General features: G+C 72.6%; 45 protein-coding genes and 1 riboswitch. Of the genes, 21 read left to right on the forward strand and 24 right to left on the reverse strand.

Translation table 11 applies throughout. From position 1 onward, the window contains the following. Positions 1-105 precede the first annotated feature (105 nt). The 9 genes from ABZ951_RS19885 to ABZ951_RS19925 all read right to left on the reverse strand — a co-directional run bounded on the left by ABZ951_RS19885 (position 106) and on the right by ABZ951_RS19925 (position 9,987). Complete coding sequence (locus ABZ951_RS19885; protein ID WP_344092398.1) at positions 106-954, reverse strand: thioesterase family protein; 849 nt, start codon at positions 952-954, stop codon at positions 106-108. A 56-nt stretch (positions 955-1,010) separates the two neighbouring features. Then, positions 1,011-1,670 (reverse strand): trimeric intracellular cation channel family protein, encoded by a 660-nt coding sequence (locus ABZ951_RS19890; protein ID WP_344092396.1) that lies wholly within the window; start codon positions 1,668-1,670, stop codon positions 1,011-1,013. 85 nt (positions 1,671-1,755) lie between these two features. Beyond that, on the reverse strand, positions 1,756-2,823 hold the full coding sequence (locus ABZ951_RS19895; RefSeq protein WP_344092394.1) for a dipeptide ABC transporter ATP-binding protein: 1,068 nt from the start codon (positions 2,821-2,823) through the stop codon (positions 1,756-1,758). Between the two features lie 11 nt (positions 2,824-2,834). Then, positions 2,835-3,953 (reverse strand): ABC transporter ATP-binding protein, encoded by a 1,119-nt coding sequence (locus tag ABZ951_RS19900; protein WP_344092392.1) that lies wholly within the window; start codon positions 3,951-3,953, stop codon positions 2,835-2,837. After that, positions 3,950-4,948 carry an ABC transporter permease gene (locus ABZ951_RS19905; protein ID WP_344092390.1) on the reverse strand — a complete coding sequence of 333 codons (999 nt, stop codon included), beginning with the start codon at positions 4,946-4,948 and terminating at the stop codon, positions 3,950-3,952. The genes ABZ951_RS19900 and ABZ951_RS19905 overlap by 4 nt, the downstream gene beginning before the upstream one ends. 119 nt (positions 4,949-5,067) lie before the next feature. Further along, the gene (locus tag ABZ951_RS19910) at positions 5,068-6,837 is read right to left on the reverse strand and encodes an ABC transporter substrate-binding protein (RefSeq protein WP_344092388.1); all 1,770 of its coding nucleotides are present in this window, start codon (positions 6,835-6,837) and stop codon (positions 5,068-5,070) included. 119 nt (positions 6,838-6,956) lie between these two features. After that, a complete protein-coding gene (locus ABZ951_RS19915) occupies positions 6,957-7,955 on the reverse strand; it encodes an ABC transporter permease (protein WP_344092386.1) in 999 nt (332 codons plus the stop codon). Between the two features lie 358 nt (positions 7,956-8,313). Continuing rightward, the gene (locus ABZ951_RS19920) at positions 8,314-9,072 is read right to left on the reverse strand and encodes an enhanced serine sensitivity protein SseB C-terminal domain-containing protein (protein WP_344092486.1); all 759 of its coding nucleotides are present in this window, start codon (positions 9,070-9,072) and stop codon (positions 8,314-8,316) included. Positions 9,073-9,216: 144 nt separating this feature from the next. Beyond that, positions 9,217-9,987, reverse strand: a complete 771-nt coding sequence (locus ABZ951_RS19925) for an enhanced serine sensitivity protein SseB (RefSeq protein ID WP_344092484.1) — start codon at positions 9,985-9,987, stop codon at positions 9,217-9,219. A 241-nt stretch (positions 9,988-10,228) separates the two neighbouring features. Here ABZ951_RS19925 and ABZ951_RS19930 point away from each other — a divergent pair, with 241 nt between their 5' ends. Further along, complete coding sequence (locus tag ABZ951_RS19930; protein WP_344092384.1) at positions 10,229-10,783, forward strand: hypothetical protein; 555 nt, start codon at positions 10,229-10,231, stop codon at positions 10,781-10,783. 175 nt (positions 10,784-10,958) lie between these two features. On the opposite strand, the gene ABZ951_RS19935 is transcribed toward ABZ951_RS19930, so the two are convergent. Beyond that, on the reverse strand, positions 10,959-11,630 hold the full coding sequence (locus tag ABZ951_RS19935) for an AAA family ATPase (protein WP_361280362.1): 672 nt from the start codon (positions 11,628-11,630) through the stop codon (positions 10,959-10,961). A gap of 175 nt (positions 11,631-11,805) precedes the next feature. Continuing rightward, a riboswitch (glycine riboswitch) is annotated at positions 11,806-11,900 on the forward strand. Between the two features lie 168 nt (positions 11,901-12,068). On the opposite strand from ABZ951_RS19935, the gene gcvT reads away from it, so the two are divergent. The 3 genes from gcvT to glyA all read left to right on the forward strand — a co-directional run bounded on the left by gcvT (position 12,069) and on the right by glyA (position 14,940). After that, positions 12,069-13,196, forward strand: coding sequence for a glycine cleavage system aminomethyltransferase GcvT (gene gcvT, locus ABZ951_RS19940; protein ID WP_344093439.1), 1,128 nt, complete (start codon positions 12,069-12,071; stop codon positions 13,194-13,196). A 66-nt stretch (positions 13,197-13,262) separates the two neighbouring features. Next, positions 13,263-13,637 carry a glycine cleavage system protein GcvH gene (gene gcvH, locus ABZ951_RS19945; protein ID WP_344093441.1) on the forward strand — a complete coding sequence of 125 codons (375 nt, stop codon included), beginning with the start codon at positions 13,263-13,265 and terminating at the stop codon, positions 13,635-13,637. A gap of 43 nt (positions 13,638-13,680) precedes the next feature. Beyond that, positions 13,681-14,940, forward strand: coding sequence for a serine hydroxymethyltransferase (gene glyA / locus ABZ951_RS19950; RefSeq protein WP_344093443.1), 1,260 nt, complete (start codon positions 13,681-13,683; stop codon positions 14,938-14,940). 89 nt (positions 14,941-15,029) lie between these two features. On the opposite strand, the gene ABZ951_RS19955 is transcribed toward glyA, so the two are convergent. The 9 genes from ABZ951_RS19955 to ABZ951_RS19995 form a co-directional block, all read right to left on the reverse strand. Continuing rightward, positions 15,030-16,016 carry an aspartate kinase gene (locus ABZ951_RS19955; RefSeq protein WP_361280364.1) on the reverse strand — a complete coding sequence of 329 codons (987 nt, stop codon included), beginning with the start codon at positions 16,014-16,016 and terminating at the stop codon, positions 15,030-15,032. Further along, a complete protein-coding gene (locus ABZ951_RS19960) occupies positions 16,013-17,059 on the reverse strand; it encodes an aspartate-semialdehyde dehydrogenase (protein WP_344093449.1) in 1,047 nt (348 codons plus the stop codon). The genes ABZ951_RS19955 and ABZ951_RS19960 overlap by 4 nt, the downstream gene beginning before the upstream one ends. A 31-nt stretch (positions 17,060-17,090) precedes the next feature. Continuing rightward, positions 17,091-18,053 (reverse strand): helix-turn-helix domain-containing protein, encoded by a 963-nt coding sequence (locus tag ABZ951_RS19965; protein WP_344093451.1) that lies wholly within the window; start codon positions 18,051-18,053, stop codon positions 17,091-17,093. Between the two features lie 87 nt (positions 18,054-18,140). Next, positions 18,141-18,587 (reverse strand): response regulator transcription factor, encoded by a 447-nt coding sequence (locus tag ABZ951_RS19970; RefSeq protein WP_344093454.1) that lies wholly within the window; start codon positions 18,585-18,587, stop codon positions 18,141-18,143. Next, positions 18,584-20,074, reverse strand: coding sequence for an aldehyde dehydrogenase family protein (locus ABZ951_RS19975; RefSeq protein ID WP_344093457.1), 1,491 nt, complete (start codon positions 20,072-20,074; stop codon positions 18,584-18,586). The genes ABZ951_RS19970 and ABZ951_RS19975 overlap by 4 nt, the downstream gene beginning before the upstream one ends. Positions 20,075-20,115: 41 nt before the next feature. After that, the gene (locus ABZ951_RS19980) at positions 20,116-21,426 is read right to left on the reverse strand and encodes a hydroxyacid-oxoacid transhydrogenase (protein WP_344093459.1); all 1,311 of its coding nucleotides are present in this window, start codon (positions 21,424-21,426) and stop codon (positions 20,116-20,118) included. 555 nt (positions 21,427-21,981) lie between these two features. After that, complete coding sequence (locus tag ABZ951_RS19985) at positions 21,982-23,184, reverse strand: MFS transporter (RefSeq protein ID WP_344093461.1); 1,203 nt, start codon at positions 23,182-23,184, stop codon at positions 21,982-21,984. Then, entirely contained in the window at positions 23,181-24,425 is a 1,245-nt protein-coding gene (locus ABZ951_RS19990) for an ATP-grasp domain-containing protein (protein ID WP_344093464.1), read from the reverse strand. The genes ABZ951_RS19985 and ABZ951_RS19990 overlap by 4 nt, the downstream gene beginning before the upstream one ends. Position 24,426: 1 nt before the next feature. After that, entirely contained in the window at positions 24,427-25,713 is a 1,287-nt protein-coding gene (locus tag ABZ951_RS19995) for an ATP-grasp domain-containing protein (protein ID WP_344093466.1), read from the reverse strand. 176 nt (positions 25,714-25,889) lie between these two features. Between ABZ951_RS19995 and ABZ951_RS20000 the strand changes: the two genes are divergently transcribed. The 6 genes from ABZ951_RS20000 to ABZ951_RS20025 all read left to right on the forward strand — a co-directional run bounded on the left by ABZ951_RS20000 (position 25,890) and on the right by ABZ951_RS20025 (position 32,521). After that, complete coding sequence (locus ABZ951_RS20000; RefSeq protein ID WP_344093468.1) at positions 25,890-26,960, forward strand: hypothetical protein; 1,071 nt, start codon at positions 25,890-25,892, stop codon at positions 26,958-26,960. Between the two features lie 251 nt (positions 26,961-27,211). Next, complete coding sequence (locus tag ABZ951_RS20005) at positions 27,212-28,297, forward strand: hypothetical protein (RefSeq protein ID WP_344093470.1); 1,086 nt, start codon at positions 27,212-27,214, stop codon at positions 28,295-28,297. A 68-nt stretch (positions 28,298-28,365) separates the two neighbouring features. Beyond that, complete coding sequence (locus ABZ951_RS20010; protein ID WP_344093472.1) at positions 28,366-29,100, forward strand: hypothetical protein; 735 nt, start codon at positions 28,366-28,368, stop codon at positions 29,098-29,100. 9 nt (positions 29,101-29,109) lie between these two features. Then, positions 29,110-29,868 carry a hypothetical protein gene (locus ABZ951_RS20015; protein ID WP_344093474.1) on the forward strand — a complete coding sequence of 253 codons (759 nt, stop codon included), beginning with the start codon at positions 29,110-29,112 and terminating at the stop codon, positions 29,866-29,868. 10 nt (positions 29,869-29,878) lie between these two features. Next, positions 29,879-30,982: a M14 family metallopeptidase gene (locus tag ABZ951_RS20020; RefSeq protein ID WP_344093476.1), complete on the forward strand. Its 1,104-nt coding sequence runs from the start codon at positions 29,879-29,881 to the stop codon at positions 30,980-30,982. A 156-nt stretch (positions 30,983-31,138) separates the two neighbouring features. Further along, positions 31,139-32,521: an L-serine ammonia-lyase gene (locus tag ABZ951_RS20025; RefSeq protein ID WP_344093478.1), complete on the forward strand. Its 1,383-nt coding sequence runs from the start codon at positions 31,139-31,141 to the stop codon at positions 32,519-32,521. A 37-nt stretch (positions 32,522-32,558) separates the two neighbouring features. Here ABZ951_RS20025 and ABZ951_RS20030 read toward each other — a convergent pair whose 3' ends face one another. Then, positions 32,559-33,767: a hypothetical protein gene (locus tag ABZ951_RS20030; protein WP_344093480.1), complete on the reverse strand. Its 1,209-nt coding sequence runs from the start codon at positions 33,765-33,767 to the stop codon at positions 32,559-32,561. Between the two features lie 74 nt (positions 33,768-33,841). Further along, a complete protein-coding gene (glgX, locus tag ABZ951_RS20035; protein WP_344093508.1) occupies positions 33,842-36,130 on the reverse strand; it encodes a glycogen debranching protein GlgX in 2,289 nt (762 codons plus the stop codon). Positions 36,131-36,629: 499 nt separating this feature from the next. Here glgX and ABZ951_RS20040 point away from each other — a divergent pair, with 499 nt between their 5' ends. From ABZ951_RS20040 to ABZ951_RS20060, 5 genes are all read left to right on the forward strand, one after another. Continuing rightward, positions 36,630-37,868 (forward strand): Ig-like domain-containing protein, encoded by a 1,239-nt coding sequence (locus tag ABZ951_RS20040; RefSeq protein ID WP_344093482.1) that lies wholly within the window; start codon positions 36,630-36,632, stop codon positions 37,866-37,868. A 93-nt stretch (positions 37,869-37,961) separates the two neighbouring features. Beyond that, positions 37,962-38,744, forward strand: a complete 783-nt coding sequence (locus tag ABZ951_RS20045) for an enoyl-CoA hydratase-related protein (protein ID WP_344093484.1) — start codon at positions 37,962-37,964, stop codon at positions 38,742-38,744. A 282-nt stretch (positions 38,745-39,026) separates the two neighbouring features. Next, on the forward strand, positions 39,027-39,530 hold the full coding sequence (locus ABZ951_RS20050; protein ID WP_344093486.1) for an ATP-binding protein: 504 nt from the start codon (positions 39,027-39,029) through the stop codon (positions 39,528-39,530). Positions 39,531-40,000: 470 nt separating this feature from the next. Further along, entirely contained in the window at positions 40,001-40,513 is a 513-nt protein-coding gene (locus ABZ951_RS20055; protein WP_344093488.1) for a peptidoglycan recognition family protein, read from the forward strand. 46 nt (positions 40,514-40,559) lie between these two features. Continuing rightward, positions 40,560-40,781 carry an EF-hand domain-containing protein gene (locus tag ABZ951_RS20060; protein WP_344093490.1) on the forward strand — a complete coding sequence of 74 codons (222 nt, stop codon included), beginning with the start codon at positions 40,560-40,562 and terminating at the stop codon, positions 40,779-40,781. A gap of 26 nt (positions 40,782-40,807) precedes the next feature. On the opposite strand, the gene ABZ951_RS20065 is transcribed toward ABZ951_RS20060, so the two are convergent. Both ABZ951_RS20065 and ABZ951_RS20070 read right to left on the reverse strand, forming a co-directional pair. Further along, on the reverse strand, positions 40,808-41,116 hold the full coding sequence (locus ABZ951_RS20065) for a hypothetical protein (protein ID WP_344093492.1): 309 nt from the start codon (positions 41,114-41,116) through the stop codon (positions 40,808-40,810). Between the two features lie 74 nt (positions 41,117-41,190). Then, positions 41,191-41,730 (reverse strand): hypothetical protein, encoded by a 540-nt coding sequence (locus tag ABZ951_RS20070; protein ID WP_344093494.1) that lies wholly within the window; start codon positions 41,728-41,730, stop codon positions 41,191-41,193. An 806-nt stretch (positions 41,731-42,536) separates the two neighbouring features. Between ABZ951_RS20070 and ABZ951_RS20075 the strand changes: the two genes are divergently transcribed. After that, positions 42,537-44,813 carry a M4 family metallopeptidase gene (locus ABZ951_RS20075; protein WP_344093496.1) on the forward strand — a complete coding sequence of 759 codons (2,277 nt, stop codon included), beginning with the start codon at positions 42,537-42,539 and terminating at the stop codon, positions 44,811-44,813. An 83-nt stretch (positions 44,814-44,896) separates the two neighbouring features. On the opposite strand, the gene glgP is transcribed toward ABZ951_RS20075, so the two are convergent. After that, positions 44,897-47,524 (reverse strand): alpha-glucan family phosphorylase, encoded by a 2,628-nt coding sequence (glgP, locus tag ABZ951_RS20080; RefSeq protein ID WP_344093498.1) that lies wholly within the window; start codon positions 47,522-47,524, stop codon positions 44,897-44,899. 108 nt (positions 47,525-47,632) lie between these two features. On the opposite strand from glgP, the gene ABZ951_RS20085 reads away from it, so the two are divergent. From ABZ951_RS20085 to glgB, 5 genes are all read left to right on the forward strand, one after another. Further along, the gene (locus ABZ951_RS20085) at positions 47,633-48,541 is read left to right on the forward strand and encodes a helix-turn-helix transcriptional regulator (RefSeq protein ID WP_344093500.1); all 909 of its coding nucleotides are present in this window, start codon (positions 47,633-47,635) and stop codon (positions 48,539-48,541) included. A gap of 666 nt (positions 48,542-49,207) precedes the next feature. Further along, positions 49,208-51,211 carry an alpha-1,4-glucan--maltose-1-phosphate maltosyltransferase gene (locus ABZ951_RS20090; RefSeq protein WP_344093502.1) on the forward strand — a complete coding sequence of 668 codons (2,004 nt, stop codon included), beginning with the start codon at positions 49,208-49,210 and terminating at the stop codon, positions 51,209-51,211. After that, positions 51,208-52,941: a maltose alpha-D-glucosyltransferase gene (treS, locus tag ABZ951_RS20095; protein ID WP_344093504.1), complete on the forward strand. Its 1,734-nt coding sequence runs from the start codon at positions 51,208-51,210 to the stop codon at positions 52,939-52,941. Before ABZ951_RS20090 ends, treS begins: the two co-directional genes overlap by 4 nt. Before the next feature lie 295 nt (positions 52,942-53,236). Next, positions 53,237-54,829, forward strand: a complete 1,593-nt coding sequence (locus tag ABZ951_RS20100; protein ID WP_361280373.1) for a phosphotransferase — start codon at positions 53,237-53,239, stop codon at positions 54,827-54,829. Positions 54,830-55,187: 358 nt separating this feature from the next. Beyond that, positions 55,188-57,380 (forward strand): 1,4-alpha-glucan branching enzyme, encoded by a 2,193-nt coding sequence (glgB, locus tag ABZ951_RS20105; protein ID WP_344092800.1) that lies wholly within the window; start codon positions 55,188-55,190, stop codon positions 57,378-57,380. Positions 57,381-57,482 lie beyond the last annotated feature (102 nt).

A 57,482-nucleotide genomic window follows, 5' to 3' on the forward strand; every position in this document is an offset into this window, starting at 1 on the left:
GGGGGGGGGTTTCCGGCTCCCCCCCCCCAACCCCCCCCCGTCCGGCGTTTGAGGACACCGCCGCGCAGCGGTGGTGCACCCCCGAACGACCCGCAGGTCAGAGCGCTAACCCCCCAGCAAAGGCGCCACCGCCAACTGGCGGGACTGGGCCACGAGCCGGTCCTCGCTGTCCCAGACCTCCGCGTCCTCCTCCAGGAAGCCGCCCGCGAGGTTGCGCGTGGTCAGGGAGACGCGGAGCGGGCCGGGGGCGGGGCGGTGGCGGATGTGGGCCGTGAGCTCGACGGTCGGGACCCAGCCGGCGAGGCCCAGCTCGAAGGCGGTCGGCGGGAGCGCGTCGACGGCCAGGAGCAGCGAGAGCGGGTCGGCGGGGCGCCCGTCCGCGAGGCCGAACCAGGCGCGCATCTCGCCCCGTCCGCTGGGTGCGCCGACGGCCCAGCCGGCCGTGGCGGGGTCGAGGCGCAGGTCCAGGCGGGCGGCGATGGGCGGCACGGGGCCGGGGGCGTCCGCGCTGCCGGGGCAGCTCTCGTACGGCGGCAGGTGCGGCGGCTCGGCGGTGGTGCGGACGTCGTCGGTGAGCCGGTCCAGGTCGCCGTAGGTGGCGAGCACGCGGATGCGCTCGACCTCGGTGCCGTCGGCCCCCCGCTGGAGGAGGGTGGCCTGGCCGGTGGAGAGGCCGCGGCCGGCGCGGATCCGCTCGGTGCGCACGACGGCGGGCCCGGGCCGGCTGGCGGAGAGGTAGTGCGCGGTGATGGTGAAGGGGTCGGCGTGGGGGAGGTCGGCGCGGAGGGCGCGGCCCAGCACGGCGAGGAGGTAGCCGCCGTTGACGGCGCGGCCGATGACCCAGCCGGCGGAGAGGTGCACGTCGTGGACACCGTGCCGGTCCCCGTCGACCGCGCGTCGCGTAAGCGCGGTGTCACGGTCGAATTCGCTGTTACCGATGGTCGCCTGTGCCATGCGCAGCACGCTACACCGAAAATGTTACTGACCGGTAGGGAAAAGAGGGCGGGCCGTCACAGCTCTTCCGCCGCCGCGCTGCGCCGGTGCCAGGCGCGCGGCGCCCGCCAGTGGAAGCGCATCGCCATCAGCCGCAGCGCGAAGGCCGTGAGGACCGGCAGGACGCTGGTCGAGGCGTCGAGCGCGTCGAACCGGATCAGCAGCGCCGCCATCGTCGCGCCGACCATCGCGGGCACGGCGTACAGGTCACGGTCCCAGCGCAGCAGCGAGGGGACCTCGTGGGCGAGTATGTCGCGCAGCACTCCGCCGCCGACCGCCGTGGCCAGGCCGAGCGTCGCGGAGGAGGTGAGGCCGAGCCCGTGCGCGTGCGCCTTCATCGTGCCCGTCACACAGAAGAGCCCGAGCCCGGCCGCGTCGAACACGCCGACCGCCTTGGTGATCCGCTCGACCTCGGGGTGGAGGAAGAAGACGATCAGTGTGGCGAGGAGCGGGGTCAGGAAGTAGCCCAGGTCGGTGAAGGCCGCGGGCGGCACCGCCCCGATGACCAGGTCCCGGAACAGCCCGCCGCCCAGCGCCGTCACCTCGGCGAGCACCGCCATGCCGAAGACGTCGAAGTTCTTGCGTACGGCGAGCAGCGCACCCGAGATCGCGAAGACGAAGATCCCGGCGAGGTCCAGCGAGTGCTGGACGGAGGGGCTGAACAGGTCGGTGAGCACGCGACATTCTTACCCGTCCCGCACAGACATCCGGACGGGCCTGCTCCGCAAGGGCCCGCACCCCCGGGCCGGCGGGCGTCCCGTCTCACGCCGGGGCGCCCGCCGGGGTCACCTCCGGGGCGTTCTCCGGGTGGTGGCAGGCCACCTGGTGGCCCGGTTCGAGCGCCACCAGCGGCGGCTCCTGCTGCTTGCAGACCTCGGTCGCCTTCCAGCAGCGGGTGTGGAAGCGGCAGCCGGACGGCGGTGAGATCGGCGAGGGCACGTCGCCGGTGAGCAGGATCCTGCCCCCGCCACCGCCCGGGGTGGCCGTCGCCCGCTCCGTCCGCCGCCGGGGGTCCGGCACCGGCACGGCCGACAGCAGCGCCTTGGTGTAGGGGTGCATGGGCTTGTCGTAGAGGGACTTGCGGTCGGTGAGCTCCACGAGCTTGCCGAGGTACATCACCGCGATCCGGTCCGAGACGTGACGGATGACGGACAGGTCGTGCGCGATGATCATGTAGGTGAGGCCCAGCTCGCTCTGGAGGTCGTCGAGCAGGTTGACCACCTGGGCCTGGATCGACACGTCGAGGGCGGAGACCGGCTCGTCCGCGACCACCAGCTTCGGCTTGAGCGCGAGCGCCCGGGCGATGCCGATGCGCTGGCGCTGGCCGCCGGAGAATTCGTGCGGATAGCGGTTGTAGTGCTCCGGGCTCAGGCCCACCAGCGCCAGCAGCCGCTGGACCTCCTGCTTGATCCCGCCCTCGGGCGTGATGCGCTGGAGCTTGAAGGGCGCGCCGACGATCGTGCCGACGGTGTGCCGGGGGTTCAGCGACGAGTACGGGTCCTGGAAGATCATCTGGACGTCGCGGCGCATCGGGCGCATCGCCGCCACCCCGAGGTGGGTGATGTCCCGGCCCTCGAACTCGACGCGGCCGCCCGTGGGCTCCAGCAGCCGGGTGATCAGCCGGCCCATGGTCGACTTGCCGCAGCCGGACTCCCCCACCACGCCCAGGGTCTCCCCCTGCCGGACGTCGAAGGTGATGCCGTCCACCGCCTGGACGGCCCCGACCTGGCGGCGCAGCAGTCCCTTGGTGATGGGGAAGTGCTTGACCAGGCCCTCCACCTTCAACAGGGCCGCCGGGCCGCTCTCCGCCTGCTGCCGGGGGATGGTCATCTCGTGGTCCTTCACAGCTTGGGCGCAATCTCTTCGGTCCAGATCCGCGTCCGTTCCGCCTGCGGCAGGTGGCAGGCGGCGTAGTGCCGGCCGCCGGTGGCGCCGCCCTCGCCGGTGACCCGGCGCAGCTCGGGCCGCTCGGTGCGGGTGACGCCACCCTCGGGCAGGTCGGCGTAGGGGCAGCGCGGGTTGAAGGCGCAGCCGGCGGGCACGTTGATCAGGCTGGGCGGGGAACCCTTCACCGGGATCAGCCGTTCGGTCTCGTCGCGGTCGATCCGGGGCATCGAGCCGAGCAGGCCCCAGGTGTAGGGGTGCTGGGGCTCCAGGAAGACCTTTTCGGCCGGGCCGCGCTCGACGCAGCGGCCGCCGTACATCACCAGGATGTCGTCGGCCAGCTCGGCGACGACGCCCAGGTCGTGGGTGATGAGGATGACCGCCGAGCCGAACTCCTTCTGCAGGTCGCGGATCAGGTCGAGGATCTGGGCCTGCACGGTGACGTCCAGGGCCGTCGTCGGCTCGTCGGCGATCAGCAGCTCGGGGTTGTTGACCAGCGCCATCGCGATCATGGCGCGCTGGCGCATGCCGCCGGAGAACTGGTGCGGGTAGTCGTCCACCCGCCGGTCGGGCCGGGGGATGCCGACCCGGTCCAGCAGCTCGACCGCGCGCTTGCGGGCGGTCTTCTTGTCGACGGGGTGGTGGACGCGGTACGCCTCGACGATCTGCGCGCCGATGGTGAAGTAGGGGTGCATGGCCGACAGCGGGTCCTGGAAGATCATCGCCATCTCGCGGCCGCGCAGCCGCCGCACCTTGTCGGGGTCGGCGGTCATCAGCTCCTTGCCGTCCAGCCAGATCTCGCCGGAGATCCGGGCCTTGCGGCGCCCGTACTGGCCCACCGTGTGCAGGCCCATGATGCCGAGCGAGGTGACGGACTTGCCGGAGCCGGACTCGCCGACGATGCCGAGGGTGCGGCCCTTGTCGAGCTGGAAGGAGAGCCCGTCGACGGATTTGACCAGGCCGTCGTCGGTGGGGAAGTGGATGCGCAGGTCGCGAACGTCGAGGAAGGCGGTGGGGCCCGGCGGGCCCGCGGGGGCGGGCTCGCCGACGGCGCCGTGCTGGGAAAGGTCCGTCACGAGAGCCTCACTCGGGGGTCGATCACGGCGTACAGGAGGTCGACCACGAGGTTGGCGACGACGACGGCGGTGGCCGCGATGAGCGTCACGCCGAGGATCAGCGGCAGGTCGCGCTCGCCGATGCCCTTCACCGCGGCCTGGCCGAGGCCGGGCAGGTTGAAGGTGGTTTCGGTGAGGATGGCGCCGCCGACCAGGGCGCCGAGGTCCATGCCGAGGATGGTGAGGATCGGGGTCATCGTGGAGCGCATGGCGTGCTTGCCGATGACCACGGGTTCGCGCAGGCCCTTGGCGCGGGCGGTGCGGATGTAGTCCTCGCCGAGGATCTCCAGCATGGTCGCCCGGGTGAGCCGGGCGTACATGGCCGCGTAGAGGAAGGCGAGCGTGATCCAGGGCAGGATCAGCCCGCTGAACCAGGCGACCGGATCCTCCGCGAAGTCGACCCACTGGCCGTCCACCCAGCCCAGCCCGTAGGAGAAGACCGCGAGCGAGAGCAGGCCGGTGAAGTAGATGGGCAGCGAGACGCCGGCGAGGGCGACGGTCATGGCCGAGCGGTCCCACAGGCTGCCGCGCTTGAGGGCGGAGACCACGCCGGTGGCGACCCCGCCGAGCACCCACAGCACACAGGCGCCGGCGGCGAGCGCGAGCGTCACCGGGATGCGGTCCCGCAGCAGCTCCCAGACCAGCCGGTCCGAGCGGAAGGAGTAGCCGAAGCACGGCATCGGGCAGTGCTCGCTGGTCCCGCCCCCGGTGTAGTCGCGGCCGAGAAATATCCCGGTGACGAACTTCCAGAACTGGACCAGGATGGGCTCGCTGAGCCCGAGTTTCTGCCGGATGCCCTCGATGGCCGCGGCGTCCGCCTGCTTGCCGACGTACATGGTGGCGGGATCGGTCCCGGTGAGCTTCGGGATGGCGAAGAAGATGCCGAAGGTCACCAGCGTGACCACGAGCAACATCACGATGACGGCGAAGAGCCGCCTGACGATATATGCGAACACTGCGGTCGGCCCGGCGGCGGTCCGGGGAGCCCCGGCTCGGGGCTCCCCGGACCGCCGCGCACGGCCCTCACCTGCCCTTCGGGCCTAGCGGCGGGTGCGCCGGCGGAGCGGACGGACGATCACTTGACGACACCGATCGAGCTGTAGTCGTAGCGGCCGTTGTAGGAGTCGGCCGTGTAGACGTTGGTCAGCCGGGAACTGCGCCAGATGATGTTCTTCTCGTAGGTGAAGGGCAGGTACCAGGCGCCCTCTGTGACCTTCTTGTTGGCCTCCTGGAAGATCTTCCCGGCCTTCTCCGGGTCGGTCTCCGCGATGCCCTGGTCGAAGAGCTTGTTGATCTCCGGGTCGTTGAGCTCCGGGTAGTTCTGGTTGCCGCTCTCCTGGATGAAGCGCCCGTCCGCGACCGGCTGCAGGAAGCCCTGGCCGCTGGGGAAGTCGGCGCCCCAGCCGAAGATGATGATCCCGTAGTTCTTGCCCTTGACGTTCTTGGGGGCGCCGACGATGCCGCTGGCCTGGGCGCCGTCGTACTGGTCGATGTCGGCGTCGATGCCGACCTTCTTCAGCGACGCCTGGAGCGACTCGGCGGTGGCCACCTCGGCGGGCTTGTTGTTGCGGACGGCGATGGTGGTCTTGAAGCCCTCGGGCTTGCCGCAGGCTTTGAGCTCCTCCTTGGCCTTCGCCGCGTCGGGCTTGCCCTGCTTGAGCTGGAACGGGTCGTAGCCCGGGTCATAGCCCTTGACGGCCGGCGGCAGCATGCTGGTGCCGATGTCGCCGCCCGCCATGGGTCCGCCGCGGGCGGTCTGCAGCGAGGTGTGGTCGGCGCCGTAGATGACCGCCTTGCGGCAGTGCTCGTTGTCGAAGGGCGCGACGGACTTCGGGAACGCCGCGTAGCGGATGAAGCCGGTCTGCGGGTTGTCGACATTGGCCTTGTGGGACTGCATGGCCTTCTGGCGGCCCGCGGCGCCCATGCCGGTGGCGTTGATGTCGATGTCGTAGTCGCCGGCGATCAGGCGGCTGTCCATGTCGTCGGCGTTGGTGGTGAGCTTGAGGGTGATCTTGTCGGGCAGCGCCTTGCGGACCTGGTCGGACTTGCGGTCCCACTTGTCGTTGCGGGTGAGCTCCAGGCCCTTGTTGGTGGTGTAGGAGACGAACTTGTACGGGCCGTTGGAGAACGGCCGCTGCCCGTACTTCTCCACGGTGTCCTTGTCCGGGCGGACCGGGGCCGCCGCGGGCATCGCCAGCATCTGCAGGAAGTCGCCGTTGGGCTTGGGCAGCTTGAAGATGATCGTCTTGTCGTCGGGCGTCTCGATCGCCTTCAGGCCGAGCTTGTCCTTGCTGGTGTCCTTGTACGGGCCCTTGTACTCCCGGCCCGGGTCCAGGACCTGCTGCACCCAGGTCGGCCCGCCGGAGATCTTGTCCGTGGCCCAGGTGCGCTCGATGCCGTACTTGACGTGCCGGCTGGTGACCGGCTGCCCGTCCTCCCAGGTCACCCCGTCTCTCAGGGTGAAGGTGTAGGTCTTCTTGTCGGCGGAGAGCTTGCCGGTGTCGGTGGCCATGTCCGGCACCACGGTGGAACTCTCGCGGCCGGGGGCGGGCTTGGGGGTGACGAGGGTGCGGACGTAGTAGCGGGCGAAGTCCCACATGAAGCCGTAGTAGCCGCGCTGCGGGTCCCAGCTGTCGGCGTCCTGGGTGCCGATGAACTTCAGCTCGCCACCCTTCTTCTCGGACGCGTTGGCCACCTTGCCGACGCCGGCGTTGAAGCCCGGCGCCTTGCCGTCGCCCTTGTCGTCCTTGCCGCCGCCACCGCAGGCGGCGGTGCCGACCAGGGCCGCGACCACGAGAGCGGACCCGGCGGCCAGCCGGCGCCTCGAAGTTCGTTGGGTTGTCACGATGTCGCGACCTCCGTGGTTGTCGCCGTTCCCCGCGGGGTCCGGCGGTTGCGGAATGACCTCCCGGCGCCCTGATGGGTCACCAGGGACGTTGGCAGTCAGAGGAGTTGCTCGGGGGGCTAGCGGGAACCCTTGGGGTCCAGGGCGTCCCGTACGCCGTCACCGAAGAGGTTGAAGGCCAGCACGGTGACGAAGATGGCGACGCCCGGAATGATCATGAACATCGGGTCGGACTCATAGGTCGTGACGGCCCGGGAGAGCATCTGCCCCCAGGACGCCGTCGGCGGCTTGACGCCGGCACCGAGGAAGCTGAGCGCGGCCTCGGTGAGCACATTGGTGGGGATCATCAGGGTGGCGTAGACGGTGATCGGGGCCACGAGGTTGGGCAGCAGCTCGCGGAAGAGGATGTACCCGCGCCCGGCGCCCAGGCTGCGGGCCGCCTCGACGTACTCCCGCTCCCGGAGCGACAGCGTCTGGCCGCGGACGATGCGCCCCACGTACGGCCAGCCGAAGAATCCGATGACAGAGATCAGCACCGCCATGCGCACCCCGGAACCCGTGAGACCCCAGAGGGAGTTGGGCACCACCGAGACCAGGGCGATGATGAACAGCAGCTGGGGGAAGGCCAGCAGCAGGTCCATGACGCGGCTGATGACGGCGTCGACCCAGCCGCCGAAGTAGCCCGCGATGATCCCGAAGACGGTGCCGATCCCCACCGCCACCACGGCCGACAGGAACGCCACGAGCAGCGACACCCGGGCCCCGTAGACCACCCGGCTGAAGACGTCGCGGCCGTTGGTGGGCTCCACGCCGAAGAGGAAGTCTCCGCTGATGCCGCCCCAGGCCCCCTTGGGGTACTGGGTGAAGACGTCGATCTGGTCCTCGTGGAACTCGTTCGGCGGGTGGCCGAACGCGCTGACGATCAGCGGGGCGAAGAGCGCGACCAGGACGAGCAGCAGCACCACGACACCGCCGGCCAGCGCGAGCTTGTCGCGCCGCAGCCGCACCCAGGCGATGCGCCAGGGCGAGCGGCCCTCGATGGCCTGTGCCGGGACGCCGGCGGCGACGTCGACGGCCGCGGTCTCGGCCGCTCCCGTGTCGTGCAGTGGTGCCGTCATGGTCTGGGTGACCCCTCTCGGCCGGTGCCGACCGGCCCGACGCCCGCCGCGTGTGCGGCTGGTTCACATCACTGGTGCGAAAGGTGCGATGGTGCGGGAGGTGCACGCGGAGCAGGTCGTACGCAGGACCGTGAGTCCTTGTGGCGGGAGTCTTCAACGCGTCCGCGATCACCCGCCAGAGGCGACCCGCAATGGATGCGCAACCGTGATGAACGGCGGAGTGTTCCGTTATACGGACAGCGCTGATCCGTTAACGGGCCGCCAACCCGCAAGGAAGATCGGCGAGTTGGCGTGGTGGCGCTCCCGGGGCCAGGGGTGCGGAAGGGGCGGGATCACACGGACTCCGCAGCGGGGAAGGTCAGTACGCCCCGGTCCGCCCGCCGCCCTGCGGCGGGTAGCCGTACCCGCCCGTCGGGGCGGACGCCGGGGCTCCGTAGCCGTCGCGGTCGAAGAAGGGGCGGGTGTTGGCCCGCATCCACATCGCGACGGGGTCGTGCTCGTCGGACATCGCCACCGTGGACACCGGCAGCCCTTCCGGCACCACACCGACCGACTGCCCCATCATCACCCGCACCGATTCCACGGCCGCCGGGGAGGTGTCGTAGAGGTCGAGGCCGATCGCCAGGTACGGGCTGCCCAGCGCGGGCTGCACCCAGGCGCGGCGCAGCGCCCGCACGGCGGGCGTGCGGTGGGCGTTCTGCCCGAGCAGGGCGTAGAACTGCGGGATGTCGACGGCCGGCTCGCTCAGCCGCAGGGGGCCGGCCGGCAGCCGGTCCAGGCCGCAGGCGACGCGCCGCAGGTCGAGCCAGGGCACGCCGACGCCGCCGCCCGGGGCGTGCGGGTTGAGCCACAGGCCCCAGCGGCCGGGGTAGAGGGACGTGGCGACGGCGCGGCCGGAGACGACCTCGTGCGCGCGGTTCCAGCCGCTGGCGGCGAGCTCCTGCGCGGAGGTGACGCACGGCGCGTAGCCGAGGCCGTCGATCTCCATGTTGCCGTACTGGGCGTCGGGCGAGCCGGCCTGACCGTGCCACAGCAGCATCCAGACGCTGCCCTCTGCGAGGGCGTGCAACAGCCCCTCGTACGCGTCGTACCGGCCGGGCGCCATCTCGCGCAGCATCTGCTCCACGCCGCTCTCCGCGCCCGCGCTCACCTGGGTCCGCCTCTTCTCTCGGCTGTCCGTGTACCGCTCCGGGACGTGCCGGCGCACCCCCCGCGGTCATCCAACCAGCTTACGAGGCCGCGGCCGCCGGCATGGGCACAGTCACAGGTCACGGTCGTGGAAAGGCCGGACCTGCTCGCGCATCCAGTCGCCGACCGGGTCGTGGGCCACGTCGAGGAAGACCAGCTGGACGGGCCAGGGCACGGGGGCCGCGGCCAGGGCGCGGCCCAGGGCGTCCAGCGCGGCGGTGCGGCTGCCGGGGTCCGGCAGGTCGAGCTCGACGCCGACGAAGAGCGCCGGGGCACCCCCTTCGACGCTGGCCAGGGTGCGGCGGGCGGTCCGCACCACCTTGGCGGCGGCGAATTCCAGGCCGGCGGCGGCGAGGAAGGCCGTGGGCTCGTCCTGCCAGTCGGGCTGGAAGAGGCGGACCCGGCCGCCCGTCGCGTCGCCGTCGAGGGGGGTGCGCCCGGCCCGGCACAGCTCGGCGACGGCCGCGGGCGGCAGGGGCACGCCGACGGTGCCCTCGGGGTTGACGACGATGCCGACCTGCGGGGGCAGGCCGCGGGCGAACTCGACGGCGGGGGCCACGGCGAAGGACATCCGCTCCCCGGCGACGCGCAGGAACTCGGCCTCGGAGCTGAACACCGGCACGTACGCGGCGCCGTCGAGCTCCAGGGTCGGCAGGTCCAGGTCGGGGCTGTCGGGGCCGCCGCCGTTGGGGAGGGGGATCCAGACCCGGCTGCGGCCGAGGACCTCCACGATGCGCGGGCCGGTGCCGGGCACGCCCAGGGAGGCGGCGAGCACCTCTTCGAGTTCGTTGGCGGGCCGGGTCCCGGGGACGCCGCCGCCCGGGTGCTGCTGAGGGAAGTTCATCTGGTCCAACGCCGTCCCACCACCGTCTCGACGATTCCGCAACCGCACCCTAACGGCTGTACGCCCGGCGGTCCCCGGCGGCTGCCGGATTCGGTGCCGACGTGCCAGGTCAGGGCCGGTCGGCCGCACCACGGGCAAGGACGCGCCCAGCGGGCATCGGGTTGCACGGCCGCCCCTGGCGTCACACGGTGAGCGGGCAGTTACCCGACAGCTCCGGCATTGCCCGAAGGGACACACCAGCATGCGCGTCACCAAGCTCTCCTCCGCGGTCATAGCCGCCGCGGCCTGCGGCTCCCTGCTGGCCGGCGCGGCCGGCCCGGCCCTGGCCGGCCAGCGGGGAGCCCCGGAGCCCCGCCCGGCGGCCCGGCCCGCCCAGCCGAAGGCCGCCGCCGTCCAGCAGCAGCTCGAGGTCGCCGGCCACCTGGGCGAGACCCTGTCCCTGACGTCCCGCATCGCCAGGGAGGCCCAGGCCGGGAAGCCGGACCTCAAGACGCTCACGAGCCTGCGGCAGCAGTTGCAGAAGTCCACCGCGCAGCTGCTGGAGGCGACGAAGAAGCTCACGCCCCCGGCCACCCCGAAAGCCGGCGCCCACCGGGCCCCGGACCCGGTGGCGGAGATCAAACAGCTGCTGGAAAAGCTGATCAAGGACATCGAGAAGCTCCTCCAGGACGTCCTCAAGAAGGACTCGGCGGCGGCCAAGGCGTCCACGGCGACCGCCGTCGAGGACCTGAAGGAACTGCTCGCGAAGATCCCCGGCCTGACGGAGGAGGCGGCGCCGCCGGCCCCCGTTGCCTAGGCCCGCCGGACCCGGGCGCGATAGCGGGGAGCTCGCCGCAGTTGCCGGGCTCGCCCGCCACGAGCGCCGCCCCGCGACGCGGACACGCCCTGGCGGCGGCCCGCACAGGGCCCTCCGGCTCGCTCGCTGCGAGGGCGGCCCTGCGCCCGGCGGCCGCCCGGCCGCGGGCCGCCGCTCAGCCGTCGAAGACGATTCCCTCGACCGCCCGCGCGGCAGCCCGGTCCAGCAGCGTCACCGACGCGCAGCCGGCCGGCAGCCGGCCCGCCGCCGCGTCCGCGGCCAGCCGTGCCATCGCGCGCCGGTGCCGCCCGAAGGCGTACGTGGAGACTTCCCGCCCCCGCTCGGCCTGCCCGGCGAGGGCGGTGTCCGGCGCCACGTCGAGGAGGAGCAGGTGGGCCGCGGCGCCGCGGCGGCGGGCGTGGCGGGCGGCCCAGCGGCGGACCCAGGCGACCTGCCCGCAGTCGTGCACGACCGCGCTCCCGCCGGACCCCAGGGCGCGGCGCAGGGCCGCGTAGTGGGCCAGGCGGACCAGGGGCCGGTAGAGGGCATAGGGCAGCCAGGGCGGCGTGCGGCGCTCCACCCGCTCGCGGGTGTCCTGGGAGTCGACGCACCAGACGACGCCGCCGCGGCCGTCGAGCGCCGGCACGGCCCGCCGGATGAGCGTGGACTTACCGCTGCCGGGCAGTCCGGAGACGATGAGCAGGTCACCCGCCGGATAGCGCAGCCGGGCGCGGGCCGTGCCGCGCAGATCCAGCACGCCCTCGGGGCGGCCCGCCGGCGCGGTTCCGTCGTCCTCGGCCTCGTCCTGCCCGCCGGCCTCGGGCGGCGCAGGGCCCGCCCGTCTCACATCCGTACCCCGCGTGCGCAAGGTGATCGACCTCCCCCGGTCCGGTCCCTCCCCTCTACCCAGTAAATGTAAAGAAAAGGTAATGCAATTGAGTGGGCAGCGAGCAGTCCCCCGCACGCTCGTCCGTGCAATGATGTGCGCGCCAGCAGCACACCTCAACTGCATACCGGCCGCTCGAATCCGCGCGGGAGAGTTCCGGCCATCCGTGCCGGACGCCGAAGGAGCAAGTTCCTCCCTTGAATCTCTCAGGCCCCGTACCGCGCGGGTGAGGCAGATCTGAAAAGCGGACCGCCCCGCGCGGTCCCACCCAAGGTGCAAGCCGAGTCTCTCGGTGAACCTCTCAGGTTCCGATGACAGATGGGGAGGGCGCTTTCCCCCTGTTTTCCCCTGTTCCGCGAGCCCTCCGTGAACCTCGCGACCCTGCCTGGGAGCCTGAACATGACCGAAGCCGCCCCCCGCCGCACCGCCCTCGACGCGCTGCACCGCACGCTCGGCGCGACCATGACCGACTTCGCGGGGTGGGACATGCCCCTGCGGTACGGCAGCGAGCGCGACGAGCACCACGCCGTACGGACCCGCGCGGGCCTCTTCGACCTCTCGCACATGGGCGAGATCACCCTCACCGGGCCGCAGGCCGGGCAGGCCCTCGACTTCGCCCTCGTCGGCAATCTCGGCGCCCTCGCGGTCGGCCGCGCCCGCTACACCATGATCTGCGACTCCGCCGGCGGCATCCTGGACGATCTGATCGTCTACCGCCTGGGCGAGGAGGAGTACATGGTCGTCGCCAACGCCTCCAACGCCCAGGTGGTCCTCGACGCGCTGACCGAGCGCGCGGCCGGCTTCACCGCGGAGGTCCGGGACGACCGGGAGAACTACGCGCTGCTCGCGATCCAGGGCCCCGAGTCCCCGGCGATCCTCACGTCCCTCACGGACGCCGATCTGGACGGCCTGAAGTACTACGCGGGCCTGCCGGGCACCGTCGCGGGCGTGCCCGCGCTCATCGCCCGGACCGGGTACACCGGCGAGGACGGCTTCGAGCTGTTCGTCGCCCCGGCCGACGCCGAGCGGCTGTGGCGGGCGCTGACCGACGCGGGCACCGAGGCCGGTCTGGTGCCCTGCGGCCTCTCCTGCCGCGACACGCTGCGCCTGGAGGCGGGCATGCCGCTGTACGGGCACGAGCTGACCACCGCCACCACGCCCTTCGACGCGGGCCTGGGCCGGGTCGTGAAGTTCGACAAGACCGCGAACGACGGCGACTTCGTGGGCCGCGCCGCGCTGGAGGCCGCCGCCGAGCGCGCCGCGGCCGCGCCGCCGCGCAAGCTGGTCGGGCTGATCGCCGAGGGCCGCCGGGTGCCGCGCGCCGGGTTCCCGGTCGTCGCCGGCGGCGCCACCGTGGGCGAGGTCACCTCCGGGGCCCCCTCCCCCACGCTCGGCAAGCCGATCGCCATCGCGTACGTCGACGCGGAGCACTCCGCACCCGGTACAAAGGGTGTGGCTGTGGACATTCGCGGCAGCCAGGAGCCGTACGAGGTCGTCGCGCTGCCCTTCTACAAGCGTCAGCGCTGAGTCCCTTCATCCCACCTGTCAAGACCCCTTGCACAAGCACCCACGCGCATCCAGGAGAATCTAGCCATGAGCAACCCCCAGCAGCTGCGCTACACCAAGGAGCACGAGTGGCTGACGGCCGCCGAGGAGGGCGTGGCGACGGTCGGCATCACCGAGTTCGCGGCCAATTCGCTCGGTGACGTCGTCTTCGCCCAGCTCCCCGCGGTCGGCGACACGATCACCGCGGGCGAGTCCTGCGGTGAGCTGGAGTCGACCAAGTCGGTCAGCGACCTGTACGCCCCGGTGACCGGCGAGGTCGTCGAGGCCAACCAGGACGTCGTGGACGACCCCTCGCTGGTGAACTCCGCCCCCTTCGAGGGCGGCTGGCTGTTCAAGGTGAAGATCACGGACGAGCCGGCGGACCTGATGTCCGCCGACGAGTACACCGCCTTCGCCGGCTGACCCCGTCCCCTCCGCCTCCGCCCAGGAAGTCCAGGAAGAACTCATGTCGCTTCTGAACAGCTCCCTCCATGAGCTCGACCCCGACGTCGCCGCCGCTGTCGACGCCGAACTCCACCGCCAGCAGTCCACCCTCGAAATGATCGCGTCGGAGAACTTCGCTCCGGTCGCCGTCATGGAGGCCCAGGGCTCGGTCCTCACCAACAAGTACGCCGAGGGCTACCCGGGCCGCCGCTACTACGGTGGCTGTGAGCACGTCGACGTCGTCGAGCAGATCGCGATCGACCGGATCAAGGCGCTCTTCGGCGCCGAGGCCGCGAACGTCCAGCCGCACTCCGGTGCGCAGGCCAACGCCGCCGCGATGTTCGCGCTGCTCAACCCCGGCGACACCATCCTGGGTCTCAACCTCGCGCACGGCGGGCACCTGACCCACGGCATGAAGATCAACTTCTCCGGCAAGCTCTACAACGTGGTCGCCTACCACGTCGACGAGCAGTCGAACCTGGTCGACATGGAGGAGGTCGAGCGCCTCGCCAAGGAGCACCGCCCGAAGCTGATCGTCGCGGGCTGGTCCGCCTACCCGCGCCAGCTGGACTTCGCGGCCTTCCGGCGGATCGCCGACGAGGTCGGCGCGTACCTGATGGTCGACATGGCCCACTTCGCGGGCCTGGTCGCCGCGGGCCTGCACCCCAACCCGGTGCCGCACGCCGACGTCGTCACCACCACCACGCACAAGACGCTGGGCGGCCCGCGCGGTGGTGTGATCCTCTCCACGCAGGCCCTCGCCAAGAAGATCAACTCCGCGGTCTTCCCCGGCCAGCAGGGCGGCCCGCTGGAGCACGTCATCGCGGCGAAGGCGGTGTCCTTCAAGGTCGCGGCGAGCGAGGAGTTCAAGGAGCGCCAGCAGCGGACGCTGGAGGGCGCGAAGATCCTCGCCGAGCGCCTGGTGCAGAGCGACGTCACGGAGCACGGCGTCTCGGTGCTGTCCGGCGGCACGGACGTGCACCTGGTCCTGGTGGACCTGCGCGACTCGGAGCTTGACGGCCAGCAGGCCGAGGACCGCCTCCACGAGGTCGGCATCACGGTCAACCGCAACGCCGTCCCGAACGACCCGCGGCCCCCGATGGTCACCTCGGGCCTGCGGATCGGCACGCCGGCGCTGGCCACCCGCGGCTTCACCGCCGAGGACTTCCGCGAGGTCGCCGACGTCATCGCCGAGGCCCTCAAGCCCTCCTACGACACCGAGGCGCTGCGCGGCCGGGTGAGCGCCCTCGCGGCGAAGTACCCGCTGTACCCGTCGCTGTAAGCGCGGTCGAGAAATACAGCGACGGCCGGTACGGGGGCTCTCCGTGCCGGCCGTCGGCGTTTCCGGCCCGCGGGCAGGGATCGGGTGTGTCAGGTGATGAGGACGTCGCTGTAGGCGGAGCGGGCCTTGGGCGGCACCGGCGGGGCGTCCTCCGCCGCGTCCGGGAACAGCTCGCGGTGGGCGCGGCGGGCCCGGTCCGCCGCGTCGGCTGCGGGGACGAGGGTGTGCTCGGCGGGGCCGTCCTCGCGCAGCGTGGTGATCCGGGCGAGGCCGTCGTCCCGGGCGGACACCACCACGGCCGGGGCGGGCGGCCCCTGGCCGACGACCGTCCCGGCGCCCCCGCCCGGCGGCAGCGGGCGGCAGTGGAGCAGGACCCCGTGCCGCTCGGCCCAGTCGACGGCCCGGGTGTGGACGACCTTCGCGCCGTGGTGGGACATCCGGCGGACCGTCTCGTAGGCGACGTGCTCAAGGGTGCGGGCGGCCGGGACGAGGTAGGGGTCGGCCGTACAGATGCCGGGGACGTCGGAGAAGAGCTCGCAGACCGGGGCGGACAGGGCGCCCGCGAGGGCGACGGCGGAGAGGTCGGAGCTGTTGCGGCCCAGCATGACGGAGCGCCCGGCGGCGGTGACGGCCCGGCCGCCGGGGACGACGGCGACCGGGCGGGCGGCCAGGGCGGCGGTGAGCGGGGCGGGGTCGGCGCGCAGGAGGGCCGCGTGCTGCGGCGGGCCCTCGGCGAGCAGGCCGGTGCCCGCGGCGGCGACCGGGCTCGCCCGCAGGCCGACCATGTCCAGGACGGCGGTGAGCAGGGCGACGCTGACTGTCTCGCCGCTGGTCAGCAGCATGGCGGCGGCCTCGGGGGGCGGGTCGGGGGCGAGCCGTTCGAGGGTCTCCTTCAGCCTGCCGGTGGTGCCGGACATGGCGCTGACGACCACGACGACGGGGCGGCCGCTGTCCGCCGCGCGGTCGGCCACGTAGCGGGCGACGCGGGTGAAGCCCTCCAGTTCGGCGAAGGCCGAGCCGCCGAACTTCAGCACCAGCGGGGTGCGCGGCCCGTCCCCCGCGGCCGGCCCGGTCATCGCAGCCACCCCGCCGCGACGGCGGTCTCGACGATCTGCAGGGCGTTGAGGGCGGCGCCGACCCGGAGGTTGTCGGCGACCACCCACAGCCACACGGCGTGCGGGTCGTCCGGTTCGACGCGGACGCGGCCGACGTGCACCAGGGCCCGGTCGCGGTCGGTCGCGAAGACGGTCCGGGGCATCGGGTAGCCGCCGCGGTACAGGCGGATGCCGGGCGCGGCCGCCAGGGCGTCCTCGACCAGTGCCGCCGTGACGGGCTCGCGCAGGCGCACGTGCACGGCCTCGGAGTGGCAGTGGAAGACGGGGACGCGCACGGCGGTCGCGGTGAGTCTCAGGTCCGGCAGGCCCAGTATCTTGCGGGGTTCGCGGGCGAGTTTGCGCTCCTCGTGGGTGAAGCCGCTCCCGTCGGCGAGCCCGATCTCGGGCACGAGGTTGAACGCGAGCGGCTGCCCGAAGCGGCCCGGGGGCCCGGCGGGGTCCGGGGCGGCCGCGGGGTGCTCCAGGGCGTGCCGGGAGTCCCGGGCCAGTTCGCCGAGGCCGCGCAGCCCGCCGCCGGACGCCGCCTGGTAGGTGGTGAGGACGACGGACTCCAGTCCGGCCAGGGTGTGCAGCGGGTGCAGGGCGCGGACGAGCTGGATCGTGGAGCAGTTGGGGTTGGCGGCGATGCCGCCCGGGGGCCGGGTGGCGAGGGTGTGCGGATTGACCTGCGGGACGACGAGCGGCACGCCGGGATCCATGCGGAACGCGGAGCTGTTGTCGACGACGAGCGCGCCGGCCGCGGCGAGCCGCCGGCCCTCGCGGCGGCTGAGCTCCGCGCCCGCGCTGAGGACGGCGACGTCCAGGCCGTCCGGGTCGAGGCTGTCGAGGGCGACCACCGGTCCGGCGTCGAGGGCGAGGCCCAGCTCGGCGCGGAGGTCGCGGCCGGCGCTGCGCGCGGAGGCCACGGGGGTCACCCGTTTCACCGGGAGCGTGCCGCCGTCGAGCAGGGCCAGGCACTCCCGGCCCACCGCTCCGGTCGCGCCGATCACCGCGATGTTGAGCATGGATCCTCCAGTCGACTCCGGACGTGGGGGCTCACAGGCGTGCGGGCCCCCGGAACATCCGCCGGTAGGTGTGCGGGGTGGTGCCGAGCGAGCGGACGAACTGGTGGCGCAGGGCGGCCGCGTTGGGGAATCCGGTGCGGGCCGCGACGGCCTCCACCGTGTCGTCCGTCCGCTCCAGCAGCCGCTGGGCGAAGAGCACGCGCTGGCCGAGCAGCCAGCGGTAGGGGGTGGTGCCGGTCTCCTGGCGGAAGCGGCGGGCGAAGGTGCGCGGCGACATGCACGCCTGGCCGGCCAGCTGTTCCACGCTCAGGTCCTGGTCGAGGTGGAGCTCCATCCAGGCGAGCACCTCCCGCACGCCGTCCTCGCGGCACTCGGGCACGGGGCGCTCGATGTACTGTGCCTGACCGCCCTCGCGGTGCGGGGGCACCACCATCCGGCGGGCGATGGCGTTGGCGACCTCGCTGCCCTGGAGCTTGCGGACCAGGTGCAGGCAGGCGTCGATGCCGGCGGAGGTGCCGGCGGAGGTGATCAGGGGGTCCTCGTCCACGTAGAGGACCCCGGGCTCCACGAGGGCCTTGGGGTAGCGCTCGGCGAGCGCCGCCGCGTAGCGCCAGTGGGTGGTGCAGCGGCGGCCGTCCAGGAGCCCGGCGGCGCCGAGGACGAACGCGCCGACGCAGACGCTGAGCACCCGGGCGCCGCGGAACACCGCCCGGCGCAGGGCTTCGAGGAGTTCCGGCGGGAAGTCGCGGGTGTGGAAGTCGTCCCCCACCGGCACGGCTATGAGGTCGGCGTCCTCCAGCCGGTCGAGACCGTAGGGGGTGCTGATGGTGAAGCCGGGGACGGCGCGCACGGAGAAGGACTCCGCCGCGACGAGCGCGAAGTCGTAGGCGGGCAGCCCCTCGGACCGCCGGTCGATGCCGAACACTTCGCAGACGACCCCGAGTTCAAAGGGGTGCACGTTGTCGAGCAGCACTGCGGCCACGTTCTTCAGCATGTCGCCCAATGTGGCAGGGATTCGTGGTCGGCCGACAGTCCGTCCACTGTCCGCCGGCGCCGCGTTCCGGCACACTGGCACCGTGGCTCACGCGGCCCCGCCGAGCGGGACGAGGCCGCCGCGTATCCCGAACACCACGGCCTGCGTCCGGTCCGAGGCCCCCACTTTGGAAAAGATCGCGGACAGATGATTCTTCACGGTCTTCTCGGATATATCGAGAGAGTTGGCCACCTGGCGGTTCGACTTGCCCTGGGCGACCAGGCCCAGGACCTCGCATTCCCGGGGGGTCAGCTGCGACAGGGCCTTGCGGACCGTGGCGTCCCGGCAGCCCGGCGGGTCCCCCAGGGGCGGGCTCTGGCTCTCGCCGAGTTCTATGAAGAAGTCCGCGAGGGATTTCTGTGCCGCGCGGAGCGCGACATGCATTTCGTCCAGGGCGTCGACCAGCGCGTCCACCGAGGCCGCCCGGCCGCCGCACACACCGCAGATCCGCTGATCGGATACGTGGGCACTTCGCTCCCCTCCTACAGGCTTCACCCTGCACTCTCCTTAGCACTGGAAGATAACGGTCCCCGCGGTCGGGTATCGAACACGACCGTTTTGCAGCGGGTATATTCGCGCAGCGCCTCAAGGCCCTTTTCCACGCCGATGCCCGAGCGCTTGGCACCGGCGAAGGGCAGCTCCACCCCGCCGGCCGCGCTGTAGTTGTTCACGAAGACCTGGCCGACCCGCAGCCGGCGGGCCAGCCGGTGGGCCGTGGCCCCGTCCCGGGTCCAGATGCCCGCCGCGAGGCCGTAGTCGGTGGCCTCGGCGAGGCGGACGGCCTCGGCCTCGGTCTCGAAGGCCGTGACGGCGAGGACGGGGCCGAAGATCTCCTCGGTGAAGACCGGGTGGTCCGCCGGCACCCCGGCCAGGATCGTGGGCTCGACGTAGAAGCCGCCCTCGTGGCCGGGCACGTGGGGCACACCGCCGCCGGTGACCACCGCGCAGTCCCGGGCGCCCCGGGCCACGTACCGCAGGACGCGGTCGCGCTGGCGGGCGGAGATCAGGGGGCCGAGGTCCGGGTCCGAGCGGCCGGGGCCGATGCGCAGGGCGCGGAACGCGGTGGTCAGGGCCGCGAGCAGGGCGTCGTGGACCGAGGCGTGGACGAGGAGCCGGCTGCCCGCCGAGCAGTTCTGACCGGCGTGTTCGGTGATCGAGGCGACGATGAGCGGCACGGCGAGGCCGGGGTCGTGGTCGGGGAGCACGATGTGGGGTGATTTCCCGCCGAGTTCGAGGGTGACGGGGACGATGGTGCGGGCCGCCGCGGCCATCACGGACTGGCCGATCGCCCGGGAGCCGGTGAAGGCGAGGTGGTCCACGCCGGGGTGGGCCGCGAGGGCGGCACCTGCTTCCTCCCCGTAGCCGGGTACGACGTTGAGCGCACCGGGCGGCAGCCCCGCGTCCAGGGCGATGTCGGCCAGCAGGAGGGGGGTGAGGCAGGCGTCCTCGGCCGGTTTGAGGACGCAGGTGTTGCCGGCGGCGAGGGCGGGGGCGACGGTGCGGGCGGCGATCTGCAGCGGGTAGTTCCACGGGATGATGTGCCCGCACACGCCGTAGGGCTCGCGGAGGGTGAAGGCCAGCAGGTCGGGCCGGCTGAGGAGGGTCTCGCCGGTGAGCGCCTCCAGGGCGCCGCCGTAGAACTCGAAGTAGCGGGCGGCGACCTCGGCGTCGGTGCGGGCCTGGCCGATCGGCTTGCCCGTGTCCCGCGTCTCGGCCTCGGCGAGGGCCGTGGCCGAGGCACGCAGCGCGGCGGCGACGCGGTGGCAGATCCTGGCCCGCTCGTCGGGAGCGGTGTCGCCCCAGGTGTGCTCGTAGGTGTGCCGGGCGGCGGCCACGGCCTCGTCGACCGCGTCGGCGGAGCACCGGGCGACGCGGGCGAAGGGCCGGCCGTGCGCGGGGTCGAGGACGTCGATCCAGTCGGCCGCAGGTACGTGCTTCCCCGCGATGACGGCTGTGTACTGCGGCAGGTCCGCTGCGTTCACGGGGACTCCAGGATCCTCGGTGAAGGGGGTCGCACCGGAGGTCAGCCGGCCAGTGAAGCGGCCAGGATCCTCCGCAGGTCGTGGTCGGCGACATCGCGCGGGCAGCACACCAGCAGCCTTTGCTGCTTGAGCGCGCCCTCGACGAGCGCGGGCAGGTCTCGCCGGGTGAAGCCGAACTCCGCGGGGCCGGTGGGCCCCCCGGTGTCCGCGACGAGGGCCGTCAGGGCGGCGGGCAGGGCGTCGGCGCCGTTCGCGGCGGTGACGCCGGCGAGGTTCGCGCCGAGCAGCTCGGCCGCCCTCAGGTGCCGTTCGGGCGCGGTGGGATAGGTGAAGGCGAAGGCGGCGGCCGCGGTGGAGACCACCGCGCTGCCGTGCGGCACCATCGCGTGGCCGACCTCGTAGCCGGGCGGCCGGTAGTCACGGACGAGGCCCGCGATCGGGTAGGCGCAGGCGTGCGGGATGTGGGTGCCGGCGTTGCCGAAGCCGAGGCCCGCGAAGGTCGCGGCCCGGCTCATCCCGGCCCTGGCCTCCAGGTCGTGGGGGTTGAGGACGGCGCGCCGCAGGTAGCGGCCGACGAGCCGGAGCGCCTCTTCCGCCCAGATGTCGCTGATGGGGTTGGCCCCGATGTACAGGGGCCGTTCCCCGGGGGTGCGGTAGGCGGGGCGGCGGTCGTAGGGGCGGGCGGTGTAGGACTCGCAGGCGTGGGTGAGCACGTCGTAGCCGGAGGCGGCGGTGACGGCGGGGGGCAGGGTCACGGTGTTGAGCGGGTCGACCAGGGCGAGGGCCGGGCGCAGCCGGGTGTCGCTGATGCCGGTCTTCACGCCCAGCCCGGTGACGCCGAGGGCGACCATGGCGGTGCACTCGCTGCCGCTGCCCGCGGTCGTCGGGACGGCGATCAGGGGTTTGAGGGGCCCGGGGACGGCCATGCCGCCGCCGATCGGCTTGTTGAGGTAGTCGCGGACGTCCCGGCCGGGGTGGCTGTGCAGCAGGTTGATCATTTTGGCGGTGTCGATCGCGCTGCCGCCGCCCAGGCCGAGGTAGCCGTCGACGTCGAGGTGGGCGAGCTCGCGGGCGGCCTCCGCGCAGCTCGCGTCGGTGGGTTCGACGTGGGCCCGGTCGAAGACGGTCACCGCGATGCCGTCCTGTTCGATGCTCTTGGCGACGCGGGCGGGCAGTCCGAGTGCCGCGAGCGTCGGGTCGGTCACCAGGAGGACCGAGCGCATCCCGGCCCTTGCGAGTTCATAGGCGATCTCCCGGGTGGCGCCCATTCCGAACTTCAGTGGCGGCGCCTGCCACGTAATGAGGGTCTCCCCTTCCGCCGTGCCGCCGTTCGCCCCCGTAGCCAGGTCCACTTTCGGCCCTCCTCGGCTCCCTGCGGAACACCAGGACGTGATACTAACCACAGCTTTTGCTCCGCCGCATGGGGCTGTGGGCCCAGGGCTGCGACAGGGACTTTGGCCCTATCCCGCCTTTCGGTCAATACTTTCGACGGGACTGCGCGCCGGGGATCTCGGCCGGTCGGCGGGGTGTGATCGGTGCCGTAGCCGGGAGCAACGACGCCCGGGCGAGGCCGAGTTGTTTGATCTAGGCCGGATCGGCACTCTCGTTCGGAGCAGGTATGAGACATTTCGCTTACCCGCCGCGGGCGCCCCTTGCGGGGCGATGCGGACCGGAATCCGACCGCCCTGTCCGGCGGTTGTCATTTCCTTGCCGAATGCCTCCGGCATTGGCGTCACCTCGGCATTTCGGGGTGCCGCGGATTGCGGATAGCTGTTCATTGCATTCCGGACGGGCTGACGCGCCTGAGCAGCCCGTCCGGCGCTTGAGGACGCGCCCGCAGGGCGCTCGCCGCCGCAGGCGGCACAGACGGCCTGCGGCCGACGAACTATGCAGCCGCTAAACGGGGTTCAAACACGCCCAACGGCATCCGCAAGGTACCCGCGCGCCGCACGCGTCCCCGCGGCGGACGCGAGGCCGATCGCTGCGAGGACGAGCCAGAAGAACAGCAGCCCCCCGTGGTCGGCGGCCAGGTCGAAGCCGCTGCCGACGAGGCCGCCGAGCATCCCGCCGACGCCCCACGCCATCGTCGAGTAGCCGAGGTAGAGGCCGATCCGGCCCGGCGCGGCGAGCCCGGCGACGACGGCGTCGACGACGCCGCAGAAGAGGGACTCGCCGACGGAGGTGACGATGACGGCGGCGACGAGCGGCCCCACGCCCTCGACGGCGCACAGCAGCCAGCCGCCGCCGAGCACGGCCGTGGAGAGGGCGAAGACGTCGAGCCGGCCGACGGTGCCGCGCCGCTCGACACGCTTGCCGATCAGCATCACGACGACGATGACGAGGGCGGAGTTGCCCGCGGTCAGCAGCCCGATGAGGTCGGAGGAGAACTGCTGGTGGACGATCGTCAGGGGCAGCGCGATGCGGTACTGGGTGATGAGGAACCACCCGCCTACGGCGAGCGCGCAGAAGAGCATCAGGTGGCGGTCGCGCAGCGCCTCGGCCATCGCGGCGGGTCCGATGGGCGCGGGGTGGGAGCCGTGCATGCCGCGCAGCAGCACCGCCGAGACGGCGGCGAACAGCAGGTGCAGCACGGACGCCACCACGAACCCGGCCCGGACGGCGCCGCCGGCGAGCAGGGCGGTGCCGATCAGGGGGCCGATGAGCGCGGCCCCGTTGATCGACACGTAGTAGCGGCTGAGATTGACGACGGCGCCGCCGGTCTTCGCCGAGGCCAGCACGGAGCGGGAGCCGTTGTTGTTGAGGGAGCCGCCGATGCCCATGAGGCAGACCGCGCCCAGCCACAGCCCGAAGCTCTCCCCGGCGACGGCGAACACGGCGTAGGCGACGACCTCGATCAGCAGGCCGAGGACGAGCACGCGGGACGCTCCGAAGCGGTCGCTGGCCCAGCCGGCCGGGATGCCGAGGCCGCGCCGGGTGAACTCCATGGCCGCGAAGAGGAGCCCGGTTTGCAGACTGCTCATTCCCGCGTGCCGGGTCAGGTAGACCGCGAGGAACGGGATGACCATGAAGAACCCGATGTTCGTCATGAACCGCCCGAGGATGACGACGTAGGCGGGCCCCTTGCCCTCGGTGAACGCGGCGGCCTTCACTGAGCCTCCGGCTCGGTGCGGATGGCGATGCGGGCGGCCGCGGCCTCCGCGGCGGCCCCGGCGGCCTTGGCGTCGGGGCCGGTGGCGACGACGTAGCCGGTGCGGTTCCAGGAGTCGCCGAGGGGGGCGACCGTCTGCCCGGGCCGGCACAGCTCGCCCACCCGGATCACGCCGTCGACGGCGAGTGCCTCGTCCACCCCCTCGACGGCGGTCACCCGGCCGGGCGCGGGGCGCAGGTAGCGGATGGCGGCGCCGCCGGCGAGCGGCGCGGACCCGGGGGGCGGTGCGGCGTGGGCGAGGGCCAGCACCGACCACAGGAGGAGGTCGGTGCCGGTGGTGTGCTGGGTGAGTTCCCAGAGCTGGTCGCCGCCCTGGCGGGCGTTGATCTCGACGACGGTGGCCCGTGCGCCGTCCGCGGAGAGCATGACCTCGGTGTGGGCGGGCCCCCACCGGTAGCCGATGGCGTCGAGCGCGTCCAGCGCCGCCGAGGTGACCGCCGTGCACGCGGGCTCGGCCAGGCCCGCGGGCTGGTCGTGGCCGGTCTCGACGAAGTGGGGCGGGCCGGAGGAGTACTTGCGGGTGACCATGAGGGCCCGGTGCCGGCCGTCGGCGCTGAGGGACTCGACGCTGAACTCCTGCCCGCTCAGGTATTCCTCGGCCAGGACGCGCGGGGCGCCGGTGGCCTCCTTGCTCCAGGCCCAGGCCGCCTTCGCGCCCGTCGTCCAGGCCCAGGCGGCGGCGAGTTCGCCGGCGTCGCGCACGAGGTGGACGCCGGTGCCGCCGTTGCCGTCGACGGGTTTGAGGACGATGCCGCCGGGGTGGTCCCGGAGGAACTCCGCGGCGTCGCCGGCGGTGGCGCAGAGCCGGTGGGCGGTGCTGCTGACGCCGCGCTCGTGCAGCAGGCGGCGCATGGCCGCCTTGTTCTGCGCCAGGGCGACGGTGGCCGCGCCGTTGCCGCGGACGCCCAGGACGTCGGCGACGACGCTCACCGGGTACAGGGAGAGTTCGGTCATGCCGAGCACCGCGTCCAGCGGGCGCCGGGCGTGTACCTCCCGGGCGGTGGCGAGCAGGGCGTCGGGGTCCTGGAAGTCGGCGTCGACGACGCGGAGGGCGGTGGCTTCCTCCAGTTCGCGGTCGCCGCCGGGCCGGTGGACGACGGTGAGGGCGACCGGCAGCCCGAGCAGCTTGCCCAGGATGTCGGTGCGGGGGCAGACCAGCAGCAGATGGGGGACGCTCGTCATGTCAGGCGGGCCCCTCGGCGCCCGCGCCCTGGGCCTCGTTCCAGACGCGTTCCAGCTCGCGTATGCGCGCGCTGTCCTTCTCGATGCTCGCCCAGTCCGCGGCGCTCTGGATGACCCAGCCGAGGCTGGTGGTGACGTCGTTGGTCATCGGGACCTCTTTGCCTTCGGGCGGAACGGACAGGTTCCGGACGGTCGGCAGCTCGGCGATCCGGCGCAGGATCTCCATGTGCCGTACCGGGCCGGCGAAGTCGGCGCACAGCCACAGTGTGCGCACCTCCCGCACCAGGCGGAAGCCCGGTGTGAACTCCCCGTCGAGCAGGTGCCGCACGGTCCGTTCGATCTGGTTGTCACCGGTGGCCAGCGAGCCGGAGAGCATCATGCAGCTGCCCGAGTAGCGGGCGGCGAGCTCGACGAGGCGCGGCCCCTCCGCCGTCATGATCACTTCGGCGTGGGTGGAGCCGTTGCGGATGCCGACGGCGTCGGCCGCGCGCATCGTGTAGGCGGCGAGCACCGCCACGTCGGGGTGGTCCGGTGGCAGGAAATCGGCGACGTCGTAGATGCCGATGCGCGGGCCGCGGTCGTGCTTGGCGTACACGCAGGTGTCGACGAGTCCGTGCCGGCCGTCCACCGAGTACAGGTCGACGATGTACTCGGGACCTTCGAGGAACTCCTGCACGATGACGGTCTCGTTGCGCAGCAGGAATCCGTTGACCAGGCCGAGGATGTGGTGGAAGGGGGTCCGCCAGTCGCCGCCGGGCGGGACGAGGTGGACGTTGTCGGTGCCGGCGCTGTGCGGCGGCTTGATGATCAGCGGTCGGCCGGCCAGTCCGCTGCGGGCGATCCACGCCTCGGCCTCCCCGGGGTCGGCGGTGGACAGCGTCCGGGGGCCCGGCACCCCGGCCCGCTCCAGCGCCGCCGCCATGGCGCCCTTGTGCCGCTGGGCGGCGGCGCTGCCCGGCACGTTGGCGAAGCGCGGCATGAGGCGCTCCACGAGCTGCGCGGTGAGCTCGACGCCCCTCTCGTTGCCCGCGACGATGCCGACCGGGTCGTAGCTCTCGACCAGGGCGAGCAGCGCGGCGAAATCACCGTCGTGGAAATGGACGGCTTCGAAGTCGTCCGGGTACCACGTCGATTTCCTGATGAATTTCTCCAGTGGCTCCGGTGTGCTCATGACGGTGACCGGGGTGATGCCGCGCGCCCTGAACGCGCTGGCGAACCCCCGGTTGTCCCCGTCCCTGATGTGGTAGCCGTCGACCACCACCGCGTATCGCTTCCCGCTGATCCCCATGGCGCCACTCTGCGGTCACCTCCGCGGCGGCGGACAGTGGCGGAAGTGACCGGCGACCGCGAATTACTGCCACCGGCCCGGGCGGGACCATCGGCCTATGGCTGCCCGGCGGCCCGCTCCGACAAGGTGGTGGGCACAGCGGCGGCCCGCCGAAGCAGGCGCAGGACGGAGTTGTCATGAGCCCACGCGTGTCCATCGATCCGGGAAGGCTCAGCCAGTTCGGTGCGGCCACCGGGAGCACGTTCTGCCTGATCACCAACCCCGAGCTGGCCGACGCGTTCGAGATCGTCGAGGACGGCTCCTACGACCGCTACCTGACCGTTCCCTTCACGGCGGGCGACCGTTTCGAGGACCTGCTGGAGAAGACCGTTCCCGAACCGGCGCACCTCCTCGTCGTCTCACCCCACCGGTTCTTCGCCTCGCCCGACCCCGAACTGGTGGGCCGGCGCAAGATCATGGGAATGGCGTGCAATTCCACGCCCACCACCCTCGCGGAGATCCGGCACTTCCTGTCGGTGATGGAGCGCACCTCGGCCGCCGAACAGGCCGCGTTCTCCGACACGTTCTTCGAGATCGCGGAGGAGGCCGGCCACCTGGAGTACGTCGACCCCCGGCACGGCACCCGCGCGGTCCTGGACCACCTGCGGGAGGACCTGGTCTGGAACCAGCAGGCGGGGCCGCTGGACTGGGGCGACCAGCAGATCGTCCCGTCCGGTGAGATCAGCGTGCTGCCCATCGAGATCCGCGAGTTCCAGGAGGACCTGAAGCTGCCCCTGGAGGGCGAGATCACACTGCGCGGCTACCCGATCCTGCACAGCGGCACGCCGTCGTTCTCCCGCACCGACCAGGCCCGGATCCACTCCCGGCTGTGGGCGCTGCGCGACAACGCCGTCAAGGCGACGGTCGAGGACGGGCGCATCACCCGCCTCACCGCGCTCGACCCGGGGGCCGCCCCGGCGCTGGAGATGCTGGAGCAGATGTTCGCCGTGGACTCCCGCTACCGCATCGTGTGGGAGATCGGCCACGCCCTGAACACCGCGCTCGACATCCTGCCGGGCAACCACGCCATGAACGAGGTGTACGGCGGCACCGAGGGGTGTCTGCACTACGGGCTGGGGCTCACCCCCTTCACCCAGTACCACCTCGACATCATCTCGCCCGACACCCGGGTCCTGAGCAGCAACGGGCCGGCCCTCATCGGGCACCTGGACCACCCCACCGCGGAGCGAGTCGTCGCCGGCGAGTGACCGCCGGCGATGCGTCACCCGCTCGCCGCGCGGTCCGGGGTGCGCACAACACCGGCCGCTGACGGAAAGCGACAGGAGGTGACAGTCATGAGGAAGATCAAGGTTCAGAAGAACCGCAACTACCTGGGCACGCTGCTCGGCTGAGCACCGACCCGTGGCGGGGCCCGGGCCTCGCCACGGGGGCCGGAAGACCGGCTCCGGAGGAACCCCCGCGCCGCGGGTTCGCCGGGCATTCTCTAGGGAGTCCGCTCGTGCCACCGCTGGAAATCACCGCAAGCGACTTCGGCCAGTTCGGCGATCCGTCCGGGACGTTCTGCCTGATCACCGACGAGGCCGGCCACCGGACGATCCACTGCCGGCCCGGGGCCTACGACCGGGTCCTGCACCTGACGCTGCCGCCCGCGGTGAGCCTCGGGGCGCTCCTGGCGCAGCACGTGCCGCCGGGCGCCCATGTGCTGGTGGCCTGCCCGGGGCGGTTCCTCGCCTCGCCCGGCCCCGAGGAGCTAGGCGACCGCAGGCTGGTGGTGCTGCCGGCGGGCTCCACGCCGCTGACCGCCGGGCACGTCCGCTACTTCCTCAAGACCGCGGCGCGCACCGGCATCGCCCGGCAGGAGGCCCTGGCCGAGGAGTTCTTCGACCGGGCCGCGGACACCGAACGGCTGCTGATCACCGACGACGAGACCGGCACGGAGGCGGAGTTCGACCTCGCGGCGCCGGACTGTGTGTGGAACCAGCAGGCCGGGGTCCTCGGCGACGGCGAGCAGCAGATCTTCCCGCCGGGGAAGCTGAGCGTGACCGCCGCGGAGATCACCGCCTTCTCCGCCGACGCCCGGCTCGGCGGTCTCACCGGCACCCTGACCCTGCGCGGGTGGCCTGTTGTGCACCGGGGCGCCGACCCGAAGGACGCACCCGGCCAGCAGCGGCTGTTCGAGGCGCTCGCCCCCCTGGTGAACCTGCCGGTGCGGCTGGACGTGGCCGGCGGGCTGATCACCGGCGTCGCCCCCGGGCAGGCGGCGGCCGCCCCCGCCGCGCGGGCCCTGGACGATCTGCTGGCCGCCGAACCGCTCTACCGCACCGTCTGGGAGCTGGGCTTCGGCATCAACACCGACACGGAGATCATCCCGGCGAACTGCGGCCCCAACGAGGTGTACGGCGCCGGCCACGGGGTGGTGAACCTGGGGCTGGGCGTCACCCCCGCCACCCGGTTCGCCCTCGCCTTCCTGATGCCGCGCAGCTCGCTACTGGCCTCGGACGGCACCGCGCTCCTGGGCGCCCGCAAGGCGGTGCGGCGCGGCCGGATGCAGCGGGTCGCCGGCGCGGGCTGCGGCTGCCACTGACCTCACCACCGGCCCCCGGACCGCCGGCACCCGGTCCGCACCGAGTCCGTACCGAGAAGGGAACACCCATGGCGACCAAGCCGCGGCCCGAGCTGCGGGAGCGCATCGACGCGCTCCTCGACGCGTTCATCAAGGACTTCTACCAGACCGTTCCCTACGCCCAGCACCAGCGCAACGCCGCCGAGATCAACCTCGACTACTACAAGCGGCACAACATCGAGACCATCCTGCGCCTGCGCCGCAAGCGCACCATCGACGCGCTGGCCATCAAGTACTTCACCAAGGTGGACCCCGTCCAGGCCAAGGCGTGGGCGCACTACACCGACGACGAGATGCTGCACGACCGGCTCTTCGCCGCCGACCTCGCGAAGGTCGGGGTGACCAAGGAGGAGATCTACTCCACCGAGCCGCTGCTCGCCACCAAGCTCCTCACCGGCTACCTCCAGTACGGCATGGAGTTCGAGGACAGCCCGCTGGCCCTGATCACCAGCGTGTACTTCGTGGAGTACACCACCACCCGGACCCAGCCCGAGTGGCTGGACAACCTGGAGAAGGTCCTCGGCCGGGACGAGGTCAAGGGCGCCCGCGCCCACGTCAACACCGACCTCGACGACGACCACGACGACTTCGTCTGGCGGGTGCTGACCTCCCTGATCACCACCGAGGAGGACGAGCGGGCCGTCGAGCGGCACCTGCACCACATCTTCTGGCTGTGGAAGCTCTACTTCGTGGAGCTGCACCAGCGCACGGTGCTCGGCGCGAAGGACGAGCAGATCCCCCTGCCGACCGCCACCGACGCCTGAGCCCGGGCGATGGCGAGCCGAACCCGCCGGGAAGCCGGGCCCGTGGAGGTGCGGGCCCTGCCCCCGGGCCGTGAGCTGGACCCCGCCACCGAGCGCTGGATCGTGGACGGGCTGGTGGAGGCCATGCCCGACCTGCGGGCCCGGGAGCTGTTCGCCGAGCGCCGGGACATGCTCACCGAGGCCGAGTACGTCGTGCTCGGCGTCGACCGGGAGCGGGACGCGGTGGTCTCCCTGCTCACGTCCCGGTGGGCGAAGCTGCCCTCGGGCCGGACCGCGCTGCACGTGATGACGCAGTTCGTCGGCGACGCCTACCGGCACGGCGCGATCTTCGGTCACAGCTGGACCGCGCACTTCACCCGGCTGCTGGCCGACGGCGGCCCCTTCCCCGAGGTGATCGCGCTCAAGACGTACAACCCGGTGGCGTACTGCGCCATGCACGCCTTCAGCGCACACCCGGAGATCAGCATGTACCCGGACCCCGCCGGGGCCCCGGCCCCCGCCGCCCGGGCCCTGGCCGCCGAGGTGGCCGAGGCGCTCGCCCCCGGGCACCCCTTCGACGCCGGGCGCGGCGTCCTGCCCGGCATCGGGCGCCCGGTGGACCTCTACCGGCAGCGGCCGACGAGCTCGGCGGAGGCGGTCAACGCCTACTTCGCCGCGCACCTGGCACCCGGCGACCGGATGCTGTGCGTCCTGCACGCCCCGACGGCGGCCGGGCGCCGCGCCGTCCTGGCGGCCCTGGGGATCCCCCCGCCCCCGCACCCCTCCTGAAAGGCGGCCCATGCCCAGCCCCTCCTGGCCGGCGGACTACGCACACGCGCGGGCGGACTTCCTGGCCGCCGCCGAAGCGGCCGGCGCGGCCCTGCGCGCCTTCCGGCTGCCGGGCCACCGCGGCCCCGACGGCGGCCCGCTGTACGCCGACACCGCCTACCTCGGCCCCACGGCCCCGGCGAAGCTGCTGGTCACGGTCTCGGGCACGCACGGCATCGAGGGCTTCTGCGGCTCCGCGTGCCAGACCCGGGTGCTGCTGGAGGAGGGGCGGGCACGGGAGGGGGGCCGGGACACGGGCGTCCTGCTCGTGCACGCCCTCAACCCCTACGGCTTCGCCTACCTGCGCCGGGTCAACGAGGACAACGTCGACGTCAACCGCAACTTCGTCGACCACCGCGACCCGCCGCACAACGACGCCTACGACCAGGTGCACCCCGCCCTCGTCCAGCGGGGCGGCGGAAGCTTCCCGGCGCGGGAGACCGCCGCCCGGGCCCTCGCCCTCCGCGACCGGCTCGGCCCCGCGGTCTTCCAGGAGGCCGTCACCCGCGGCCAGTACCGCCACCCCGACGGCCTCTTCTACGGCGGGCTCGCCCCCGCCTTCTCGCACCGGACGCTGCGCCGCGTCGTCGCCGAGCGGATCGCCGGTGTGCCGCACATCGCCTACATCGACCTGCACACGGGGCTCGGCGAGCGCGCCCTCGGCGAGCCGATCTTCCGCGGCGGGCGGGACGCGGGCGCGCACGACCGGGCCCGGGCCTGGTACGGGCCCGCCCTGACGGCGTCCGAGGCGGGCACCTCCTCCTCCACCCCGATCGTCGGCAACACCGCGACCGCGGTCGCGAGCGGCCTGCGCGGCCACGAGGAGCTCACGGCGATCACCCTGGAATTCGGCACCCTGCCGGGCCCGGAGGTGCTGCTCGCCCTCTGCGCCGACAACTGGCTCCATCTGAGCCGCCCGCCGGCCGCGGCCGTGCGGGACCCGGCCAAGGACCTGATCCGGGCGGCCTTCGCCCCCGAGGACGACACCTGGCGCCGGGCGGTGCTCCAGCGGGCCCGGGAGGTGTTCGACCAGGCGTTCAAGGGCCTCGCCGGCTCGGATTCCCAGGTGATGTGATCCCTTCGTAATCTGAAACAGAGGGTTCACGGGACGCTCACCTCGCTGTGGCCGCGGAGGTTTGCGGGCGACGGGTTACGCTCAATGGGCAGGGGCGTTTTCCCCCGCCTCCACCAGCACCCCGCCCCCCATGAGCAGACAAGGGAGTCCGCCACCGTGGCCATCTCCGTATTCGATCTCTTCTCGATCGGCATAGGCCCGTCCAGCTCCCATACGGTCGGCCCGATGCGGGCGGCGCTGATGTTCACGCGCCGCCTGAAGAACGAGGGGCTGCTGGCGCACACCACGTCCGTACGCGCCGAGCTCTTCGGCTCCCTCGGTGCCACCGGCCACGGCCACGGCACCCCCAAGGCCGTCCTCCTGGGCCTGGAGGGGTACTCCCCGCGCACCGTCGACGTGGAGACCGCCGACGACGAGGTGGAGCGCATCCGCGCCACGAAGCGGCTCCGGCTGCTCGGCGCGGAGATCGGCTCGGACCACGAGATCGACTTCGACGAGCCCACCCAGCTGATCCTGCACCGCCGCCGCGCCCTGCCGTACCACGCGAACGGCATGACCCTCTTCGCCTACGACGAGGCCGGGGCGCCCCTGCTGGAGAAGACGTACTACTCGGTCGGCGGCGGCTTCGTCGTCGACGAGGACGCGGTCGGCGAGGACCGGATCGTCCTGGACGACACTGTCCTTAAGTACCCCTTCCGCACCGGTGACGAGCTGCTGCGCCTCTCCCGCGAGACGGGCCTGTCGATCTCCGCGCTGATGCTGGAGAACGAGAAGGCGTGGCGCACGGAGACGGAGATCCGCGAGGGCCTGCTGGAGATCTGGCGCGTCATGCAGGCGTGCGTCTCGCGCGGCATGTCCCGCGAGGGCATCCTCCCCGGCGGCCTGAAGGTCCGCCGCCGCGCCGCCGGCACCTCCCGCCAGCTGCGCGCCGAGGGCGACGCGCAGGCCCGCGCGATGGAGTGGATCACGGTCTACGCCATGGCGGTCAACGAGGAGAACGCCGCGGGCGGCCGCGTCGTGACGGCCCCGACCAACGGCGCCGCGGGCATCATCCCGGCCGTGCTGCACTACTACATGAACTTCGTCCCCGGCGCGGACGAGGACGGCATCGTCCGCTTCCTCCTCGCGGCGGGCGCGATCGGCATGCTCTTCAAGGAGAACGCCTCCATCTCCGGCGCCGAGGTCGGCTGTCAGGGCGAGGTCGGCTCGGCCTGCTCGATGGCCTCCGGCGGCCTCGCCGAGGTCCTCGGCGGCTCCCCGGAACAGGTCGAGAACGCGGCCGAGATCGGCATGGAGCACAACCTGGGCCTGACCTGCGACCCGGTGGGCGGTCTGGTCCAGATCCCCTGCATCGAGCGCAACGGCATGGCCGCCGCCAAGGCCGTCACCGCCGCCCGCATGGCCCTGCGCGGCGACGGCCGGCACCACGTCTCCCTCGACAAGGTCATCAAGACCATGAAGGAGACGGGCGCGGACATGAAGGTCAAGTACAAGGAGACGGCCCGCGGCGGGCTCGCGGTCAACGTCATCGAGTGCTGACCGGCCGGGGCGGCGCCGCGCGCCGCCCCGGGGTCCGTCACGGGTTCAGGTGGCCCCAGACGAAGACCCGGCCGTCCTTGAGGACCAGGTTGTGCTCGGCTCCCGCGTCCAGACCGGTGACGCCGGACTTGGCGGCCGGGGCGTCGCACAGGCCGCGCTCGTTCTCGCCCCAGCCCGTCACCTCGCCGTTCTTGAGGGCGTAGCTGCACTGGCCGGAGGTGGAGATCTCCGTGACGCCCGACTCGGTGGCGGCCGGCAGGTTCAGGTGGTCGCCCCCGAAGCCCCAGGAGTAGACCTTCCCGCCCTTGAGCGCCATCACATGGCCGCTGGAGAGGGCGATCGCGCTGACCCCGCCCGCCGCGACCTCGGCGGGCAGGTCCAGCATCACGTCGGGGGCGTCCCCCCAGATGAGGACCTTGCCGCCCTTGAGGGCCGCGCTGACCCCGCCCGCGGCGGCGATCGCCGTGACGCCCGACTTCGCCTCGGCGGGCACGGTGGCCTTGCCCTTGCCGTCCTGGCCCCAGGCGATCACCTTGCCGCCCTTGAGCGCCAGGCTGTGCCGGCCGCCGGCCGCGACGGCGGTGACGCCGGACTTGGCGTCGGCGGGCACCGTGGTCCGCCCGTCGGCCTTGGCGCCCCAGGCGAGGACCTTGCCGTCCCTGACCGCCAGCGCGTGGCTCTCCCCGGCGTCGATCGCGGTGACCCCGGAGGCCGCCTCGGCCGGGACCGACGTCCGGCCCTCGGCCTTCACGCCCCAGGCCGTGACCTTGCCGTTCTTCAGCGCCACGCTGAAGTCACGGCCGGCGCTGACGGCGCTGACGCCGGTGCGCACCCCGGCCGGCACGGTGAGCTGGGTGAACGCCCCGTAGTCGCAGTTGTCCAGGTCGGTGCAGATCTTCACGCTGAGGTCCCAGCCCGACATGACGGTCGACGTGACGTCGATCGTCCCCGGGCCGCACTGCCGTGCCGAGGACGTGCCCTTGAAGATGAAGGGGCGGGGCTTGGCGATGAACGACGTTCCCCGGCCCTGGACGTGGTAGCAGGCTTCGGGGTCGGTGACGGTCAGCTTGCCGTCGGCGCGGTAGGAGTCGTTACCGTATTTGTCCTTGCCCAGCCCGGTCCACCCGCCCTTGGCCGAGGCGCCCGGGACGGACGCCTCCCACGGGTCCAGCGCCGACGCCGTCCCGGCGGTCGTCATCAGCAGGGCACCGGCCGTCACGGCCGCGGCCGTCAGTACTTTTCGCATGAACTGAGGTCCTCCATCGCAACATTCGTCGGCCCGGCGGGCGGGCCGGGACGGACCGACGTTACGAAGGAGCCCTATTGCGCCGATATCGAGCTTCCAGCACCCCTTATTCCGGTTCGCCCGGAGGTTCCTGACCGCGCCACGGGGACGTCCCGCGGACCCTGCCGGACCGGTGTCGGCAGCGCGCGGAAGAGGAGGACCGAGCGGGCCCGGACCGCCACCGGGGCGCCCGCGGGCCGGACGCCGCCGGGGGCGCGGGACTGCTGCTCCAGGGCGGTGTTCACGAGGAGTTCGTAGGCCCCGGCCCACGGCGGGCCGGGCAGGGTGAAGCGCACGGGGCCGGGGCCCGCGTGCAGGACGGCGAGGAAGCTGTCGTCGGTGACGGGGCCGCCCGCGGGGTCGCGCTGGGGGAGGTCGTGCCCGGAGAGGTACATGCCGAGGGTGGCCGTCGGGGCGTACCAGTCGTCCTGGGTCATCTCCGTCCCGTCCGGGGTGAACCAGGCGAGGTCCCGCAGCCCGTCCGTGCCCTGCGGGCGGCCGGAGAAGAAGGCGCGGCTGCGCAGCACGGGGTGGGCGCGGCGCAGCGCGAGGAGCCGGCCGGCGAGGTCGGCCAGGGCGCGCCAGCCGGGGTCCTCCAGCAGGGACCAGTCGATCCAGCTGGTCTCGTTGTCCTGGCAGTAGGCGTTGTTGTTGCCGTGCTGGGTGCGGCCCATCTCGTCGCCGGCGACGAGCATGGGGACGCCGGTGGACAGCAGCAGGGTGGTCAGGAGGTTGCGCAACTGCCGCCTGCGCAGGGCCAGGACGGCCGGATCCTCGCTCTCGCCCTCGGTGCCGCAGTTCCAGGAGCGGTTGTCGCCCGTGCCGTCGCGGTTGCCCTCGCCGTTGGCCTCGTTGCGCTTGTGCTCGTAGCTGACCAGGTCGCGCAGGGTGAAACCGTCGTGTGCGGTGACGAAGTTGACGGAGGCGTAGGGGCGGCGGCCGCCCCAGGCGTAGAGGTCGCTGGAGCCGGAGAGGCGGTAGCCGAGGTCGCGGACGTCCGGGAGGGCGCCGCGCCAGAAGTCGCGGACCGCGTCGCGGTAGCGGTCGTTCCACTCGGTCCACAGCGGGGGGAAGGCGCCCACCTGGTAGCCGCCCGAGCCCACGTCCCAGGGTTCGGCGATGAGCTTGACGCGGCGCAGGACCGGGTCCTGGGCGATGACGGCGAGGAAGGGGGAGAGCATGTCCACGTCGTGCATGGACCGGGCCAGCGCGGCGGCCAGGTCGAAGCGGAAGCCGTCGACGCCCATCTCCGTGACCCAGTAGCGCAGTGAGTCGGTGATCAGCCGCAGGACGTTCGGCTGGACGACGTGCAGGGTGTTGCCGCACCCGGTGTAGTCGGCGTACCGGCGGGCGTCCCCTTGCAGCCGGTAGTAGCGGCGGTTGTCGATGCCGCGCAGGGAGAGGGTGGGCCCCAGCTCGCCGCCCTCGGCCGTGTGGTTGTAGACGACGTCGAGGATGACCTCGATGCCGGCCGCGTGCAGGGCCCGCACCATCCGTTTGAACTCCCCCACCTGGCGGCCGCGGGTGCCGGTGGCCGCGTAGGCGGCGTGCGGGGCGAAGTAGCCGATGGAGTTGTAGCCCCAGTAGTTGCGCATGCCGCGCCTCAGCAGGTGGTCCTCGTGGGCGAACTGATGCACCGGCAGCAGTTCGACGGCCGTCACGCCGAGGCGGACGAGGTGGTCCAGGGCGGCGGGGTGGGCGAGCCCGGCATAGGTGCCGCGCAGCCGGGGCGGGATGCCGGGGTGGCGCATGGTGAAGCCGCGCACGTGCAGTTCGTAGATGACCGAGTCGGGCCAGGGGGTCTTGGGGCGGCGGTCGTCGGCCCAGTCGTCGCCGTCCGCGACGACGACGCCCTTGGGGACGTGGGGAGCGGAGTCGCGCTCGTCGCGGACGGTGTCGGCGACGTGCTGCTGGGGCCAGTCGCGGACGTGGCCGTACACCTCGGGCGGCAGCGGGCCGCACCGCCCCGGGCCCGCGAAGTCGCCGTCGACCGCCCGGGCGTAGGGGTCCAGGAGCAGCTTGGCGGGGTTCCAGCGGGCGCCGGTCCAGGGGTCCCAGCGGCCGTGGACGCGGTAGCCGTAGCGCTGCCCCGGTGCCACCCCCGGCAGGAACCCGTGCCATATCTCGTGGGTCGACTCGGTCAGGAGGTGGCGGGTCTCGGTCTCCCGGCCGTCGGCGCCGGCGTCGTCGGCGGCGGCGTCGTCGAAGAGGCACAGCTCGACGGCCTCGGCGCCGCCGGCCCACAGGGCGAAGTTCGTCCCGGCGACGCCGTCGGGGCCGGCCCGGAAGCGGGCGCCGAGCGGCTCCGGGCTGCCCGGCCGCACGGGCGGGCCCGCCGCCGGGGCCGTGGCCCGGTGCCCGTTGAGGCGGGGGGCGGGGCGCGGCGGCGCGGGGGCGCCCGGGCCCCCGCCGTCCCGCTCCGCCTCTTGCTCGGGTGCGCTCGACACGTCCGACACGTCTTCGCCTCCGGCGGCTCTCGTCCGGTGCGCCGGACGTCCGGCTTCCCGTGCCGGGCGTCGGCGGTTGCGCCTTCTCCCCTTTCTGCCCAGATCCATGGCCCCGCTCACACAGGTGATCGGACGAGCCGTCCGGGCCCCGCCCTGACGGGGGGTGGTCATCGGTGGCCTGAATATGATGCTTCAATTCGGCCACCGGCCGTACCTCACTCACACGGCTCGTACCACCGTTCCCATTCGGGACCGAACGGTGACATTCCCCGTGGATGCGCTGTCCGGGACGTGTGGTTATCTATCGCCAACGCGCGCACTGTCGCGCTCAGGGGGCGCCGCGTGGCCGCGGGCCGTGCGAGGGGAGACGACCGTTTTGAACGTGCAGCCGATATCGAGAGGGCGCGCGGGCCGCAGGGGCCTGTCCGCGCTCGCGCTCGGAACGCTGTTGGTGCTGGTGACCGCGTGCGGCGGCGATGACGGAGACGGCGGGAAGAGCGCCAAGAAGGTCCCTGACGGCCCCTCGCAGGCCGTCGTGACGATCGCTCCGGGCGACGGGTCGAAGGACGTCGAGACGAGCGGCGCGCTGAAGGTCCGCGCGGAGAAGGGCACCCTGAGCTCGGTGAAGGTGGCCGACGGCAAGGGCGCGACGATCGACGGGCGGATAACCGAGGGCGGTACGGTCTGGGAGCCGACCGCCCACCTCGGTGCCTCCACCAAGTACACGGTGGACGCCCTGGCCAAGGACGGGGAAGGCCGCCCGTCGGCCAAGCACGCATCCTTCACCACGCTCACTCCGCAGAACACTTTCGTTGGCTACTTCACGCCGGAGGACGGCAGCACCGTCGGCGTCGGGATGCCCGTCTCGCTCACTTTCAGCCGCGGCATCGACAACCCCAAGGCCGTCGAGCGGGCCGTGAAGGTGACCGCCGAGCCCGCCGTGCCCGTCAAGGCCCACTGGTTCGGCAACGACCGCCTCGACCTGCGGCCCGAGAAGTACTGGGCGGCCGGCACCAAGGTGACCGTCCAGCTCAACCTCAACGGCGTCGAGGGCCGCGAGGGCGTGTACGGCACGCAGACGAAGACCCTGAAGTTCACGGTCGGCCGCAGCCAGATCAGCACGGTCGACGCCAAGTCCCACCAGATGACGGTCGAGCGGGACGGCAAGGTCGTGCGGACCATCCCGATCTCCGCCGGCGCCCCGGCCAACCCCACGTACAACGGCCAGATGGTCATCAGCGAGAAGCACGACGTGACGCGCATGAACGGCGCCACCGTCGGCTTCACCAAGAGCGACGGCAAGGGCGAGTACGACATCCCGGACGTGCCGCACGCCATGCGCCTGTCCAACTCCGGCACCTTCCTGCACGGCAACTACTGGTCCGGTTCCTCCACCTTCGGCTCGGAGAACGCCAGTCACGGGTGCGTGGGCCTGGAGGACCAGCGCGGCGGCGGTGACCCGAACACCCCGGCGGCCTGGTTCTACAAGAACTCGCTCGTCGGCGACGTCGTGATCGTCAAGAACTCCGACGACAAGACGATCGCGCCGGAGAACGGCCTCAACGGCTGGAACATGCCCTGGGACCAGTGGGGCAAGCCCGCCAAGACCGGCTGAGCACGTCAGGCCCCTCCCTTCGCCGCCGCGGCCCGGTGCACTGTGACCAAGTGCACCGGGCCGCCGGCCGTCGTGCGGCACTAACCTTCTGTCATGACTGTGCATCTCGAGGTCACCGAGGGCGTCGCGACCCTCCGCCTGGACCGTCCGCCGATGAACGCGCTCGACATCGCCACCCAGGACCGGATCCGCGAGCTCGCGGAGGAGACGAGCCGCCGGGACGACGTACGGGCCGTGGTGCTGTGGGGCGGGGAGAAGGTGTTCGCGGCCGGCGCGGACATCAAGGAGATGCGGGAGATGGACCACGCCGCGATGGTGGCCCGCTCCCGCGGCCTCCAGGACTCCTTCACCGCCGTCGCCCGGATCCCCAAGCCGGTCGTCGCCGCCGTCACCGGCTACGCCCTGGGCGGCGGCTGCGAGCTCGCGCTCTGCGCCGACTTCCGCATCGCCGCCGAGAACGCCAAGCTCGGCCAGCCCGAGATCCTGCTCGGCCTGATCCCGGGCGCGGGCGGCACCCAGCGGCTGGCCCGGCTCGTCGGCCCGTCCAAGGCCAAGGACCTCATTTTCACCGGACGTCAGGTCAAGGCCGACGAGGCGCTGTCCCTCGGCCTCGTCGACCGGGTGGTGCCCGCGGCGGAGGTGTACGAGCAGGCGCACGCGTGGGCGGCGAAACTCGCCGCGGGCCCCGCGCTCGCGCTCCGGGCCGCCAAGGAGGCGGTGGACACCGGCCTGGAGACCGACATCGACACCGGGCTGGCCATCGAACGGAACTGGTTCGCGGGCCTGTTCGCCACCGAGGACCGGGAGATCGGCATGCGCAGTTTCGTCGAGGACGGACCGGGCCGGGCCAAGTTCGTCCGGGCTCCGGGTGGTTGACGCCGAAACGGCCGGTGGGCCGGGGCGGTCCGGGTGGGCGCACGGGGGCGGTTGCCCCGTGCGGGGGAATTCTCCGGGGTGTGCCCGTCCCTCCGGATGACCTTGTGCCCTGCGGTGGGCGATCACTCCCCGGCGGGCGGACCCGCAGGTCAGTCCTGGTCTACCGGCCAATTGTCTGCCTATGGCATATGTCGTCGGGCCCGCCCGGCGGCCGGTGTTCCGCTCCATCGAATCCCCCCGTTCCAGCACACGGCGTCTTTACGGCGGGCCATCATGGGGGGCATGGCGGGCCTGGGAGGAACGGAGCAGCCGCGACAGCAGGGCAGTACGGCTGCCGTGCGGTGGACGCCGACCGTTGAGGACGAACTGACGCTCAAGGCGCTGGATCTCTACGGCGACCCGACGGTCGAGGAGGTCAGGTTTCCCTCCCGTCCGGAGTCCGCCGTCGCCGCGCGCCGGCTCACCCAGTCGGTGGTGCTGCGCCAGTGGGGGCTCTCCGCCCAATTGACCGAGCACGCCGTGCTGCTGGTCTCGGAGCTGGTGGGCAATGCCGTGCGGCACACCGGGGCGCGCTCCTTCGGGCTGCGGATGCGGCGGCGGCGCGGCTGGCTGCGGATAGAGATCCGCGACCCCTCGCGGGGGCTGCCCTGCCTGATGCCCGTGCACGAGCTCGACACGAGCGGACGCGGGCTGTTCCTCGTGGACAAGCTCTCGGACCGCTGGGGGGTCGACCTGCTGGCGCGCGGCAAGACGACCTGGTTCGAGATCCGGGTCGCCGACCGCTGAGCCGGGCGCGGGCCGGGCCCGGATACACGAAGAGGCCCCGGGCGTCGTGGACGACGGCGGGGGCCTCTTCGTGGGTGCGCCGCGGAGAATTGGGGTGTTCCGCGGCGGCAAGACGACCTGGCCCGGGTCAATGGGGGTCGTGGCGTCGACTATGACAGACCCGGCCCACGGACGCCAAAGAATCTATCGGGTCAGATTCGGGCAATACTGGAAAGACCGCTCGCCAATCAAAGGTGAGGTGCAACACGCGCCTTACATTCGATGAATGATCCAGCGGAATCTCTTATTTCTATGCACTTCCCATGCAATCTTTTCCCACCGTACTCACCCGTAGAGACGCGCTCCGTAGGCGCCGTGGGGCACCTGCGCGCCGGGGGTGCGCGCCGGTGCTTGCGGGGCCGCGCCCCCTGAGGTGTCATGTCCCTGCCGCCGGTCACGCGGGCCGGCGCGCACCGGACCGGGAGCCCGCCTTGGAAGAGACCCCCACACCCGCCGTCCCGTACCCGCCCACGCACTGGATCCCGGCCGACCCCGCCAACTACACGGTCTCCGCCCGCCCGGAGTCGTACCCGGTCGACTTCGTCGTGGTCCATGTGACCGAGGAGACGTTCCCCGACGCGAGGCGGATCTTCCAGAACCCCCGGGCGAAGGTCTCCGCGCACTACATGGTCGCCTCCGCCGACGGCTACATCGGGCAGTTCGTCCGGGAGAAGGACATCGCCTGGCACGCCGGGAACTGGAACTACAACACGCGCAGCATCGGCATCGAGCACGAGGGCTGGACCGACCGGCCGGAATACTTCACGGACGCCCTCTACCGCTCCTCCGCGCGGCTGACGGCCGCCCTCTGCGCCCGGTACGGCATTCCCCGGACCCGGGAGCGCATCCTCGGCCATATCGAGGTGCCCGGCGCCACCCACACCGACCCCGGTCCGCACTGGGACTGGAACCGCTATATGAGGCTGGTGATCGCGGGCGGCTAATCTGTGCCGGTCACACCAGCACACACGCACCCAAGGGGAGGCCCGCATGGCCGACACGATCGACATAGAGGCGGCACGGACGGCTTTCGAGCGGTTCGACGCGGACGGCGACGGCATGATCTCGGCCGCCGAGTACAAGAGCGCGATGGCTCAGCTCGGCGACTTCCAGGTCACCGAGACCGTGGCGCAGGCCATCATCAACAAGAAGGACGGCAACGGCGACGGCCTGCTGTCCTTCGAGGAGTTCTGGGCGTCCTTCAGCCGCTGATCCCCGCCGCGCGGGCCGGCACCGGGTCAGCGCCAGTTTCGCCGCTGCGCGCTGGCCCGCCGCCGGCGGTCGTTGCACAGCAGGCACCTCCCCCAGCCCGGCGGCAGCGGGTCGGCCTTGTCGCCGTACAGGGGGTCCACGGCGCCGCGGGGGTGCTCCGCGCAGCCCGTCGCGCCCGTCCCCGCGCCCAGGGCGTTGGCCGCGGTCAGGGCGCGGCGCAGGGCGTCCACGAGCTGGTCGGCCTCGTGGGCCGCGGGTGCGGCGTCGAGAGAGAAGGCGATGTCCGAGGCGGTGTTGAGCGCGCTCTGGAGTTCGCGCAGGTCTGCGTAACTCATGCTCGTGAGCCTACGCGCCACCACTGACAACACGGCCGCCTGAGGCCGGTGCCCCGCCCCCGGGCCCGCACGGCTCAGGCGGGGCCGATCTTCCATCTCCGGTCGGCCGGGGCGGCGCCGGCGTCCCGCGCCTCCCTCACCCCTTCGCCCACGGCGTCCCGGGCGCCGCCGGACCGGTGGGAGACCTGCTCCCAGATCCGTCCGCCCGACTGGGAGACGATCTTCCGCTCGCCGGCCCGGCCGGTCGGAGCGGTGCGGAATCTCTGTTCCGGTGTGTCGGCGTCGCACAGCGCGGTGACGAAGAGGGAGCCCTGCTTGTCGATGCACCGGTAGGGCTCGGCCACCGAGGAGAACTGGTGGGTGGCGGAGCTGTAGATCCACAACTGGCGGGCCGCGGGGGCGGCGCCGCACGGCTGGAGCGCCACGAGCCAGGGCCGGTCGGCGCCCCGGGGGTCGCGGTAGCCGGACCCTTCGGCCGTGAGGCAGCCGCCGAAGGCGCTGCTGTGGATCCGGAGGGTGTCGTCGGGGGCGTCGGAGGCGGTGGCGGCCGGGGCGGCGAGGCCGAGGGCGGCGACGGCTCCGAGGGCGGCGGTGACACGTGCGGGACGGCGCATGGCGGTGCTCCTCCTGGGCTGCGGGAAAAGAGGGCGCCGACACTACTGACGGCGCCCGTCCGCTGACATGCCGTTTCCGGACACGATGATCTCCTCTTCCCCGGCCCGGGTCCGGAAGGCGCGGGCAGCCGCCGGGCCGTGCGCGGCGGCGGGCTTCCGGAACCGCCGCACGCCGCGGCGGCCGTGTCATTTCCGGCCGCCATGACGGCGGCCGCTCCGTCCCTCCCCGGCCGCCCGCCGCCGCCGAACGGGACGATCGCCTTCCCTGCCCGGCAGAGGCTTCCCTTGGAGCCGGCAGCCGCACCCCAAGGGAAGGCGCGGGTGTCGGCGCCGGTGGCCCTGGGCGGCACACCCCCGCTGATGACCTGGAAGAAGGGGGTGACGACCCGCCCAACCTGACTGATCGTCAGCTCTCTGCACGAGGAGAGTCCTCGGGTCCGGCGGCCGGTCCCGGGCGCGGCGACGCCGGCCCGCAGGCCGCGTGTACCGCTATGCGGACCGCGGTCTTTCGTCAACGGACGGGTTCCGGCCAACTTGGCGACGCACTCCTGACACGTACATGCCTGCGATGGCACTCTTCCCTCCACCGACGCACGGCTTCCCCACGGCACCACGGCCGGGCGTCGCCTTTCGCATATCGGCCCTTCCGTCTCGCTTTCCGCACAGCTGTCGCGTTGTGGACCCCCCACACCCGCACACCCCGTACCCCACCACTTCTACATGTTCTGCCTCGCTCTGCCCGGGCGGCCAGCCGCCGCCCGGTCGCCCCGGCCACGCCCACCGTGGCCACCGCAGAAGGAGTCAGCGTGAGACCCACCCCCCCTCAGCGTGCCGTCGCCACCGGCGCGCTGGTCGCCGTCACGGCGATGCTCGCCGTCGGCCTGCAGACCGGTTCCGCCACCGCCGGCAGCGACGCCGCCCCCCGGCAGACGACCGCCAAGCCGGACCCCGGGGCCCTGCCCCTGAAGCTCACCCCCGCGCAGCGCGCCGAGCTGATACGCGACGCCGACGCGGCCAAGGCGCAAACCGCACGGGACCTCGGCCTCGGCGCCAAGGAGAAGCTGGTCGTCCGGGACGTCGTCAAGGACGCCAACGGCACGACCCACACCCGCTACGAGCGGACCTACGACGGCCTGCCGGTCCTCGGCGGCGACCTCGTGGTCGACGCGACCAAGGGCGGCACGGTCAAGACCGTCGCCAAGGCCAGCAAGGCCCGCATGGCGCTGTCGACGACCAGCGCCTCCTTCGCGGCCGCCACCGCCGAGCGGGACGCGGTGAAGGCCGCCAACGCGCAGGGCTCCAAGGCCACCAAGGCCGAGCGGGCGCCCCGCAAGGTCGTCTGGGCGGCGAACGGCACCCCCGTCCTCGCCTACGAGACCGTGGTCGGCGGCCTCCAGCACGACGGCACGCCCAACGAGCTGCACGTCATCACGGACGCGAAAACCGGCAAGAAGCTCTTCGAGTTCCAGGGCGTCCAGCAGGGCACCGGCAACAGCCAGTACAGCGGCCAGGTGACCATCGGCACGAGCAAGTCGGGCAGCAGCTTCCAGCTCAACGACACCTCGCGCGGCAGCCACAAGACGTACAACCTCAACAAGGGCACGTCCGGCACCGGCACGCTCTTCGCCGACGCCGACGACACCTGGGGCAACGGCTCCACCTCCGACGCCGCCACCGCCGGCGTCGACGCGCACTACGGGGCCCAGCTCACCTGGGACTACTACAAGAACGTCCACGGCCGCAACGGCATCAAGGGCGACGGCGTCGGCGCGTACAGCCGGGTCCACTACGGCAACAACTACGTCAACGCCTTCTGGTCCGACTCCTGCTTCTGCATGACGTACGGCGACGGCTCGGGCAACGCCAAGCCGCTGACGTCGATCGACGTGGCCGCGCACGAGATGACGCACGGCGTCACCTCCAACACCGCCAAGCTCGTCTACAGCGGTGAGTCCGGCGGCCTGAACGAGGCGACCTCCGACATCTTCGCCGCCGCCGTCGAGTTCTGGGCCGCCAACCCCTCCGACAAGGGCGACTACCTGGTCGGCGAGAAGATCGACATCCGGGGCAACGGCACCCCGCTGCGCTACATGGACAAGCCCAGCAAGGACGGCCAGTCCAAGGACAGCTGGTACTCCGGCCTCGGCGGCATCGACGTGCACTACTCGTCCGGCCCGGCCAACCACTGGTTCTACCTGGCGTCCGAGGGCAGCGGCCAGAAGGAGATCAACGGGGTCAAGTACGACTCCCCGACCTCCGACGGGCAGCCGGTCACCGCGATCGGCCGGGACAACGCCGCGAAGATCTGGTTCAAGGCGCTGAGCCAGCGCATGCAGTCCAACACCAACTACGCGGGCGCCCGGGACGCGACGCTGTGGGCCGCCGGTGAGCTCTTCGGCGTCGGCAGCGAGACGTACAACAACACGGCCAACGCCTGGGCCGCCATCAACGTCGGCAGCCGGCTCTCCAGCGGTGTCTCGGTCACCAGCCCCGGCGACCAGACCACCCTCGTCAACACGGCCGTCAGCCTGCAGGTCAAGGCGTCCAGCTCCACCACGGGCTCCCTGACCTACTCTGCCACCGGCCTGCCCGCCGGCCTGTCGATCAACTCCTCGACCGGTCTGATCACCGGCACCCCGGCCACCACCGGCACCAGCACGGTGACCGTGACGGTCAAGGACGCCGGCGGCAAGACGGGCACCGCGACCTTCAAGTGGACCGTGAACGCCACGGGCGGCGGCTCGGTCTTCGAGAACGCCACCCCGGTGGCGATCCCCGACGCGGGCAGCGCCGTCACCTCACCGATCGTCGTGACCCGCAGCGGCAACGGCTCCCCGTCTCTCAAGGTCGACGTGGACATCACGCACAGCTACCGCGGTGACCTGAAGATCGACCTGGTGGCCCCGGACGGCAAGACCTGGCCGCTGAAGGCGTCGGACGCCTGGGACTCGGCGGCGGACGTGAAGACGGCGTACACCGTCGACGCCTCCGCGGTCTCCGCGAGCGGCACCTGGAAGCTGCAGGTCCAGGACGTCTACTCCAGCGACACCGGCAAGGTGAACAGCTGGAAGCTGACCTTCTGATCCTCTTCTGAGCACGCCCTCTCTGTTCCGGACGCCGTCCGGGGTGAGCCCGACTCCCCCGGACGGCGTCCTTCACGCGTGCCTCAGCGCAGCAGCACCCCGGCGCCCTCGCCCGTGGCCTCCGAGGGCAGCGTCACCAGGCCCATCTCCGCGCAGCCGGCCAGGAGCCGGTGGGCGGGGAGGATGCGGACGGTGTAGCCGAAGGGGCCCGCGCGGTCCAGGGTCAGCGGGCCCTCGTAGAGGCGGCGGCCGTCGAGAGCCGGGGCCCCGGTCGGCTTCAGGGGGAAGGTGGTCGTCCGGCTGAGCCGGTCGGTGGGGTCGACGCGGCCGGCGACGGCCTGCACCTCGACGTCCGCCGGGTCCAGCGTGCCCAGGCTGACGCTCACCCGCAGCGAGACGGTGGAGCCCAGCTCCGCGGTGCCGTTCAGCGTGGTGTCGGACACGGCCTCCACATGGTCCACGGCGACGCCCGGCCACGCGTCGCGCACCCGGCGCTTCCAGGCGGCCAGCTCCCGCGCCGCCTCCGGGTTCAGGGCCCGCTGCGCCTCGGCGGCGGGGCCGTAGAGCCGCTCCACATACTCGCGCACCATGCGCCCGGCGAGCACCTTCGGTCCCAGGGTGGCGAGCGTGCGGCGGACCATCTCGATCCACCGCCCGGGCAGCCCGCCCGCCGCGCGGTCGTAGAAGCGCGGCGCGACCCGCTCCTCCAGCAGGTCGTACAGGGCGGCGGCCTCCAGGTCGTCGCGCCGGTTCTCGTCCGTGGACGTGCCGTCGGCGGTGGGAATGGCCCAGCCGAAGTCGGGCTCGAACCATTCGTCCCACCAGCCGTCGAGCACGGAGAGGTTGAGACAGCCGTTGAGCGCGGCCTTCATCCCGGAGGTGCCGCACGCCTCCAGCGGGCGCAGCGGGTTGTTGAGCCAGACGTCGCAGCCGGGGTAGAGCTTCTGGGCCATGGCCATGCCGTAGTCCGGGAGGAAGACGACGCGGTGCCGGACGCGCGGGTCGTCGGTGAAGCGGACGAGCTCCTGGACCAGGCGCTTGCCGCTGTCGTCCGCCGGGTGGGCCTTGCCCGCGACGACGATCTGGACCGGCCGCTCGGGGTGGAGCAGCAGCCGCGTGAGCCGGTCGCGGTCGCGGAGCATGAGGGTGAGGCGCTTGTAGGAGGGGACGCGGCGGGCGAAGCCGATGGTGAGGACGTCGGGGTCCAGGACGCCGTCGATCCAGCCGAGCTCGGCGCTGCCCGCGCCGCGCTCCCGCCAGGAGGCGCGCAGCCGGGCCCGGACCTCTTCGACCAGCTGTTCGCGCAGGGTGCGCCGCAGTTCCCAGACGGCGGCGTCGGAGATGTCGGCGACGGCGTCCCAGCGCTGGGAGCCGCCGACGGTCAGGGCGTCCTCGGCGCGGCCGGCGCCGATCTGCCGGGCGCCCAGGCGCAGCACCTCGGGGGCGACCCAGGTGGGGGCGTGGACGCCGTTGGTGACGGAGGTGATGGGGACCTCCTCGGCGTCGAAGCCGGGCCACAGGCCGGCGAACATCTGCCGGCTGACCTGGCCGTGGAGGGTGGAGACGCCGTTGGCGCGCTGGGCCAGGCGCAGGCCCATGGCGGCCATGTTGAAGAGGTTGGGCTCGCCGCCGGGGTAGGTCTCCAGGCCCAGTTCGAGGACGCGTTCGACGTCGATGCCGGGCAGTTCCCCGGTGGGGCCGAAGTGGCGGGCGACCAGATCGCGCTCGAAGCGGTCGATGCCGGCCGGCACGGGGGTGTGGGTGGTGAAGACGGCGCCGGCGCGCACGGACTCCAGGGCGGCGTCGAACTCCATGCCCTGCTCGACGTGTTCGCGGATGCGCTCCAGGCCGAGGAAGCCGGCGTGGCCCTCGTTGGTGTGGAAGACCTCGGGTTCGGGGTGGCCGGTCAGCCGGCAGTAGGTGCGCACGGCGCGGACGCCGCCGATGCCCAGGAGCATCTCCTGGAGCAGCCGGTGTTCGCCGCCGCCGCCGTAGAGCCGGTCGGTGACCTCGCGCTCGCCGGGGGCGTTCTCCTCGACGTCGGAGTCCAGGAGCAGCAGGGGCACCCGGCCGACCCGGGCCTGCCAGACGTAGGCGCGCAGGGAGCGGCCGCCGGGGAGGGCGAGGGCGATCCGGCTGGGGGTGCCGTCGGGCTCGCGGAGCAGGGACAGCGGCAGCTCGTTGGGGTCGAGCAGGGGGTAGTGCTCCTGCTGCCAGCCCTCGCGGGAGAGGGACTGGCGGAAGTAGCCGTGGCGGTAGAGCAGGCCGACCCCGATGAGGGGGACGCCGAGGTCGCTGGCGGACTTGAGGTGGTCGCCCGCGAGGATGCCGAGGCCGCCGCTGTACTGCGGGAGGGCGGCGGTGATGCCGAACTCGGGGGAGAAGTAGGCGACGGCGGCGGGCAGCCCCGCGGGCTGTTCCTGGTACCAGCGCCGGCCGGTCAGATAGTCGTGCAGGTCATCGGAGGCCGCGGCCAGCCTGCGCAGGAAGCGGCGGTCCTCGGCGAGGGCGTCCAGCCGGGCGGCGGGCACGGCGCCGAGCAGGCGCAGCGGGTCACCGGCGGCGGCCCGCCAGCCCTCGGGGTCGACGGCCTGGAAGAGTTCGCGGGTCTCGGGGTGCCAGGACCAGCGCAGGTTGCGCGCCAGCTCGCTGAGCGGTCGTAGGGATTCCGGAAGGACGGGGCGCACGCTGAATCGACGAATGGCCTTCACCCCCACGACGGTAGCGGCGCGGGGCCGCTGGTTTTTGCCGGTTCGCGGCAACTGCCTGTCCCTGGCAGGGGCAGGCGGGGAGTGCGCCCCCTGGGGTTGACTGGGGACATGGAGACGACGGGTGAGTTGGGGGAATTCCTTCGGACACGCCGGGCGCGGCTGCAACCGGAGGACGTGGGCCTGGTGGCGTACGGCGCACGCCGGCGCGTGCCGGGGCTGCGGCGGGAGGAGCTGGCGCAGCTGGCCGGGGTGAGCGTCGCGTACTACACGCGGCTGGAGCAGGGGCAGTCGGGCAACGCCTCGGACGGGGTCCTGGACGCCCTGGCGCGGGCGCTGCGGCTGACGCCGGACGAGCACGCGCACCTGCGGAACCTGGCCCGGCCGGGCCGGGCGGCGCGGCGGCCCGCGGCCCGGGCGCAGAGCGCGGGCCCGGGGGTACGGCAGCTGGTGGCGGCCCTGGGCGTGCCGGCCGCCGTGCTGGACCTGCGCTACGACGTGCTGGCCTGGAACCCCCTCGGACACGCGCTGCTTGCGGGCCACCTGGACGCGGCGGCGCCGGGCCGGCCGGACGGGCGTCCCAACACCCAGCGGCTGCTGTTCCTGGACGGCCACGCGCGGGAGCTGTACCCGCGGTGGGAGGAGGAGGCCCGGCGGGCGGTCTCCGCGCTGCGGCTGGCGGCCGGCGAGCATCCGGAGGACCGGCGGTTGGCGGAGCTGATCGGCGAACTGACCATGCGGAGCGAGGAGTTCGCGGCGCTGTGGTCACGGCACCCGGTGCGGGCGTGCACGTCGGGCACGAAGGAGTTCCATCACCCGCTGGTGGGGTCGATGACGCTGGAGTTCGAGATGATGCGGCTGCCGGACACGGGCGGCCAGGGGCTGCTGGCGTTCAGCGCGGAGCCGGGGTCTCCTTCGGAGGCGGCGCTGAGCCTGCTGGCGGCAGCCGGTGGCCTGGGCGGCCGGCCGGAGGGTGCACCACCGCTGCGCGGCGGTGTCCTCAAGCGCCGGACGGGCTGATTTCAGCCCGTCTGGGGGCACCTCCCAGCGGTAGCTGGGGGAGCTTGAGGACGCGCCCGCAGGGCGCTCGCCGCCGCAGGCGGCACCTACGGACGCGCCGTAGGCGGCAACGCTCGCCGCCGCAGGCGGCGACTACGGACGCGCCGCAGGCGGCTACCGCATCAAGGGGAGGCAGAAATACGCCGCGCCTACATCACGGTCTCTGCCGGCCGCACGGCCCTACGGTCTTCTACGGCCGCGTCGGCGGGTCGTTACCCCGTCCGGGCGCCGCTTACCCGCTTTTCGCGCATTGCACACGATCGGCCCAACGAGGAGACTTCATACGGGTGACGGGGTGCCGACCGTCCTCCCCACACGGTGCCACCGTAACTACGCACCGGTAGTTCCTCCGGGGCGGGCATGCCCGGCCGGGACCGGTGGGAAAGCTCAACCGGTATGCAGGGAAGTCAGATCTCCACCGCCCCGTTCCCGCCTCCGCCCCTTCCGCAATTCTTCCGCGCCCACCCGGGTGAACGGGGGCGTAAGCCGTCATGCCCGCACCCAGCCGACCTCGGGCGGAGCGGATAGAAAGAGCAGAACCCTCAGTTCCCCCAGATCTCCCAGCTCACGCAGCTCACCCAGTTCCGCCGGCTCTCCCCCGATTCCGTCGACTCCCCAGGTGATCCCATGATCGGTCGTATCCCCGTCCTGGACCTCGGCCCGCTCGTGGACTGCGGCCGCAGGCCCGTCAAGGCCGTGGCCGGCGAGACCTTCCAGGTCACCGCCACGGTCTTCCGCGAGGGCCACGACGCCCTGGGCGCCAATGTGGTGCTGCGCGATCCGGCGGGCCGCTGCGGCCCGTGGACCCCGATGCGCGAGCTGGAGCCGGGCACCGACCGCTGGGGCGCGGAGGTCACCCCGGACGCCGAGGGCCGCTGGACGTACACGGTGGAGGCGTGGGGCGACCCGGTGGCCACCTGGCGGCACGCCGCCCGGATCAAGGTTCCGGCGGCCAATGACGCCGGGGACACCGAACTGGTCCTCCAGGAGGGCGCCCTGCTGCACGAGCGGGCCGCCGCCGGGGTGCCGAAGAAGGAGGGCCGGGAGGCGGTGCTGGCCGCGGTCGACGCGCTGCGGGACACCGCGCGCCCGGTCGCCGTCCGGCTCGCCGCGGCGCTGACCCCGCAGGTCACCGCGGCGCTCGCCGCCCACCCCCTGCGGGAGCTGGTCACCGTCAGCCGGCCGGTGCCGGTGCTCGTGGAGCGCGAGCGGGCGCTCTTCGGCTCCTGGTACGAGCTGTTCCCGCGCTCCGAGGGCGCGGTCGTGGCCCGGGGGGAGCCGCCGGTGAGCGGGACGTTCCGCACGGCGGCCCGGCGGCTGCCGGCCGTGGCGGCGATGGGCTTCGACGTGGTCTACCTGCCCCCGGTGCACCCCATCGGCACCGCCTACCGCAAGGGCCCGAACAACCGCCTCACCGCGGGCCCGCACGACGTGGGCAGCCCCTGGGCGATCGGCTCCGCCGACGGCGGGCACGACGCGATCCACCCGGACCTCGGCACCTTCGAGGACTTCGACCACTTCGTGGCTCGGGCCCGCGAGCTGCGCATGGAGGTCGCGCTCGACTTCGCGCTCCAGTGCTCCCCGGACCACCCCTGGGTGAGCAAGCACCCCGAGTGGTTCCACCACCGGGCGGACGGCTCCATCGCGTACGCCGAGAACCCGCCGAAGAAGTACCAGGACATCTACCCCCTGGCCTTCGACGCGGACTTCGACGGCATCGTCCGCGAGACCCTGCGGGTGCTGCGCCTGTGGATGGCGCACGGTGTGCGGATCTTCCGGGTCGACAACCCCCACACCAAGCCGGTGGTCTTCTGGGAGAAGGTCATCGCCGAGATCGGCCGCACCGACCCCGACGTGGTGTTCCTCGCCGAGGCGTTCACCCGCCCCGCGATGATGCGCACTCTGGGCGCGATCGGCTTCCAGCAGTCGTACACCTACTTCACCTGGCGTACGGGCAAACAGGAGCTCACCGACTACCTCACCGAGCTCTCGGGGGAGGCGGCCTCCTGCATGCGGCCCAACTTCTTCGTCAACACCCCCGACATCCTGCACGCCTATCTCCAGCACGGCGGCCGGGCGGCCTTCGAGATCAGGGCGGTGCTCGCGGCGACCCTCTCCCCCTCCTGGGGCGTCTACGCCGGTTACGAACTCTGCGAGAGCACCGCCGTGCAGGAGGGCAGCGAGGAATACGCCGATTCCGAGAAGTACGAGCTGCGCCCGCGGGACTGGGAGGCGGCGCAGCGCGAAGGGCACGGCATCGCGCCGCTGATCACGGCTCTCAACCGGTTGCGCCGGCGCCAGCCCGCGCTGCGGCGGCTGCGCAACCTGCGTTTCCATTACGCCGACAACGACGCCGTTATCGCCTATTCCAAACGGTCGGGCGCCTCGTGCGTCCTCACGGTCGTCAACCTCGACCCCCACCACACCCAGGAGGCCACGGTCTCGTTGGACATGCCGGAACTCGGCCTCGATTGGCACGAGTCCGTCCCGGTGCGCGACGAGCTCACCGGAGAGACCTATCACTGGGGCAGGGACAACTATGTGCGCCTCGAGCCGGGCCGTTCTCTCGCGCCCGCGCACGTGTTCTCGCTGCGACCGTCCTCACCGATCGGAGGGTCACCCACACCATGATCGTCAATGAGCCCGTCCACGACACGTTCGAGGACACCCCCGCCAAGGACCTGGATCCCGACTGGTTCAAACGCGCCGTCTTCTACGAGGTGCTCGTCCGGTCCTTCCAGGACAGCGACGGCGACGGCGTCGGCGACCTCAAGGGCCTGACGGCCAAGCTGGACTACCTGCAATGGCTGGGCGTCGACTGCCTGTGGCTGCCGCCGTTCTTCCAGTCGCCGCTGCGCGACGGCGGGTACGACGTCTCCGACTACACGTCGGTGCTCCCGGAGTTCGGCGACCTCGCGGACTTCGTGGAGTTCGTGGACGCGGCGCATCAGCGTGGCATGCGCGTCATCATCGACTTTGTCATGAACCATACGAGCGATCAGCACGACTGGTTCCAGCAGTCGCGCTCCGACCCCGACGGCCCCTACGGCGACTACTACGTCTGGGCCGACGACGACAAGCAGTACCAGGACGCCCGGATCATCTTCGTGGACACCGAGTCCTCGAACTGGACGTTCGACCCGGTGCGCAAGCAGTACTACTGGCACCGGTTCTTCTCCCACCAGCCGGATCTCAACTACGAGAACCCGGCCGTGCAGGAGGAGATCCTGGGCGCGCTGCGGTTCTGGCTGGACCTCGGCATCGACGGCTTCCGGCTCGACGCGGTGCCGTACCTCTTCGCCGAGGAGGGCACCAACTGCGAGAACCTCCCGCGCAGCCACCAATTCCTCAAGCGGGTACGGGCCGAGATCGACGCCCACTACCCCGACACGGTGCTGCTGGCCGAGGCCAATCAGTGGCCGGAGGACGTGGTCGACTACTTCGGCGACTACGCCACGGGCGGCGACGAATGCCATATGGCGTTCCACTTCCCCGTGATGCCGCGCATCTTCATGGCCGTCCGGCGGGAATCCCGCTACCCGGTCTCGGAAATCCTGGCCAAGACCCCGGCCATTCCGACGCGCTGCCAGTGGGGCGTCTTCCTGCGCAACCACGACGAGCTCACCCTCGAAATGGTCACGGACGAAGAGCGCGACTACATGTACGCGGAGTACGCCAAGGACCCGCGGATGCGCGCCAACATCGGCATCCGGCGACGGCTGGCGCCCCTGCTCGACAACGACCGCAATCAGATCGAGCTGTTCACCGCGCTGCTGCTGTCGCTGCCCGGTTCGCCGATCCTGTACTACGGCGACGAGATCGGCATGGGCGACAACATCTGGCTCGGCGACCGCGACGGGGTGCGCACCCCCATGCAGTGGACGCCCGACCGCAACGCCGGGTTCTCCTCCTGCGACCCGGGCCGGCTGTACCTGCCCACCATCATGGACCCGGTCTACGGCTACCAGGTCACCAACGTCGAGGCGGCCATGAGCAGCCCCTCCTCGCTGCTGCACTGGACCCGCCGGATGATCGAGATCCGGAAGCAGAACCCCGCCTTCGGACTCGGCTCGTACACCGAGCTGCCCTCCAGCAACCCCGCGGTCCTCGCCTTCCTGCGAGAGGTGCGGGTGCCGGGGCAGCGCGACGACGACCTCGTCCTGTGCGTGAACAATTTCTCGCGCTTCGCACAACCGACCGAGCTGGACCTCCGGGAGTTCAACGGCCGCCACCCGGTCGAGCTCATCGGCGGCGTCCGGTTCCCGGCCATCGGCGAGCTGCCGTATCTGCTCACGCTGGCCGGCCACGGCTTCTACTGGTTCCGGCTGCGCCACAGCGCACCACCGCCTCCAGGCCACTGAAGCCCGATCCCGTGCGCGTCCCGATCGGCCGCGCACGGGCGGTTTTCCCCCGCGAACCCTGGGAACCCTCCCTACTACGCACGGGCCGGGCCGACCAGATCGATACCGCTCGATTCCGCCGCAGGGCCACGAGGCCGCACGCACCGCACGCATCGCACGCACCGTTTGCAGGGGCCGCAGGGCTGACCGTACGGACGATCCTCGCCCGACACGTCCCGCACCGCGCACCGGTCAAAGCCGCAATCCGGGACACTTTGCCCTACCTGTCGTGTGCCCGGGGAAAGGACGCGACGCCATGTCGGACGCTGCACCGTCCCGCCGGGGGACCACCCGCCGGGGGACGCCCCCCGGACCACTGCTGTCGTCGGTCCGTGCCGCCGCGGCCACCGCCGCGCCACGGGCGGACGCCGCCGACGCGGGGCTGCTCGGTTCCCTGGTGCCGCTGCTCGCCGAGTGGCTGCCGCGCCAGCGCTGGTTCGCGGGCAAGGGCCGCCCGATCACCGGTTTCACCCTCGTCTCGGCCACCGAGCTGCTCCCCCACCCCACCGGCGCCACCACCCCCGGCCTGCTCCACCTGCTCGTGCGGGCCCACCAGCCCGGCTCCGCCGCCGCGGTGCACCCGGCGGAGGCGGCCGGCCCGGCCGGCCCGGTCGTGCATCCCGGCACCGACGACTGCTACCAGCTCCTCCTCGGCGTCCAGGAGGTCCTGCCCCCGCACCTGGCGCCCGCCCTCATCGGCCGGCCCGCCGGCGGCCCGCTGCACGGCCGCACCGTCTTCGAGGGGCTCGCCGACCCCCGGCTCGCCGCCCTGCTCCTGGAGCGGCTGCGGGTGCCCGGCCGGCTCGGGCCGCTGCGCTTCACCCGCGAGGAGGGCGTCACCATCTCCGCCGGGCTGGTGCCCCGGCTGCTCGGCACCGAGCAGTCCAACTCCTCCGTCGTCTACGGCGAAACGTACATCCTCAAGCTCTTCCGCCGCGTCTGCCCCGGCACCAACCCCGACCTCGAACTCCCCCGCGCCCTCGCCGGCACCGGCTGCGCCCGGGTCCCCGCCCCCGCCGCCTGGTTCGAGGCCGACGCCCCCGGCCGGCCGGGCGCCGAAGCGCTCCCCATGACGCTCGGCGTGCTCCAGCCCTACCTCCCCGGCTCCGCCGACGGCTGGCAGCTGGCCCTGAGCGCCCTGGCCGTCCGCGCCGACTTCACGGCCTCCGCGCGCGCCCTCGGCCACGCCACGGCCGAGGTGCACGCCGCCCTGGCCGAGGCGCTGCCCACCCTCGTCCTGCGCCGGCCCCAGCTCGAACACCTCACCACCGCCATGACCCGGCGCCTGGACGCCGCCGCCGACGCCGTGCCCGCCCTGCGCCCCTACCGGGCCGCGCTGCGCGCCACGTACGAGGAGCTCGCCGCCCTCGGCCGGGCCGGGCGCACCTGGCGCGCCCAGCGCATCCACGGCGATCTGCACCTGGGGCAGGCGCTGCGCACGGCCGAGGACGGCCGGTGGGCCCTGATCGACTTCGAGGGCGAGCCGGCCCGCCCGCTGGCCGAGCGCTGCCGCCCGCAGCCCACCGCCCGGGACGTGGCGGGCATGCTGCGCTCCTTCGACTACGCGGCCGCGGTCGGCCGGGCCGGCGGCACCACCTGGTCCGAGCGGGCCCGGGCGGCGTTCTGCGAGGGGTACGGAAGCGTCCACGGCGACCCGCGCGAGGAGCCGCAACTGCTGCGCGCCCACGAGACGGACAAGGCCGTCTACGAGGTGCTCTACGAGGCCCGGCACCGGCCGGACTGGCTGCCGGTCCCGATGTCCGCGATCCGGCGGCTCGCCGGTGTCCCGGCGGGCACGGACGTCCCCGGCCCGGACGGCCCCGGCCCGCCGGGCGGGAGCCCCTCGTGAGCCGCCGATCCGCTGCACCGACCACTCCCCCGGCACCCGGCCGGGGGAATCCGAGGAGGACCGCCCCGTGACCGCTCGCCCGCCGTCCAGCCGACCGTCCCACGACCCTGGGGGCGACCGCCCCGGCGGCCCGGGCGGGATCCCGGCCACCTTCCTGCCGGCCTCGGCCCGCCCCGGTGCGTCCCCGGCGCCCGACCCCTCCCCGGACCCGCCCAGCGCCCCGCCCGCCGCCCCGTCCTCAGCTCCACCGTCACCCGCCGCGCCGCCGCCCGCGGCCGCGGCACCCGCAGCGCCCCCGGCGGACGGGCCGGCCGCCCCGGCCACCGCTCCCCGGCCGCAGCCCGCCGCCCGCCGGGGGGTGCGGCCCGCCGAGCCGCTGGGTCCCGAGGAGCGGCAGCGGCTGCTGCACGGCGCGCACCACGACCCGCACGCGCTGCTGGGCGCGCACCCGGTGCCGGGCGGGGTGGCGTTCCGGGCGCTGCGGCCGTTCGCCCGGTCGGTGGAGGTCAGCGCGAAGGGGCTGCGGGCGGAGCTGTACGACGAGGGGGACGGGCTGTTCGCGGGCGTCCTGCCGCTGCGGGAGATCCCCGACTACCGCCTCCTGGTGACGTACGAGGACGCCGAGCTGGAGGTGCACGACGCCTACCGCTTCCTGCCCGCCGTCGGCGATCTCGACCTGCACCTGATCTCCGAGGGCCGGCACGAGGAGCTGTGGCAGGCGCTCGGCGCGATGCCGATGGTGCACGAGGGGGTGGCGGGGACCAGGTTCACCGTGTGGGCGCCGAACGCGCAGGGCGTGCGGGTCGTCGGTGACTTCAATTACTGGGACGGCACCGGCTGCCCGATGCGCTCGCTGGGCGGATCGGGGGTGTGGGAGCTGTTCCTGCCGGACGTCGGCGAGGGCGCGCTGTACAAGTTCCAGCTGACCCGGCCCGACGGCTCGCACACGCTGCGCGCCGACCCGATGGCGCGGCGCACCGAGGTGCCGCCGGCCAACGCGTCGATCGTGCACGCGTCGTACCACCGGTGGCAGGACGAGGAGTGGCTCGCCGCCCGCACCCGGCGGCCCGTGCACGAGTCGCCCTTCTCGGTCTACGAGCTGCACCTGGCGTCATGGCGCCCCGGCTTGACGTACCGTCAGCTAGCTGAGCAATTGCCCGCCTACGTCAAGGACCTGGGGTTCACGCACGTCGAGCTGATGCCGGTCGCCGAGCACCCGTTCGGCGGCTCGTGGGGGTACCAGGTCACCGGCTTCTACGCGCCGACGGCCCGGATGGGCACGCCGGACGACTTCAAGTACCTCGTCGACGCCCTGCACCGGGCGGGGATCGGGGTGCTGATGGACTGGGTGCCGGCGCACTTCCCGCGGGACGACTGGGCGCTGGCGGAGTTCGACGGCCGCCCGCTGTACGAGCACGGGGACCCGCTGCGGGCCGCCCACCCGGACTGGGGCACGCTGGAGTTCGACTACGGGCGCACCGAGGTGCGGAACTTCCTGGTGGCGAACGCCGTCTACTGGTGCCAGGAGTTCCACATCGACGGCCTGCGGGTGGACGCCGTGGCCTCGATGCTCTACCTCGACTACTCCCGCGAGGCGGGCCAGTGGACGCCCAACGCGCACGGCGGGCGGGAGAACCTGGACGCGGTGGCCTTCCTCCAGGAGATGAACGCGACCGTCTACCGGCGCTGCCCCGGCGTCGTCACCATCGCCGAGGAGTCGACCGCCTGGGACGGCGTCACCCGTGCCACACACCACGTGGGCCCCAGCGGCTTCGGCGGTCTCGGCTTCGGGCTGAAGTGGAACATGGGCTGGATGCACGACTCCCTGGTCTACGTCTCCAAGGAGCCGGTGCACCGCAAGTACCACCACGGCGAGATGACGTTCTCCATGATCTACGCGTACAGCGAGAACTACGTGCTGCCGATCTCCCACGACGAGGTGGTGCACGGCAAGCGGGCCCTGGTCTCGAAGATGCCGGGCGACTGGTGGCAGCAGCGCGCCAACCACCGCGCCTACCTGGGCTATATGTGGGCCCACCCGGGCAAGCAACTCCTCTTCATGGGACAGGAGTTCGCCCAGGGCGCGGAGTGGTCCGAGGGGCACGGCCCCGACTGGTGGCTGCTGGACCCCTCCTACTCGGCCGAGGCCGACCACCGGGGCGTCCGCGACCTGGTCCGCGACCTCAACCGGACGTACCGGGCGACGCCGGCGCTGTGGGAGCGGGACACGGCGCCCGAGGGGTTCGAGTGGGTCGAGGGCGACGCGAGCGAGGACAACGTCTTCGCGTTCCTGCGCTTCGACGCGGGCGGCGCTCCCCTGCTGGCGGTCAGCAACTTCTCCCCGGTGGTCCGGCAGGGTTACCCGCTCGGGGTGCCGCCCCGGTTCACCACGTGGCAGGAGGTCCTCAACACCGACGCGGAGCGGTACGGCGGCAGCGGCGTCACCAACCCGGACCCGGTCAAGACGGAGGCCACCCGCAGCCACGGCCGCCCGGCGAGCGTGACGGTCACGCTGCCGCCCCTGGCGACGGTGTGGTTCCGGCCGGCCTGACCCGGCCGCACGCGGCGGCGCCCCGTAACCCTGGTCAGGGGTACGGGGCGCCCCCGCATCACGCCGGGCGTCACAACCCTTACCCGCGCAAAGTAGCGGCCA

This window comes from Streptomyces sp. NPDC046215 (assembly GCF_040646215.1).
GTDB classification, from domain to species: Bacteria; Actinomycetota; Actinomycetes; order Streptomycetales; family Streptomycetaceae; genus Streptomyces; species Streptomyces stramineus.

What these genes read in the sequence shown, in the direction of transcription:
- ABZ951_RS19885 (WP_344092398.1), bottom strand. Translation starts at nt 954, where the DNA reads ATGGCACAGGCGACCATCGGTAACAGCGAATTCGACCGTGACACCGCG.
- ABZ951_RS19895 (WP_344092394.1), bottom strand. Translation starts at nt 2,823, where the DNA reads ATGACCATCCCCCGGCAGCAGGCGGAGAGCGGCCCGGCGGCCCTGTTG.
- ABZ951_RS19915 (WP_344092386.1), bottom strand. Translation starts at nt 7,955, where the DNA reads ATGACGGCACCACTGCACGACACGGGAGCGGCCGAGACCGCGGCCGTC.
- ABZ951_RS19920 (WP_344092486.1), bottom strand. Translation starts at nt 9,072, where the DNA reads ATGCTGCGCGAGATGGCGCCCGGCCGGTACGACGCGTACGAGGGGCTG.
- ABZ951_RS19925 (WP_344092484.1), bottom strand. Translation starts at nt 9,987, where the DNA reads ATGAACTTCCCTCAGCAGCACCCGGGCGGCGGCGTCCCCGGGACCCGG.
- ABZ951_RS19930 (WP_344092384.1), top strand. Translation starts at nt 10,229, where the DNA reads ATGCGCGTCACCAAGCTCTCCTCCGCGGTCATAGCCGCCGCGGCCTGC.
- gcvT (WP_344093439.1), top strand. Translation starts at nt 12,069, where the DNA reads ATGACCGAAGCCGCCCCCCGCCGCACCGCCCTCGACGCGCTGCACCGC.
- gcvH (WP_344093441.1), top strand. Translation starts at nt 13,263, where the DNA reads ATGAGCAACCCCCAGCAGCTGCGCTACACCAAGGAGCACGAGTGGCTG.
- glyA (WP_344093443.1), top strand. Translation starts at nt 13,681, where the DNA reads ATGTCGCTTCTGAACAGCTCCCTCCATGAGCTCGACCCCGACGTCGCC.
- ABZ951_RS19955 (WP_361280364.1), bottom strand. Translation starts at nt 16,016, where the DNA reads ATGACCGGGCCGGCCGCGGGGGACGGGCCGCGCACCCCGCTGGTGCTG.
- ABZ951_RS19960 (WP_344093449.1), bottom strand. Translation starts at nt 17,059, where the DNA reads ATGCTCAACATCGCGGTGATCGGCGCGACCGGAGCGGTGGGCCGGGAG.
- ABZ951_RS19965 (WP_344093451.1), bottom strand. Translation starts at nt 18,053, where the DNA reads ATGCTGAAGAACGTGGCCGCAGTGCTGCTCGACAACGTGCACCCCTTT.
- ABZ951_RS19990 (WP_344093464.1), bottom strand. Translation starts at nt 24,425, where the DNA reads ATGACGAGCGTCCCCCATCTGCTGCTGGTCTGCCCCCGCACCGACATC.
- ABZ951_RS19995 (WP_344093466.1), bottom strand. Translation starts at nt 25,713, where the DNA reads ATGGGGATCAGCGGGAAGCGATACGCGGTGGTGGTCGACGGCTACCAC.
- ABZ951_RS20000 (WP_344093468.1), top strand. Translation starts at nt 25,890, where the DNA reads ATGAGCCCACGCGTGTCCATCGATCCGGGAAGGCTCAGCCAGTTCGGT.
- ABZ951_RS20010 (WP_344093472.1), top strand. Translation starts at nt 28,366, where the DNA reads ATGGCGACCAAGCCGCGGCCCGAGCTGCGGGAGCGCATCGACGCGCTC.
- ABZ951_RS20015 (WP_344093474.1), top strand. Translation starts at nt 29,110, where the DNA reads ATGGCGAGCCGAACCCGCCGGGAAGCCGGGCCCGTGGAGGTGCGGGCC.
- ABZ951_RS20020 (WP_344093476.1), top strand. Translation starts at nt 29,879, where the DNA reads ATGCCCAGCCCCTCCTGGCCGGCGGACTACGCACACGCGCGGGCGGAC.
- ABZ951_RS20030 (WP_344093480.1), bottom strand. Translation starts at nt 33,767, where the DNA reads ATGCGAAAAGTACTGACGGCCGCGGCCGTGACGGCCGGTGCCCTGCTG.
- ABZ951_RS20045 (WP_344093484.1), top strand. Translation starts at nt 37,962, where the DNA reads ATGACTGTGCATCTCGAGGTCACCGAGGGCGTCGCGACCCTCCGCCTG.
- ABZ951_RS20050 (WP_344093486.1), top strand. Translation starts at nt 39,027, where the DNA reads ATGGCGGGCCTGGGAGGAACGGAGCAGCCGCGACAGCAGGGCAGTACG.
- ABZ951_RS20060 (WP_344093490.1), top strand. Translation starts at nt 40,560, where the DNA reads ATGGCCGACACGATCGACATAGAGGCGGCACGGACGGCTTTCGAGCGG.
- ABZ951_RS20065 (WP_344093492.1), bottom strand. Translation starts at nt 41,116, where the DNA reads ATGAGTTACGCAGACCTGCGCGAACTCCAGAGCGCGCTCAACACCGCC.
- ABZ951_RS20070 (WP_344093494.1), bottom strand. Translation starts at nt 41,730, where the DNA reads ATGCGCCGTCCCGCACGTGTCACCGCCGCCCTCGGAGCCGTCGCCGCC.
- ABZ951_RS20085 (WP_344093500.1), top strand. Translation starts at nt 47,633, where the DNA reads ATGGAGACGACGGGTGAGTTGGGGGAATTCCTTCGGACACGCCGGGCG.
- ABZ951_RS20090 (WP_344093502.1), top strand. Translation starts at nt 49,208, where the DNA reads ATGATCGGTCGTATCCCCGTCCTGGACCTCGGCCCGCTCGTGGACTGC.
- treS (WP_344093504.1), top strand. Translation starts at nt 51,208, where the DNA reads ATGATCGTCAATGAGCCCGTCCACGACACGTTCGAGGACACCCCCGCC.
- ABZ951_RS20100 (WP_361280373.1), top strand. Translation starts at nt 53,237, where the DNA reads ATGTCGGACGCTGCACCGTCCCGCCGGGGGACCACCCGCCGGGGGACG.